Annotated in this window: 51 protein-coding genes, 7 tRNA genes, 1 rRNA gene and 1 riboswitch (1 of these 60 running past the window's edge); of the genes, 15 read left to right on the top strand and 44 right to left on the bottom strand. The window is 45.0% G+C overall.

The annotated features are described in order from the left end of the window. The 9 genes from AACT18_RS17995 to AACT18_RS17955 all read right to left on the bottom strand — a co-directional run. A protein-coding gene (locus AACT18_RS17995; protein ID WP_017043952.1) for an ABC transporter permease crosses the window boundary here: on the bottom strand, nucleotides 1-541 show its 5' portion. Its footprint begins 398 nt before the window's first position; only the first 541 of its 939 coding nucleotides appear in the window; its start codon is at nucleotides 539-541; its stop codon lies off the left edge, out of view. 2 nt (nucleotides 542-543) lie between these two features. Beyond that, nucleotides 544-1,521, bottom strand: coding sequence for an ABC transporter permease (locus AACT18_RS17990; protein WP_094125860.1), 978 nt, complete (start codon nucleotides 1,519-1,521; stop codon nucleotides 544-546). A 198-nt stretch (nucleotides 1,522-1,719) separates the two neighbouring features. Then, on the bottom strand, nucleotides 1,720-3,276 hold the full coding sequence (locus tag AACT18_RS17985) for an ABC transporter substrate-binding protein (protein WP_094125861.1): 1,557 nt from the start codon (nucleotides 3,274-3,276) through the stop codon (nucleotides 1,720-1,722). A gap of 108 nt (nucleotides 3,277-3,384) precedes the next feature. Further along, nucleotides 3,385-5,100, bottom strand: a complete 1,716-nt coding sequence (locus tag AACT18_RS17980) for a dipeptide ABC transporter ATP-binding protein (protein WP_047688450.1) — start codon at nucleotides 5,098-5,100, stop codon at nucleotides 3,385-3,387. A gap of 827 nt (nucleotides 5,101-5,927) precedes the next feature. Continuing rightward, a tRNA-Pro gene (locus tag AACT18_RS17975) sits at nucleotides 5,928-6,004 on the bottom strand. 56 nt (nucleotides 6,005-6,060) lie between these two features. Further along, nucleotides 6,061-6,136 (bottom strand) — tRNA-His (locus tag AACT18_RS17970). Between the two features lie 75 nt (nucleotides 6,137-6,211). After that, nucleotides 6,212-6,288, bottom strand: a tRNA-Pro gene (locus tag AACT18_RS17965). Nucleotides 6,289-6,436: 148 nt separating this feature from the next. After that, nucleotides 6,437-6,512, bottom strand: a tRNA-His gene (locus tag AACT18_RS17960). Nucleotides 6,513-6,555: 43 nt separating this feature from the next. Beyond that, nucleotides 6,556-6,632: transfer RNA gene (locus AACT18_RS17955), tRNA-Arg, on the bottom strand. 298 nt (nucleotides 6,633-6,930) lie between these two features. Between AACT18_RS17955 and AACT18_RS17950 the strand changes: the two genes are divergently transcribed. After that, the gene (locus AACT18_RS17950; protein ID WP_088718017.1) at nucleotides 6,931-7,338 is read left to right on the top strand and encodes a c-type cytochrome; all 408 of its coding nucleotides are present in this window, start codon (nucleotides 6,931-6,933) and stop codon (nucleotides 7,336-7,338) included. Between the two features lie 68 nt (nucleotides 7,339-7,406). Here AACT18_RS17950 and rep read toward each other — a convergent pair whose 3' ends face one another. Beyond that, nucleotides 7,407-9,425, bottom strand: coding sequence for a DNA helicase Rep (gene rep, locus AACT18_RS17945; RefSeq protein WP_017048508.1), 2,019 nt, complete (start codon nucleotides 9,423-9,425; stop codon nucleotides 7,407-7,409). 139 nt (nucleotides 9,426-9,564) lie between these two features. On the opposite strand from rep, the gene AACT18_RS17940 reads away from it, so the two are divergent. From AACT18_RS17940 to ubiK, 4 genes are all read left to right on the top strand, one after another. Next, entirely contained in the window at nucleotides 9,565-10,176 is a 612-nt protein-coding gene (locus AACT18_RS17940) for a TetR/AcrR family transcriptional regulator (RefSeq protein WP_013855653.1), read from the top strand. 18 nt (nucleotides 10,177-10,194) lie between these two features. Next, nucleotides 10,195-11,301, top strand: coding sequence for an efflux RND transporter periplasmic adaptor subunit (locus AACT18_RS17935; protein WP_017042454.1), 1,107 nt, complete (start codon nucleotides 10,195-10,197; stop codon nucleotides 11,299-11,301). 11 nt (nucleotides 11,302-11,312) lie between these two features. Continuing rightward, nucleotides 11,313-14,435 (top strand): multidrug efflux RND transporter permease subunit, encoded by a 3,123-nt coding sequence (locus tag AACT18_RS17930; protein ID WP_094125862.1) that lies wholly within the window; start codon nucleotides 11,313-11,315, stop codon nucleotides 14,433-14,435. A gap of 122 nt (nucleotides 14,436-14,557) precedes the next feature. Then, nucleotides 14,558-14,809, top strand: coding sequence for a ubiquinone biosynthesis accessory factor UbiK (gene ubiK / locus AACT18_RS17925; RefSeq protein ID WP_010319855.1), 252 nt, complete (start codon nucleotides 14,558-14,560; stop codon nucleotides 14,807-14,809). A gap of 192 nt (nucleotides 14,810-15,001) precedes the next feature. On the opposite strand, the gene ilvC is transcribed toward ubiK, so the two are convergent. Beyond that, nucleotides 15,002-16,486 (bottom strand): ketol-acid reductoisomerase, encoded by a 1,485-nt coding sequence (ilvC, locus tag AACT18_RS17920; protein ID WP_013855650.1) that lies wholly within the window; start codon nucleotides 16,484-16,486, stop codon nucleotides 15,002-15,004. A gap of 143 nt (nucleotides 16,487-16,629) precedes the next feature. Here ilvC and ilvY point away from each other — a divergent pair, with 143 nt between their 5' ends. Continuing rightward, complete coding sequence (gene ilvY / locus AACT18_RS17915; RefSeq protein WP_094125863.1) at nucleotides 16,630-17,520, top strand: HTH-type transcriptional activator IlvY; 891 nt, start codon at nucleotides 16,630-16,632, stop codon at nucleotides 17,518-17,520. A gap of 65 nt (nucleotides 17,521-17,585) precedes the next feature. Here the strand turns inward: ilvY and hemN are convergent, their stop codons facing one another. The 5 genes from hemN to AACT18_RS17890 all read right to left on the bottom strand — a co-directional run bounded on the left by hemN (nucleotide 17,586) and on the right by AACT18_RS17890 (nucleotide 21,636). Beyond that, the gene (hemN, locus tag AACT18_RS17910; RefSeq protein ID WP_047690293.1) at nucleotides 17,586-18,974 is read right to left on the bottom strand and encodes an oxygen-independent coproporphyrinogen III oxidase; all 1,389 of its coding nucleotides are present in this window, start codon (nucleotides 18,972-18,974) and stop codon (nucleotides 17,586-17,588) included. 138 nt (nucleotides 18,975-19,112) lie between these two features. Further along, entirely contained in the window at nucleotides 19,113-19,601 is a 489-nt protein-coding gene (locus AACT18_RS17905; protein WP_013855647.1) for a DUF2489 domain-containing protein, read from the bottom strand. 8 nt (nucleotides 19,602-19,609) lie between these two features. Further along, a complete protein-coding gene (gene yihI, locus AACT18_RS17900; protein ID WP_013855646.1) occupies nucleotides 19,610-20,164 on the bottom strand; it encodes a Der GTPase-activating protein YihI in 555 nt (184 codons plus the stop codon). After that, a complete protein-coding gene (locus tag AACT18_RS17895) occupies nucleotides 20,164-20,802 on the bottom strand; it encodes a class I SAM-dependent methyltransferase (RefSeq protein ID WP_013855645.1) in 639 nt (212 codons plus the stop codon). Before AACT18_RS17895 ends, yihI begins: the two co-directional genes overlap by 1 nt. A gap of 216 nt (nucleotides 20,803-21,018) precedes the next feature. Beyond that, nucleotides 21,019-21,636, bottom strand: a complete 618-nt coding sequence (locus AACT18_RS17890; protein ID WP_094125864.1) for a c-type cytochrome — start codon at nucleotides 21,634-21,636, stop codon at nucleotides 21,019-21,021. Nucleotides 21,637-21,803: 167 nt separating this feature from the next. Here AACT18_RS17890 and yihA point away from each other — a divergent pair, with 167 nt between their 5' ends. Beyond that, the gene (gene yihA / locus AACT18_RS17885; protein ID WP_094125865.1) at nucleotides 21,804-22,502 is read left to right on the top strand and encodes a ribosome biogenesis GTP-binding protein YihA/YsxC; all 699 of its coding nucleotides are present in this window, start codon (nucleotides 21,804-21,806) and stop codon (nucleotides 22,500-22,502) included. A 753-nt stretch (nucleotides 22,503-23,255) separates the two neighbouring features. On the opposite strand, the gene polA is transcribed toward yihA, so the two are convergent. The 3 genes from polA to hemB all read right to left on the bottom strand — a co-directional run bounded on the left by polA (nucleotide 23,256) and on the right by hemB (nucleotide 27,830). Further along, complete coding sequence (gene polA / locus AACT18_RS17880; protein WP_094124728.1) at nucleotides 23,256-26,048, bottom strand: DNA polymerase I; 2,793 nt, start codon at nucleotides 26,046-26,048, stop codon at nucleotides 23,256-23,258. Next, the gene (locus tag AACT18_RS17875; protein WP_156117117.1) at nucleotides 26,032-26,199 is read right to left on the bottom strand and encodes a hypothetical protein; all 168 of its coding nucleotides are present in this window, start codon (nucleotides 26,197-26,199) and stop codon (nucleotides 26,032-26,034) included. The genes polA and AACT18_RS17875 overlap by 17 nt, the downstream gene beginning before the upstream one ends. A gap of 584 nt (nucleotides 26,200-26,783) precedes the next feature. Next, complete coding sequence (hemB, locus tag AACT18_RS17870) at nucleotides 26,784-27,830, bottom strand: porphobilinogen synthase (RefSeq protein ID WP_026028800.1); 1,047 nt, start codon at nucleotides 27,828-27,830, stop codon at nucleotides 26,784-26,786. 188 nt (nucleotides 27,831-28,018) lie between these two features. Between hemB and AACT18_RS17865 the strand changes: the two genes are divergently transcribed. Beyond that, nucleotides 28,019-28,780 (top strand): TatD family hydrolase, encoded by a 762-nt coding sequence (locus tag AACT18_RS17865; protein ID WP_094124717.1) that lies wholly within the window; start codon nucleotides 28,019-28,021, stop codon nucleotides 28,778-28,780. Between the two features lie 280 nt (nucleotides 28,781-29,060). Here AACT18_RS17865 and tatC read toward each other — a convergent pair whose 3' ends face one another. From tatC to rmuC, 7 genes are read right to left on the bottom strand one after another with little or no spacing between them, the layout of a single operon-like run. Then, a complete protein-coding gene (tatC, locus tag AACT18_RS17860) occupies nucleotides 29,061-29,813 on the bottom strand; it encodes a twin-arginine translocase subunit TatC (RefSeq protein WP_088721434.1) in 753 nt (250 codons plus the stop codon). 60 nt (nucleotides 29,814-29,873) lie between these two features. Further along, the gene (gene tatB, locus AACT18_RS17855) at nucleotides 29,874-30,281 is read right to left on the bottom strand and encodes a Sec-independent protein translocase protein TatB (protein ID WP_010319842.1); all 408 of its coding nucleotides are present in this window, start codon (nucleotides 30,279-30,281) and stop codon (nucleotides 29,874-29,876) included. Between the two features lie 3 nt (nucleotides 30,282-30,284). After that, the gene (gene tatA, locus AACT18_RS17850; protein ID WP_010319841.1) at nucleotides 30,285-30,521 is read right to left on the bottom strand and encodes a Sec-independent protein translocase subunit TatA; all 237 of its coding nucleotides are present in this window, start codon (nucleotides 30,519-30,521) and stop codon (nucleotides 30,285-30,287) included. Nucleotides 30,522-30,572: 51 nt separating this feature from the next. Beyond that, the gene (ubiB, locus tag AACT18_RS17845; RefSeq protein ID WP_094124718.1) at nucleotides 30,573-32,207 is read right to left on the bottom strand and encodes a ubiquinone biosynthesis regulatory protein kinase UbiB; all 1,635 of its coding nucleotides are present in this window, start codon (nucleotides 32,205-32,207) and stop codon (nucleotides 30,573-30,575) included. Beyond that, nucleotides 32,204-32,809: a ubiquinone biosynthesis accessory factor UbiJ gene (locus AACT18_RS17840; RefSeq protein ID WP_047690304.1), complete on the bottom strand. Its 606-nt coding sequence runs from the start codon at nucleotides 32,807-32,809 to the stop codon at nucleotides 32,204-32,206. Before AACT18_RS17840 ends, ubiB begins: the two co-directional genes overlap by 4 nt. A gap of 9 nt (nucleotides 32,810-32,818) precedes the next feature. Then, on the bottom strand, nucleotides 32,819-33,601 hold the full coding sequence (gene ubiE, locus AACT18_RS17835) for a bifunctional demethylmenaquinone methyltransferase/2-methoxy-6-polyprenyl-1,4-benzoquinol methylase UbiE (RefSeq protein ID WP_010319838.1): 783 nt from the start codon (nucleotides 33,599-33,601) through the stop codon (nucleotides 32,819-32,821). Nucleotides 33,602-33,650: 49 nt separating this feature from the next. Continuing rightward, entirely contained in the window at nucleotides 33,651-35,195 is a 1,545-nt protein-coding gene (rmuC, locus tag AACT18_RS17830; protein WP_094124719.1) for a DNA recombination protein RmuC, read from the bottom strand. 192 nt (nucleotides 35,196-35,387) lie between these two features. Here rmuC and AACT18_RS17825 point away from each other — a divergent pair, with 192 nt between their 5' ends. Together AACT18_RS17825 and AACT18_RS17820 are read left to right on the top strand one after the other, a co-directional pair. After that, nucleotides 35,388-36,293 carry a DMT family transporter gene (locus tag AACT18_RS17825; protein ID WP_094124720.1) on the top strand — a complete coding sequence of 302 codons (906 nt, stop codon included), beginning with the start codon at nucleotides 35,388-35,390 and terminating at the stop codon, nucleotides 36,291-36,293. A gap of 80 nt (nucleotides 36,294-36,373) precedes the next feature. Beyond that, nucleotides 36,374-38,440: a sensor domain-containing protein gene (locus tag AACT18_RS17820; protein ID WP_094124721.1), complete on the top strand. Its 2,067-nt coding sequence runs from the start codon at nucleotides 36,374-36,376 to the stop codon at nucleotides 38,438-38,440. Between the two features lie 40 nt (nucleotides 38,441-38,480). Here AACT18_RS17820 and AACT18_RS17815 read toward each other — a convergent pair whose 3' ends face one another. The 4 genes from AACT18_RS17815 to ftnA all read right to left on the bottom strand — a co-directional run bounded on the left by AACT18_RS17815 (nucleotide 38,481) and on the right by ftnA (nucleotide 41,699). Continuing rightward, on the bottom strand, nucleotides 38,481-39,668 hold the full coding sequence (locus tag AACT18_RS17815) for an NAD(P)/FAD-dependent oxidoreductase (RefSeq protein WP_094124722.1): 1,188 nt from the start codon (nucleotides 39,666-39,668) through the stop codon (nucleotides 38,481-38,483). A gap of 142 nt (nucleotides 39,669-39,810) precedes the next feature. Beyond that, nucleotides 39,811-40,632, bottom strand: coding sequence for an HDOD domain-containing protein (locus AACT18_RS17810; RefSeq protein WP_176428300.1), 822 nt, complete (start codon nucleotides 40,630-40,632; stop codon nucleotides 39,811-39,813). A 145-nt stretch (nucleotides 40,633-40,777) separates the two neighbouring features. Further along, complete coding sequence (gene uspB / locus AACT18_RS17805; protein ID WP_010319583.1) at nucleotides 40,778-41,101, bottom strand: universal stress protein UspB; 324 nt, start codon at nucleotides 41,099-41,101, stop codon at nucleotides 40,778-40,780. 70 nt (nucleotides 41,102-41,171) lie between these two features. Continuing rightward, nucleotides 41,172-41,699 carry a non-heme ferritin gene (ftnA, locus tag AACT18_RS17800; protein ID WP_013855622.1) on the bottom strand — a complete coding sequence of 176 codons (528 nt, stop codon included), beginning with the start codon at nucleotides 41,697-41,699 and terminating at the stop codon, nucleotides 41,172-41,174. Nucleotides 41,700-41,853: 154 nt separating this feature from the next. Here ftnA and AACT18_RS17795 point away from each other — a divergent pair, with 154 nt between their 5' ends. Then, nucleotides 41,854-42,279 (top strand): universal stress protein, encoded by a 426-nt coding sequence (locus AACT18_RS17795; protein WP_010319581.1) that lies wholly within the window; start codon nucleotides 41,854-41,856, stop codon nucleotides 42,277-42,279. A gap of 56 nt (nucleotides 42,280-42,335) precedes the next feature. Then, nucleotides 42,336-43,211: a carboxylate/amino acid/amine transporter gene (locus tag AACT18_RS17790; RefSeq protein ID WP_026028509.1), complete on the top strand. Its 876-nt coding sequence runs from the start codon at nucleotides 42,336-42,338 to the stop codon at nucleotides 43,209-43,211. 133 nt (nucleotides 43,212-43,344) lie between these two features. On the opposite strand, the gene AACT18_RS17785 is transcribed toward AACT18_RS17790, so the two are convergent. After that, on the bottom strand, nucleotides 43,345-43,791 hold the full coding sequence (locus AACT18_RS17785; protein WP_017048432.1) for a hypothetical protein: 447 nt from the start codon (nucleotides 43,789-43,791) through the stop codon (nucleotides 43,345-43,347). Nucleotides 43,792-43,902: 111 nt separating this feature from the next. Next, a complete protein-coding gene (locus tag AACT18_RS17780; RefSeq protein WP_026028252.1) occupies nucleotides 43,903-44,682 on the bottom strand; it encodes a class I SAM-dependent methyltransferase in 780 nt (259 codons plus the stop codon). 155 nt (nucleotides 44,683-44,837) lie between these two features. On the opposite strand from AACT18_RS17780, the gene asnC reads away from it, so the two are divergent. Next, a complete protein-coding gene (gene asnC, locus AACT18_RS17775) occupies nucleotides 44,838-45,302 on the top strand; it encodes a transcriptional regulator AsnC (RefSeq protein WP_010319577.1) in 465 nt (154 codons plus the stop codon). Nucleotides 45,303-45,379: 77 nt separating this feature from the next. Here asnC and tsrA read toward each other — a convergent pair whose 3' ends face one another. Both tsrA and AACT18_RS17765 read right to left on the bottom strand, forming a co-directional pair. Then, nucleotides 45,380-45,661 (bottom strand): H-NS-like global regulator TsrA, encoded by a 282-nt coding sequence (gene tsrA / locus AACT18_RS17770; protein ID WP_017044523.1) that lies wholly within the window; start codon nucleotides 45,659-45,661, stop codon nucleotides 45,380-45,382. 90 nt (nucleotides 45,662-45,751) lie between these two features. Continuing rightward, complete coding sequence (locus AACT18_RS17765; protein ID WP_010319414.1) at nucleotides 45,752-46,951, bottom strand: multidrug effflux MFS transporter; 1,200 nt, start codon at nucleotides 46,949-46,951, stop codon at nucleotides 45,752-45,754. A gap of 116 nt (nucleotides 46,952-47,067) precedes the next feature. Here AACT18_RS17765 and AACT18_RS17760 point away from each other — a divergent pair, with 116 nt between their 5' ends. Both AACT18_RS17760 and AACT18_RS17755 read left to right on the top strand, forming a co-directional pair. Then, nucleotides 47,068-48,009: a LysR family transcriptional regulator gene (locus AACT18_RS17760; RefSeq protein ID WP_026027502.1), complete on the top strand. Its 942-nt coding sequence runs from the start codon at nucleotides 47,068-47,070 to the stop codon at nucleotides 48,007-48,009. 158 nt (nucleotides 48,010-48,167) lie between these two features. Then, on the top strand, nucleotides 48,168-49,958 hold the full coding sequence (locus tag AACT18_RS17755; protein WP_176428301.1) for an aminopeptidase P family protein: 1,791 nt from the start codon (nucleotides 48,168-48,170) through the stop codon (nucleotides 49,956-49,958). A 194-nt stretch (nucleotides 49,959-50,152) separates the two neighbouring features. Here the strand turns inward: AACT18_RS17755 and thiH are convergent, their stop codons facing one another. From thiH to rrf, 10 genes are all read right to left on the bottom strand, one after another. Then, the gene (gene thiH / locus AACT18_RS17750; RefSeq protein ID WP_094124725.1) at nucleotides 50,153-51,265 is read right to left on the bottom strand and encodes a 2-iminoacetate synthase ThiH; all 1,113 of its coding nucleotides are present in this window, start codon (nucleotides 51,263-51,265) and stop codon (nucleotides 50,153-50,155) included. Nucleotides 51,266-51,267: 2 nt separating this feature from the next. After that, nucleotides 51,268-52,032 (bottom strand): thiazole synthase, encoded by a 765-nt coding sequence (locus AACT18_RS17745; protein ID WP_019281193.1) that lies wholly within the window; start codon nucleotides 52,030-52,032, stop codon nucleotides 51,268-51,270. Then, nucleotides 52,033-52,242: a sulfur carrier protein ThiS gene (thiS, locus tag AACT18_RS17740; RefSeq protein WP_010319419.1), complete on the bottom strand. Its 210-nt coding sequence runs from the start codon at nucleotides 52,240-52,242 to the stop codon at nucleotides 52,033-52,035. It abuts the gene before it with no gap. Further along, nucleotides 52,230-53,018, bottom strand: coding sequence for a HesA/MoeB/ThiF family protein (locus tag AACT18_RS17735; RefSeq protein ID WP_094124726.1), 789 nt, complete (start codon nucleotides 53,016-53,018; stop codon nucleotides 52,230-52,232). Before AACT18_RS17735 ends, thiS begins: the two co-directional genes overlap by 13 nt. Continuing rightward, nucleotides 53,008-54,303, bottom strand: coding sequence for a thiamine phosphate synthase (gene thiE, locus AACT18_RS17730; RefSeq protein ID WP_094142990.1), 1,296 nt, complete (start codon nucleotides 54,301-54,303; stop codon nucleotides 53,008-53,010). The genes AACT18_RS17735 and thiE overlap by 11 nt, the downstream gene beginning before the upstream one ends. A gap of 4 nt (nucleotides 54,304-54,307) precedes the next feature. Continuing rightward, nucleotides 54,308-56,257, bottom strand: coding sequence for a phosphomethylpyrimidine synthase ThiC (gene thiC, locus AACT18_RS17725; RefSeq protein ID WP_094125627.1), 1,950 nt, complete (start codon nucleotides 56,255-56,257; stop codon nucleotides 54,308-54,310). Between the two features lie 108 nt (nucleotides 56,258-56,365). Then, nucleotides 56,366-56,464, bottom strand: a riboswitch (TPP riboswitch). A gap of 52 nt (nucleotides 56,465-56,516) precedes the next feature. Further along, complete coding sequence (gene crcB / locus AACT18_RS17720; RefSeq protein WP_013855606.1) at nucleotides 56,517-56,900, bottom strand: fluoride efflux transporter CrcB; 384 nt, start codon at nucleotides 56,898-56,900, stop codon at nucleotides 56,517-56,519. A 356-nt stretch (nucleotides 56,901-57,256) separates the two neighbouring features. Continuing rightward, nucleotides 57,257-57,333 (bottom strand) — tRNA-Trp (locus AACT18_RS17715). A gap of 60 nt (nucleotides 57,334-57,393) precedes the next feature. Then, nucleotides 57,394-57,470: transfer RNA gene (locus AACT18_RS17710), tRNA-Asp, on the bottom strand. Nucleotides 57,471-57,499: 29 nt separating this feature from the next. Next, a 5S ribosomal RNA gene (gene rrf, locus AACT18_RS17705) occupies nucleotides 57,500-57,615 on the bottom strand. Nucleotides 57,616-57,671 lie beyond the last annotated feature (56 nt).

Below are 57,671 nucleotides of genomic sequence, written 5' to 3'. Positions count from 1 at the left end.
CCACGCCGATAATCACCACCAACATCACAACCGCATACTGACTATAAAATTCACTCCCAAAACTGGCTTTGAAAATTGCCGAAACAATGATCGCCACCATCATGGTTGAAAACGATAGCTGTACATCAGCAAAACGCATCAAAAAGCTATCAATACGCCCACCAAAGTAGCCAGCTGAAAGGCCAATCACGATACCAAGTAGTAACTGTAAACCGACCGCCAAAAAGCCAATCGTCAGTGATAGACGCGAGCCATACAGTATGGTCGACAGAATATCGCGCCCTTGCTCATCCGTGCCAAGCACAAAGCGCTCATCGGCTCCGTCCATCCAAGAGGGAGGTAATTCTGCATCCATCAGATCAATCGATGATAGGTCGTACGGGTTACTGGGTGCAATCAGTGGCGCCGCGATAGACAAAGTTAAGAATACCAAAAAGATGACGAAGCTGGTCATCGCCACTTTATCACGCAAGAAATAGTACAAAAAATCAGACTGTTTAAAACGCTCCCAACGGGATGGAGCAGCAGCAAATTGGCTCATGATTAAGCTCCTTTTCCAGTAAGGTTCACAGTCGGGTTAATCAGACCGTATAACAGATCGACAATGGTGTTGGTGACAACAAAAATCAGGCCAACGAATATGACGTAAGCGGTGATAAGCGGAGTATCAACTCGGTTGATCGCTTCAAGGAAAAGAAAGCCCGTACCCGGCCACTGAAAAACAGTCTCGGTTAAGATGGTGTAGGCCACCATAGTCCCAATTTGTACACCGCCGACGGTTAGCACCGGTAACATGGTATTTTTAAGTGCATGTTGGTAGTAGATTTTGTTCAATGCCAAGCCTTTAGCTTTAGCAAATTTGATGTATTCCGAGCTCAGCACTTCCAACATTTCAGAACGCACTAAACGAATAAACAGCGGCAGCATGATCGATGCCAGTGAAACACAAGGCAGCACCAAGTGTGCTAATCCATCAGCCGTGAAAAAGCCAGATTCCCAACCCAACCAATTGGCGGTTTCCCCTCGTCCATACGATGGCAGCCAACCTAACGTGATCGAGAAAACGTACATCAACATAATCGCCGTTAAGAACACTGGGATAGAAATACCAATACTGCTGCCTGCCATCACCACTTTGGTAAAGAAGCTTTTGGGATGAATAGCGGTGTAAACCCCTAATGGAATGGAACAGACAATGATGATTACGGTCGCACCGAACACTAGCTCTAGGGTTGCGACTAATTTATCAAGAATAACGTCCACCGCAGGACGTTTGAAAAAGTAAGACGTGCCTAAATCACCCTGCACCGCGGCCGTAATAAAACGCGTATATTTGGCAATGAAAGGATCATTCAGTCCAAGTTCATCGCGCAGCGCTTGGCGCTCGCTTTCTGAAACAGACTGCCCAACAAGCTCACGCAATGGGTCGCCTAAGTTATCCTGAATGGCAAACGCCACCAGACTGATCACAAACATCACTATCAGTGCCTGAAACAGGCGCTTGACCAGAAACGAAAACATTCCTTGCCCCTTAAACTATCCATGATGGTTCTTTTTAAAATTGAATTAACTTTAATAGGAACGAAAAAATTCAGTCTAAAAAATGACACTCGACCCGACTGAAATAAAGCAAAGTGCAGAGATCTTAATAAGGCATCCAAGCGGATGCCTTAAGTGACTTAAGCGCCGCCCACATTACAGAGCGGCCAACTTAAGTAATTACTCGCTAACGACTAGGTCGCCGAAATAAGGGAATTCCATCGCGTTAACAATCGGTTTGATATCTAAAGTAGATTTCGCACCCCACGCTAGGTTTTGCCAATGCAGTGGAACAAATGCTGCGTCGTTGTACAAAGTCACTTCGACTTTTTGTAGCATCTGTGCACGTTTCGCTGGATCGGTTTCTACGTTTGCCGCTTCAACCAACTTATCCACTTCTGGATTTGAGTAGTGACCACAGTTGTACTGGCCTTTACCACTCTCTTCGTTACGTGTCATGGTTAAGAACTCGGTGAAGTTTGCTGAGTCTTCAGTATCTGAGTGCCAGCCAATCATTAGCAGATCCGCGGCGCACTTATCAAACTCAGGCCAATATTGCGCTTTTGGCATGGTTTTAAGATCAACCTTAATACCAATTTTCGACAACATCGCCGCTGCAGCTTGTGCAACTTTCGCATCGTTCACATAACGGTTGTTTGGCGCGATCATGGTGAGCGTCAGCCCTTTCTCATAACCAGCCTCTTTCATCAGCTCTTTCGCTTTTTTCAAATCAAAACGAGGCACAAGGTTCGCATCATAACCAGAATAACCCGCTGGGCCTTGTTGGCCAGCAGCTGTCGCAAAACCCTTCATGATTTTGTCAACGATACCTTGGTTGTTGATGGCGTGAACAATGGCTTGACGCACGCGAACATCTTTCAGTGCTTCATTGCTGTTTTGGTTCATTTGGAAAGTGATGATACGCGTACCCGGCAAGGTCACAAGATCAATACCTTTGGCTTCTTCCACACGTTTATGATCGTTTGGCGCAACAGGAGCAATCATATCCACATCACCCGAAAGGAGCGCTGCAACACGAGTGGCATCTTCTTTAATCGGTACTAAGGTCAGTTTGTCTACGTTGCCTTTTGATGCGCTATCCCAATAATCTTTAAAGCGTTCAAATTCCACTTTTACGCCTTGTTCGCGGAAAGTCACTCTAAATGGGCCAGTACCAGAAACGTTGGTCGAAGCAAACGAGTTACCGTGCTTCACAATTTCAGATTTCTCTTTACCATCAGCCGCTTTGCCCGAATAGAACTTGCTGTCCATAGGGAAGATGTAGGTTGCGGTTTGCAGAACCAGCGGATAAGCGCCTTTGGATACGATCTCGACGGTGTAATCATCCACTTTGACCATCTTTTCATACGGTTCAAAAATAGCTTTGAAATCAGGAGAATCTTGTAAACGATCGAACGTCCAGACCACATCGTCTGCCGTCATTTCGTTACCTGAATGGAATTTCACCCCTTTACGCAGCGTAAAACGGAGCGTTGTATCATTGACACGTTCCCATTTCTCAGCAAGGCGAGGTTCAAAATCAAATGTCTGGGTGTAACGAACAAGAGGATCAAACACCATGTGAGACATTTGTAGCGTACCACCAGATAGCTGCTCATGCGGGTCAAGTGACACAGGGTCAGAATCATAAGCGACGGTAATATTGGCCGCGCTAGCTGCAAAGCTTAAGCCTGCCGCCATCAAAGCTACTGTTAGTTTGCTTTTCATGGTTTTCATTGCATAACTCCTTATGCGGGAATCCAAATCCCTAGTTGTTGTAATTGCTTCTGTTTATTCATTCCAAGCACGCTTGGTCATGATATTTCTATCTGTAACTTTTTTGGCTTACGCCGTTACTGCATCTTCTCTTAAGCCCGTAAACTCAGGCATTAAAGAAATCAAATGTTGGCTGTATTGGTGTTGAGGTGACTTAAACAACTGCTCTGTAGGGGCAACTTCCAATAAGGTCCCCATTTGCATGACGCCGACACGATCGCACATTTGGCGGATCACCGGTAAATCATGGCTGATGAACAGCATGGTCAAATTGAGCTCATCTTGCAGATCTTTCAATAGGTTTAAGATCTGCGCTTGCACAGACACGTCGAGCGCGGACGTGGGTTCATCACAAATCAATAAGCGAGGACGCGTAGCGAGTGCGCGAGCAATCGAAATACGTTGACGTTGACCGCCGGAAAACTCGTGCGGATATTTCACTCCCGCCATTTTACCTAGGCCTACGTGCTCTAAAAGGTCATGCACTATTTGCCGTGTTTCCGCTTCGCTACGGGTTAATTTATGAAAACGAATCGGCTCGGCAATGATATCGAAAATCTTCATTCTCGGATTCATTGAGGTATAAGGGTTTTGAAACACCATCTGCATCTGGCGGCGCATCGGACGGCGCTCGTTTTCCGATTTCAGCGCAGTAAGATCAATCCCTTCAAAACAGACTTTGCCTGAGTTTGGAGCGTACAGGCCCGCAATCACGCGTGCGATGGTTGATTTACCGGAACCTGATTCCCCAACCAAACCAAAAGTTTCCCCTTCAAACACCTCGAAACTGACGTCATTTGAAGCTTGGACATATTCACGGCGACTTTCAAACAATGAGTCTTTGGTCGTAAAACGTAAATTCACGTTTTCCACTGTCAGCAGTGGGCCTGTGTATTGGCGATTATCTTGGCTCTGACCTAACCAATGGTTTTTAACATCCAGTGGTTTTAACTCACTTGCCTCTTCGATATAGCTCACCAGCGGAAAGCGATCGAGTTTTTTATCTGAGCGAGGAACGGCGGAAATCAAACTGCGCGTATAGGAGTGATCCGGAGCGCCCAACACTTTAGCTGTCGGTCCAAATTCAACCAAGTCACCGCGATACATCACCGCGACGCGATCCGTCACGTTCGAGACCACACCCATATCATGGGTGACCAGCATACAACCAACATTGTTTTTAATGCATAGCTCGCGGATGAGGCTCAAGATTTGATCTTGAATAGAAACGTCTAATGCAGTGGTCGGTTCATCGGCAATAATAAGATCAGGTTCACCCGCCAGCGCAATGGCAATCACAACACGTTGACGCATGCCACCAGAGAATTGGTGTGGGTACTGCTTCAAACGGTTTTCAGGCTGAGGAATACCCACTTGCTTCATCAAAGAAAGTGCACGCTGATACGCTTCTTCCTCAGTCACTTTCATATTGGCGTGGATGGTTTCTGTCAGTTGATGTTCAACAGTAAATAGCGGATTAAGCGACGTCATTGGGTCTTGAAAAATAAAGCCAATTTTAGAGCCGCGAACTTGGCGCATCTGCTCAGGCGATAAGCCTGAAATCTTCTCACCATCTAAGAACACATCGCCACTGGCAATGAGACCGGGTGGGCTCAATAAATCGATAACCGCATTACCTACGGTCGATTTTCCGGCGCCTGATTCTCCCACAACCCCAACAATTTCACCCCGCTCGATATTAAACGAAAGCGATTTCACAGCAACGTGAACACCATGACGCGATGGGTATTCAATACGCAGGTTTTTTACTTCTAAAAGTGACATCCCAGACCTCTACGACTTGGGCAGTGTTGTGCCCTGTCTGTAACTACCTTTGAACAACAAAGCGTTCAAAGCCAGTAAAAATGAATCCATTCATACCAGTACAATATTCTGGTAATTAACAAGGCCATCAATTTGGCAAATATTTCACAGAAAAGCAACATCGATAGGATAAAAAGTCGATATCAAATCAAACCAAAGCAGTAACATCGTATTTTTATGCACCACATATGCATTAATCATTGGTATGACCAATATTCTAGCACGCAGTAATACACCCCAAAACATAGACGTTAAGCCTAAGAAAACGCCAATTTACCATGCATTCTAAAAATGAATGTAGAATAAAATTTCAAATTATATTGCGGCATATCACGTAACACATTAGAAACAAAAACCAGAATAACCAACAAAATGCCAGACTAAAAACTAATGAAAAGGCAGAAAAGCAGTGAATTCATCTGAACAGAAAATTTAGGGTTTAGCCTTTAAACATGATAATTCACTGACTTAATGAGATAGGAGTCAATAAGGAATCGAACATTGAATAGAGAGAATGGTCTTTCGACTGAGGCTTATTAAGATGGCCGGTGAAGAGCCCGGTTTTGAAAATCAGACGAACCCCACTTTGGCTCTCATTACCTTGATTAAAGCTCCAAACACCAGATGTTAAAAAGCCCCAACCTTTCGACCGAGGCTTTTTAAGGTGGTCGGTGAAGAGCCCGGTTTTGAAAATCAGACGAACCCCACTTTGGCTCTCATTACCTTGATTAAGGCTCCAAACACCAGATGTTAAAAAGCCCCAGTCTTTCGACTGAGGCTTATTAAAGTGGTCGGTGAAGAGGGATTCGAACCCCCGACCCTCTGGTCCCAAACCAGATGCGCTACCAAGCTGCGCTATTCACCGATATATCTCTTTCTTCTCGATTTTCACCAAGAACGGAAACCGAAGTTACCGAATAATGGGGTGGCTAACGAGACTTGAACTCGCGACAACCGGAATCACAATCCGGGGCTCTACCAACTGAGCTATAGCCACCATCAAACTTTGCAATAACCGCTTGCTTGCCGTTATTTTTCTTTTCATTTTTAACCAATGAGAAGAAAAGAAAAGTGGTCGGTGAAGAGGGATTCGAACCCCCGACCCTCTGGTCCCAAACCAGATGCGCTACCAAGCTGCGCTATTCACCGATACAAATTCATTTTTTGGAATAAACGAGAGAAAACTCTCTGCTCCGCTATTCCTAACATCATGATGCACTATCAAACTAGTCTATTCATCGATGTAAATCTTTTTTCTCGACTTTCACCAAGAAAGGAAACCGAAGTTACCAAATAATGGGGTGGCTAACGAGACTTGAACTCGCGACAACCGGAATCACAATCCGGGGCTCTACCAACTGAGCTATAGCCACCACTGTTTTGCCAATTTGCTACTTATTTACATAAGCATCCGGATGGCGCGCCCGAAAGGATTCGAACCTTCGACCTTTGGCTCCGGAGGCCAACGCTCTATCCAGCTGAGCTACGGGCGCATGCCCTATCGGCGGAGTGGAATAATACGGAGTTCACACTAGGGCGTCTAGTACTTTTTCAACTTTTTTTATCGTTTGACGCCTTTTTCATCAGATAACCATTATTACCTCTATAATAAGGATGTGACTCACCCCTTGAAGATCGCAACTTGTTGTTTATTGCAACAACTTATCGGGATATAATCACCCAATATTTACATTGATTTAACAGCTTGAATGGCTTTTAAATCAGCCACACTCTAAATCTAAGTATAAATAGGTAAGCATGAACTTACCTTTGGAATATAAAGTGAGTTTAATGGATATGTCTCGACGAATCATAAGCGTGTTATTCGCTGCTTTAACCTTTTCTAGTGTTGCATTGGCAACCAGCCAAGCTGAATACGATGCCATTGCTGATCGCATTAAACCTGTAGGTGATGTTTACTTAGCGGGTAGTGAACCCGTTGCGGCAGAGCCGACAGGCCCTCGTGATGGCGCGCAAGTTTATGGTACATTCTGTATCGCTTGCCACTCTACAGGCATCAGTGGCGCACCTAAAATTGGCAATGCCGAAGAGTGGGCTCCACGTATCGCCCAAGGTAAAGATGTATTGAAAAATCATGCACTGCAAGGCTTTAATGCCATGCCAGCTAAAGGAACCTGTATGGATTGCTCTGACGACGAAATCGTTGCCGCCATTGAGCATATGATTGCAGGTCTTTAATACATAACCCCTATAAAACAAAGGTTTGGCTTTAATTCCAAACCTTTGTTTTTATTATTTTTTAAGCACTATTTCTTAAACATGGCAGCGCGCAAATTAGCAATATGACTTTGCCCTTTCGCCATTCGCTCTTCTTGACTTACTGGCTTTTTGCTCTGTTCCCACTCAACATCGTCAAAGGGTAATTCATCCAAAAAGCGACTTTGTGTGGGTTTAAGCAGTTCCCCGTATTGACGACGTTCTTTACACATAGTGAAAGTCAGTTCTCGCTGCGCGCGAGTTATCCCGACATACATCAAACGACGTTCTTCTTCGACGTTGTCCTCATCGATACTGGTTTGATGAGGAAGAATACCCTCTTCAGTGCCAATCAAATAAACGTAAGGAAATTCAAGGCCTTTCGATGCATGCAATGTCATCAACTGAACGGCATCACTCTCATCCTCTTCTTCACTTCGCTCCATCATGTCGCGTAGGGTTAAGCGCTGTACAACTTCTTTGAGTGATTTTTCTTGTTGGTCATAGTTGTCACCTTCAAGGTCGGCCACAATCCAAGAATAGAGATCAGAGACGTTTTTCATACGCATTTCGGCCGCTTTGGGGCTGGAAGAGGTTTCATACAGCCAATCTTCATAATGAATATCTCGGACTAATGATCGCACCGCTTCAACGGTATTGCCTCGTTCAGCTTGATCTGAGATAGCCACTAACCATTGCGTAAACTGACGCAAGTTGTCGAGCCCTCTTCCAGACAAATGATGCTCTAAGCCAAGTTCAAAACTGGCCGAAAACAAGCTTTTGCCACGCATATTGGCGTAACTACCCAATTTCTCCAACGTGACTGGGCCAATTTCTCGTTTTGGCGTGTTCACAATGCGTAAAAAAGCATTGTCATCGTCAGGGTTCACCAACACTTTGAGGTAAGCCATGATGTCTTTAATTTCGGCTCTGGCAAAAAATGACGTTCCACCGGATAACTTATAAGGCACGCGGTTTTGCAGCAGCGATTTTTCAATTAAGCGTGACTGATGATTACCGCGGTACAATATCGCGTAATCACGATATTCGGTGCGATTGAGAAATTTATGCGCAATCAGTTCACCAGTGACCCGCTCCGCTTCATGATCTTCATTTTTCGCTAGCAGAACTTTGAGTTTTTCACCCTCAGGGATCTCAGAAAAAAGCGTTTTCTCATACACGTGTGGGTTGTTGGCAATCAGAATATTGGCCGCTCTCAAAATACGGCTGGTTGAACGGTAGTTCTGCTCAAGCTTAATCAGTTTAAGATTTGGGTAATCTTGCCCCAGCAACACGAGGTTTTGCGGTTTCGCCCCTCGCCAAGAATAGATGGATTGATCATCATCACCCACCACGGTTAAACGGCCACGTTCTCCAACCAACAATTTCACTAACTCGTATTGACTGGTATTGGTATCTTGATATTCATCCACCAGCAAGTAGCGAATGCGGTTTTGCCAACGCTGACGAACTTCGGCGTTGTTTTGCAATAACAGCACCGGCATTAAAATAAGATCATCAAAATCGAGCGCGTTATACGCTTTCATTTGCTTTTGATAAAGATCGAAGCAGTAAGCGAACAGCTGTTGTTGTTCACCTTGAGCAAAACCTTTCGCTTGCTCTGGCGTCAACATGTCGTTCTTCCAATTGGAGATGGTGCTGAGTAATTGGCGCAGCAGATCTTTATCGCCCTCGAGCTGTTTCTCTGTCAACTCTTTGAGCAGCGCAAGCTGATCTTGGTCGTCAAACAGAGAGAACCCCGCTTTCAAGCCCAAAAATTTATATTCCCGACGGATAATATTGAGGCCTAAAGTATGAAATGTGGAAACGAGCAGCCCTTTTGACTCAGCTTTTCCAAGCGTTTGTGCTACCCGCGCCTTCATTTCTCGAGCGGCTTTGTTAGTAAATGTAACGGCAGCAATGTTGCGCGCTTTATAATCACACTGTTGAACCAAGTAAGCGATCTTGTTGGTAATTACGCGCGTTTTACCCGAGCCAGCCCCCGCCAATACTAGACATGGGCCCGATACATATTTGACGGCTTCGTCTTGTCTTGGATTCAGCTTCATGAGGTACTCGTATCACTTTTATTTGGGCCGTCTATGATAATGCCGCGCTTTACTGATTACTACGTCATTCACCATAAGATTTTTGTCATTTTACTACACTAGTGTATTGCATAAGGGGCTATAGTTTGGTCTATAATGAATGAACGTTCATTCACTGTGGGATGTCAGCATGTCTAACTGTATTCACGTGGATAAGTACCAGCAGATATTGGTGGCTGCTGAAAAGCTGATCGCTGAATCTGGATTTCAAGGCTTATCGATGCACAAATTAGCCAAAGAAGCCGGTGTCGCAACGGGAACAATTTACCGTTACTTTGATGACAAAGATCATCTTCTCGTGACAGTTCGCTTACACGTTTGTCAGCATATTGCTGACGCGGTGCAAGCCAATATTGATGATGAGATGCCTTTGAAAGAACGCTTTAAAATGATGTGGCTTAATATCTGGGAATTAGCACAATCAAGCAGTGCAACACTCAGCAACCGAGTTCAATATGAATCATTGCCAACAACAATCAGTTGCAATGTTAAGGAACTTGAGCGAAAAATGTTTGCCAAAGTGGATTTACTATTTGATCAAGGTAAAGAGCAGGGATTATTCAAGCCGTTGGATAACCAGATTTTGTCTGCTTTAAGCTTCGAAACAACGGTCGCCCTTGCCCGTAAAAAAGCGATGGAATGTTATCAACTGGATGACAGCGCACTCAGTGCTGTGATTGACGCCAGTTGGGATGCAATTACTCAACACTAACTTGGAGTTCTGACTAGAATGAAAAAGTGGACATTCTTTATGTTACTTATCGCCTTCCTACTGTTTGGTAGCGTGATAGGTTTTAATCTGTTTAAACAACAAAAAATTGCCGAATTCATGGCCAACCGTCCTGAACCTGAATTTCCAGTGACAGTGACTGATGTAACTCCTGTTGATTGGATCCCAGTGATTGAAGCGATTGGTTTTATTGAACCCAATCAAGGCGTGACACTAACATCTGAAACCAGCGGCGTGATCGATAAGATTTCATTTGAATCAGGGACACAAGTTGAGGAAGACCAACCTTTAGTTTTACTTGATTCTGCGGTTGAGAAAGCGAATTTAAAAAGCTCACAAGCTCGCCTACCTGCTGCAAAAGCGAAATACGAACGCTATAAAGGTCTATTCGCTAAAGGGTCGATTTCAAAAGAAGCTTATGATGAAGCCGAAGCAAACTACTACTCTTTGTCTGCAGATATTGAAAGTTTAAAAGCTTCCATTGATCGTCGTGAAATCAAAGCTCCCTTTGCTGGTGTGGTGGGTATCCGTAATGTGTATTTAGGCCAATACCTACAGCCAGGCACCGATATTGTTCGCTTGGAAGATACCAGTGTAATGCGTCTGCGCTTTACCGTTCCACAAACGGATATTTCACGTATTTCATTAGGCCAGCAAGTGGATATTTTTATCGATGCTTATCCTAATGCAGCGTTTACAGGATCCATCACTGCGATTGAGCCTGCCGTTAGCGTTCAAAGTGGTTTAATCCAAGTGCAAGCCGATATTCCAAATAGTGACGGTAAACTACGCAGCGGTATGTTTGCTCGTGCCAACATCATCCTGCCGAAATTAGAAAACCAAGTCACGCTTCCTCAAACCGCCATTACCTTCACCCTGTATGGTGATAATGTTTACGTGTTGAAAGAAGAAGATGGCGTTAAACGAGTAGAGCAGCGCGTTGTAAAAGTAGGTGAACGCAAAGGTGCTGTGGCGCATATTTTAGAGGGTGTACAAGATGGAGACATCGTGGTCACTTCAGGTCAAGTGCGCTTAAGTAACCATTCGAAAGTTCGGGTAGTCGAAAGTAATGCGACTACACCACCTGCTGAAACACCGATGCTGTAATTGGAGGAATCATGCGTTTTACTGATGTTTTTATAAAACGTCCAGTGCTCGCGGTATCGATCAGCTTTTTGATAGCTCTGCTTGGTTTTCAAGCTATTTTCAAAATGCAGGTTCGTGAATACCCTGAAATGACGAATACCGTTGTTACAGTGAGTACAGGCTATTACGGTGCAAGTGCCGACTTAATCCAAGGTTTTATCACTCAACCTTTGGAACAAGCAGTCGCACAAGCCGACAACATTGATTATATGACTTCTTCTTCGGTATTGGGTAAATCAACGATTACCGTAACGATGAAGCTCAATACCGATCCCAACGCTGCACTTTCAGATGTGTTAGCAAAAACGAACTCGGTACGCTCACAGCTTCCTAAAGAGGCCGAAGATCCGACGGTAACTATGTCTACCGGCTCAACCACCGCGGTGCTGTATATTGGTTTCACTAGTGATGAACTTAGTTCAAGCCAAATTACTGACTATCTTGAGCGTGTATTTAACCCTCAAATATTCACCGTCAACGGCGTCTCTAAGATTGACTTGTATGGTGGCATGAAATACGCCCTTCGCATTTGGCTTGATCCAGCAAAAATGGCTGGACTACAGCTCACTGCGGGCGATGTGATGAACGTGCTGAATGCCAACAACTATCAATCAGCAACAGGACAAGCCACTGGCGAATTCGTGCTGTATAACGGTAGTGCCGATACGCAAGTGTCAAATGTCGATGAGCTGAAAAACCTGGTGGTTAAAACGGGCGACGGCAATGTTATTCGCCTAGGTGATATTGCAAACGTCACGCTAGAAAAAAGCCATGATGTTTACCGCGCAAGTGCAAACGGCCGAGAAGCGGTTGTAGCAGCCATCAACGCAGCACCTAGCGCAAACCCAATCAACATTGCTCAAGATGTGTTGGATCTGTTACCGCAGTTAAAGCGTAATTTACCAAGTAACATCGAAATGAACGTGATGTATGACTCCACGGTGGCGATCAATGAATCGATCCATGAGGTCATAAAAACCATCGCTGAAGCCGCCTTGATCGTACTTGTCGTCATTACTCTATTCCTAGGCTCCTTACGTGCCGTTATCATCCCGATTGTTACCATTCCACTATCCTTAGTTGGTGTTGCTATGGTAATGCAGGGAATGGGCTTCTCATGGAACTTGATGACACTGCTAGCGATGGTACTGGCTATCGGCCTTGTGGTGGATGATGCAATCGTTGTACTAGAAAACGTTGACCGCCACATTAAGCTCGGTGAATCACCATTTCGTGCCGCGATTATTGGTACTCGTGAAATCGCCGTTCCGGTAATTGCGATGACGCTGACACTGGGCGCCGTATATGCACCGATAGCGATGATGGGTGGCATAACAGGCTCACTCTTTAAAGAGTTTGCACTCACACTGGCTGGTGCTGTATTTGTTTCAGGTATTGTTGCACTGACACTTTCACCCATGATGTGTTCTAAAATGCTTAAAGCGCACGAAGAGCCCAACAAGTTTGAACAAAAAGTGCATGGATTACTTGATTCAATGAGTAACCGCTACGCAAAATTACTCGAGAAAGTAATGCAGCGCCGTCCTGTCGTGATTGCCTTTGCGGTGATCGTGTTTGCCAGCCTGCCTATGCTGTTTAAATTCATTCCAAGTGAGCTTGCCCCTTCTGAAGATAAAGGCGTGGTCATGTTAATTGGTACGGGTTCTTCGAATGCGAACTTGGACTATTTACAAAACACCATGAATGACGTGAATACGATTCTGTCTGAACAGCCAGAAGTTCAGTTTGCTCAAGTCTTTACCGGTGTTCCAAGTTCCAACCAAGCGTTTGGTATTGCCTCTATGGTGCCTTGGAGTGAACGCCAGGCAAGCCAAGCTGAGGTTGCCACTCGAGTCGGCACCTTAGTGCAAGATATTCCAGGCATGGCCGTGACGGCCTTCCAAATGCCTGAACTTCCCGGCGCAGGCTCTGGATTGCCAATTCAATTTGTCATCACTACACCCAATAGCTTTGAAAGTTTGTTTGCTATTGCCACTGAAGTGCTAACAGAAGTGAAAGCAAGCCCGATGTTTGTGTACTCCGATTTAGACCTCAATTACGATTCTGCGACGATGAAAATTAATATCGACAAAGATAAAGCTGGGGTTTATGGCATCACGATGAAGGATATTGGCACGACATTAGGGACTATGATGGCGGATGGCTATGTCAACCGCATCGATCTCAATGGCCGCTCTTATGAAGTGATCCCGCAGGTTGAACGTAAATATCGCCTCAACCCTGAATCGATGAATCACTACTTTGTGCGTGCCGTTGACGGAAAAATGATCCCATTAGGGAGCCTAATTACCATTGATGTGATTGCAGAGCCGCGCTCACTGCCACACTTTAACCAGCTAAACTCGGCAACCGTCGGAAGTGTACCGGGTCCAGGAGTTGCAATGGGTGATGCGATTACGTGGTTTGAGGATGTTGCCGCGACTAAACTGCCCGCAGGCTACAACCACGATTATATGGGTGAAGCACGTCAATACGTGACTGAGGGAAGCGCACTCTACGCGACCTTTGGTTTGGCACTCGCCATCATCTTCTTGGTACTGGCGATTCAATTTGAGTCGTTAAAAGATCCATTGGTTATCATGGTATCTGTTCCTCTCGCCATTTGCGGAGCATTAATTGTACTGGCTTGGGGTGCAGCAACCATGAACATCTACTCGCAAGTAGGGTTGATTACACTGGTTGGTCTTATCACCAAGCACGGTATTCTTATTTGTGAAGTGGCGAAAGAAGAGCAGCTACACCATAACAAGTCTCGCATCGAAGCGGTGATGGAGGCAGCCAAAGTGCGTCTTCGCCCAATTCTAATGACGACAGCAGCGATGATTGCAGGTTTGATCCCGTTGATGTACGCAACGGGTGCAGGTGCAGCTCAGCGCTTTAGTATTGGTATTGTGATTGTGGCAGGTCTTGCGATTGGTACACTATTTACACTATTCGTACTGCCGGTAATTTACAGCTATCTAGCCGAAAAACATAAGCCACTACCTGTGTTTGTTGAGGATAAAGACCTCGAAAAGCTAGCCAGAGTTGACGAGGCCAAAGCAGTACAACGCCGACTCGCTGAAAATAAATAACACCATATAATTAAGACTGCTTCAAAAAAGGCCACCTCAGTGGCCTTTTTCTTACCTTGAATAACGACATTCTCAGCTCAATTGCTTAGAATGGAGACAAACTGACAGGAGTGTAAGCCGCTATGTTTGACCCTAAAAAACTTGAGCAAATTGCCAAACAAATTCACGATTCAATGCCTCAACCCGTAAAAGATTTGGGTGCCGACGTTGATCAAAAAATCCGCCAAGTGATCCAAGGCCAATTAAATAAATTGGACGTGGTGAGCCGTGAAGAATTTGATGTACAGACTCAAGTATTGATGCGTACTCGCCAAAAGCTCACTGAAATGGAGCAAAAATTGGCCGAGCTAGAAGCGAAAATCACCGCCAAATAATATTGCCCGGTTGAGATAAAAATTTCCCAATAAAAAAGGCTTGGTCAACGGCGACCAAGCCTTTTGTTTTATATTGTGTTTGCTTTTGTATTTATTCTTTCCAGTCAGTCTGGAGCTTTACGTCATCATTCTCGTCATTGAAAAGGGGCGAACTCTCAGCCCCTTCTTAACCACCGGAAGGTGAATTAGCCTTTAGCCACCGACGGCAATGCGTTTCATATCTGTCATGTAACCACGCAACTCTTCACCGATGTACTCAACCGGATGGTTGCGAAGAATTTCGTTCACTTCAATCAAGGTCGCGTTATCAACGAAATTCGAGCTTTCACCAAGGCCTTTACCAATCACATCAGTAGATACTTTTGGCATGAACTTTTCGCGCAGTAACGGTGTTGCGACATTGGCAAACAGGTAATTACCATACTCTGCTGTATCAGAAATAACCACGTTCATTTCATACAAACGCTTACGTGCTACTGTGTTGGCAATCAGTGGCAGCTCATGCAGGGATTCATAGTAAGCTGACTCTTCAACAATACCGGAAGCCGTCATAGCTTCAAATGCCAGCTCAACCCCAGCGCGAACCATGGCAATCATCAAAATACCTTTGTCGAAGTACTCTTGCTCAGTGATCTGTACATCAGACTGTGGGTAGTTTTCAAACGCAGTTTCACCGGTTTCAGCACGCCAGCCCAGCAAATCAGCATCATCGTTGGCCCAGTCAGCCATCATAGTGCTAGAGAAATGACCAGAAATAATGTCATCCATATGTTTGTTGTACAGTGGGCGCATCAAGTCTTTAAGCTCTTCAGACAGCTCAAACGCTTTGATTTTTGCTGGGTTTGATAGGCGATCCATCATGTGAGTGATGCCACCAAATTTCAGCGCTTCGGTTACCGTTTCCCAACCGTATTGCAGTAGTTTACCTGCGTAACCTGGGTCTATACCTTCTGCTACCATCTTCTCATAGCACACAATCGAACCCGCTTGTAGCATGCCACACAAGATGGTTTGCTCGCCCATAAGGTCCGATTTTACTTCGGCAACGAAAGAGGATTCCAAACAGCCAGCACGATGACCGCCCGTTCCCGCCGCCCAAGCTTTTGCGATATCCCAACCTTCACCTTGAGGGTCATTTTCTGGGTGAACAGCAAGCAAAGTCGGCACGCCGAAACCACGCTTATACTCTTCACGCACTTCGGTTCCCGGACACTTAGGCGCCACCATCACAACCGTGATGTCTTTACGGATCTGCATCCCTTCTTCAACCACGTTGAAACCGTGAGAATACCCCAATGCTGCACCTTTTTTCATCAGCGGCATGATGGTTTCGACAACATTGCTGTGCTGTTTATCTGGCGTTAGGTTAATGACCAAGTCTGCTTGAGGGATGAGCGTTTCATAGCTACCCACTTCAAAACCGTTCTCTTTAGCATTTTTATAGGACTGACGCTGTTCGTCGATCGCTGCTTGACGCAATGCATAAGAGACATCAAGGCCAGAGTCTCGTAAATTTAGACCTTGGTTTAAACCTTGTGCACCACAACCGACAATCACCACTTTCTTACCTTTGAGGTACTCGGCTTCGCTTTCAAATTCAGAGCGATCCATAAAGCGGCAACGACCAAGTTGGTCAAGTTGTTGGCGTAGATTTAGGGTATTGAAATAGTTAGCCATGTTAGCGCTCTCCTTTAAAGATTCTTTCCATCAGGTCGGTTTCTAGAACCGAATAAACTGATACTAAAGCAGACATCAAGTTGCTTAAAGTGATATATTCACAATTAGTTATTGCAATTTATGCAACGTGATGTGATTAACTTATGAACATTAAAAACCTGCAGATCTTTATCCATCTGTGTGAGAGTAAAAACTTCAGTAAGACTGCCGCCGCGATGCACATCAGCCCATCCGCGCTCAGCCGGCAGATCCAGAAGCTGGAAGAAGAAACTAGCCAAAGCTTATTTGTGCGTGATAATCGTAGCGTTGAGCTAACGCCAGCAGGCAGTAAACTGGTTCCTGTTGCACTCAAAATCATTACAGAGTGGCAGCAATATAACGTACAAATGAAAAACCAAAACAGCGTATTACAAGGGGAAATTCGCTTGTTTTGCTCAGTCACCGCCAGCTACAGCCACCTGCCTCAGTTACTGTCCGATTTTCGAGTTCGCCATCCGTATATTGAGTTCAAACTCTTGACTGGCGATCCTGCTCAAGCGATTGATAAGATTTTGAATGATGAAGCGGATATTGCCATTTCAGCCATGCCCGAACAGCTACCAGCTCGCGTTGAATTTGAAACGATTGGTGAAATACCCTTATCGGTGATCGCGCCGCTCGGGATCAGTAGCTTTATCGAACAACTGCAAAATGACACACCCGATTGGTCAGTTGTCCCTTTTATTGTTCCTGAAGCGGGAACGGCAAGAGATAGAGCCAATGCATGGTTTAAAAAAATGAAGATCAAACCCAATATTTACGCGCAGAGCTCAGGGCATGAAGCGATTGTCAGCATGGTCGCGCTCGGTTGTGGTATCGGCATTGCGCCGGATGTGGTGATCAACAATAGCCCGGTGAGAGATAAGATCCAGCGCCTTAAATTAGCACCCGTAAAACCATTTCAGCTCGGTGTGTGCTGCAAACGCTCACAGCTTGATAACCCATTAATCAAAGCATTGTGGGATGTTGCAGCGCATAAATACCTGACGCCATAACTCATCCCTCTTTTCAAAGAAAAAGCCACTGACGAGCAGTGGCTTTTTGATTCATGGTAAGGGCGTTAAATTACCCGCGAAAATTGTTGCTGACGAGCACGCACACGCAAGTATTTATCAAAGCACATGCAGATGTTTCGGATCAACAACCGCCCGCGCAAAGTAACGCGGATCTCTTTTTCATCGACTTCCACTAACTCATCATCAATAAAAGTTTGTAGCAACTCAAGATCTTGCTTGAAGTAGTGATTAAACGTCACGTTAAACTGTGCTTCAATTTGGCTTTTATCCAGTTTGAAATTGCAGATAAGCTGCTTGATCACTTCGCGACGAAGTAAGTCATCACTATCCAGTGCCACCCCTTTCCAGAGTGCATGACGTAACTCATTAACTTGCTCATAGTATTTTTTCAGCTCTTTTTGGTTCTGCGCATACGCATCCCCAATCATTGAAATGGCTGAGACACCAAAGCCAACTAAGTCGCAGTTACCTTGCGTGGTATAACCTTGAAAGTTGCGATGTAAAATGCCTTCACGCTGCGCGACGGCCAACTCATCATTGGGCAGTGCAAAATGGTCCATGCCAATGAACTGATAACCAGCACCCGTCAAGGTCGCGATCGTGTCTTGTAATATGGCCAGTTTTTCTTCCGCCGTAGGTAGATCTTCATCTTTAATCTTACGCTGCGCAGCAAACAGCTGCGGCATGTGCGCGTAGTTAAATACCGACAATCGACCCGGCTTCATCTCCAACACTTGCGCTAATGTTTTAGCAAAAGAGCCTTTAGTCTGCTTAGGCAAGCCGTATATGAGATCAAGGTTGGTTGAGCGAAAACCCAGCTGTTTAGCTCGTTCCGCCATAGCAAAAATAAAGGTTTCATCTTGCTCGCGGTTCACCAGCTTTTGCACTTCTTTGTTGAAATCTTGTACGCCGATGCTCAGGCGGTTAAATCCTTCGCTGCGCAGGTGATCAAGCATCTCTAACTCGATTTCACGTGGATCAACTTCAATACTGATTTCTGCGTCATTTTCAAAGCGGAACTCACCACGCAAAATGGCCATTAAACGGCTAATTTGCAATTGAGTTAAAAAGGTTGGTGTGCCGCCACCGAAATGCAGTTGTGTGACTCTACGGCCATGCAGCAAAGAGGCTCGTTGGCGAATCTCATGTTCGAGCACATCCAAATAGTCGTCGGCTTTATGCGAATGACGGGTAATCACCTTATTACAACCACAGTAGTAACAAAGTTTGTGACAAAACGGGATATGAATATAAAGCGAAAGTGGCCTGTCAGGGTATTGGGCACACGCCATATCATAATCGGCAATAGTAAATGCTTCATGGAATTCAAGTGCTGTAGGATAAGAGGTATAACGCGGGCCTGAATAGTTATACTTATCTAAAACAGCTTGATCCCATACGATCTGTTGGCTGGGTACGACTTGCGAAGACATGCTGTGCTTTCCGTTCGAAACTTTGACGGGCTATTTTGCCACATGACAATGATGGACGTCGGGTGACAAAACGAAATTTGTGTATAAATGTTCTAAACTGCTAACGCGATCACTCACTCGAAAGAGGCAGTCGAGCCATTACATCATTTGAATCGGAATTTGACTATTCAAAGGGGCAATGCGTTTTTGCAGAACTTTTAACTCTTCAACAATCGCATCCATTAAACGGGCCTCCGCTTTTTGGCGCACTAAGTTATGCTTCATTCGCTCTTGTTTAGCGAGTTGGCTGCGCTCTTCGCCACGCGGCATATCCTTCACTATATAATACAGTTCGGAAATAGCGGGATACGAACTATCAAAGTCGATTCTCTGTTCGCCTTGAACATAATCCATAATGCAGTAGACACGGATGCTGATCTCGGAGAGATCACATTGGCCTTGAATCCCAGCCATGCAAAGCGTATTTACGCTATCAAAAATATTTGCATTGCGTTTTTCAATGGCCAATGTTTGATGTTGAAGCTGCAAATCCTTTTGCTTTTTCAGTTGCAGCAGAAGGTAACCAGCGTAAGACGCTAAGCCGAGAATAATGATTCCACCAGCAATGGCTAACAAGGTTACATTCATGGCACTTTCTATCCTTTTAAATCATTTAGGTCGAAGCCTTCAAAATCTGATAATAAATCATCATCTGAACGTGATTTTTTGGCACTACCGCCAGTCACGATTGGCTCGAAAACATCTTCTTGCTCTTCAGCATACAGACCAAGTTGCTTCATCAGTGCTTCAATACGATCGAGTTTCTCATCAACGTATTTTTGCAAGCCGGCACCTAGGTTTTCGCCATTATCAATACGATCGAGCAACACGTTCAATTGCGCATCATTTTCCAGCATTTCGAGCTCTTGCTCAGCCGACAAACGACGCTCTTGCTTGGTCATTTTCTTCGCTGGCTCAACCACCAGAGGAATTTTTTTCTTGCTGCCTAAACGTGGATCGCGCGCTTTAGCGGCTTCTCGCTGCTGCTGATCTGAACCATCGGAATGGCGGCTACCCGCTTTCAGACCTTTCTGTTTTTTAACTCGCTTACGCAAACGGCCTTCAACATCTGCCTCACTGCGATTACGCGTGACAATCACGTCGCCTTCACCGGCTGAACCCGGCTTTCTCGATTTTTTACTACGGCTCATTACTGGGGTTTCCTCAGTAAAATTACATCATTACCAATAAATTCAAGTTCAAGCTCATCCCGCTTGGCCAAGTACTGGAAGGTTTCACGACTAAAAAAGATCACATGTGTGAGATCATTTTTGTAGTGCCACCCAGCAAACGCCTCCACGTCTTTGACTAGTTTGGTCATTAACCCAATCCAGCCTCCTGGCTTAACTAAATTTAACCATTGCTGCCAAACTTGGTGCGGCTTATGTAAATGCTCAATCACTTCAGTGGCAGTCATAAAATCATAGGTCGCCTGCAACACCTTTTCATCTGGATGAAAAAAGATATCGTATAACGACATTGTGTGCCCAGCCTCTTCCAACATAATGGATAAGGTTGGCCCCGGCCCACAACCAAAATCTAACCCGTTAGATGCCGGAGAAAGCCTCTCCAACATCGGCGCACAAACGCGTGACAAAAACTGGCGATAACCCCTATCCTGCGGGTTATTTTCATGCAAATCATAAAATGCTTTTTCCGCTTTTTCGTCAAGACGATGTTCAGGGCTAACAAACACAAGTGCACAGTGTTGGCACTGCAGATAAGGGCGAACTTTATCGGCAAAATAAGGAACTATTTGTTCACTAAAACATAATGGGCAAATGTGCATGTAACATCCTCAAACAGGGATGCGCAACATACCAGAAAGTGGCATTAGAGTGGAGAGTCAGCGCGTATTTTTTCACCAGCTAGGCAAAAAAAGATAAAAAAAGCGATAGGTAAGCCGATCATTGAGCAAAAAATTACGTTTTCTTCAGTACAAAAGAAAACGCCCTAGCTCAGTGCTAAGGCGTTTTCAAACAACAGTGCTCGAACGGTGTAGGGTTTAGTGAAGGCCGCCAACGTATTTAGAAAGTATTTCGATGTCAGTGTCGCTGAGCTTTTTCGCGACATCACGCATCATGGCATTCATATCATTATTACGAGCGTCATCGCGGAATTTTTGCAGTTGAGCTTTGATGTAGTCAGCATGCTGACCAGAAATTTTAGGGAAACCTGAAAGCTCAGTACCATTACCACGTGGACCATGACACGCAATGCAAGCGGTTAAACCACGCTCTGCATCACCTGCGCTATAAAGTGCTCTACCTTTCACCGCAACATCTTCAGGTGTTGAATTCGCTGAAATAGGCAAAGACGCATAGTAAGCAGCAAGATCGGCTATATCTTCGTCGCTAAGAGGCATCGCCATGGCACTCATCACAGGATCGTAACGACCTTGTTTGCCACCGCTTGTCATTCCCAACTTAAGATCATGCAATTGCTTCTCTATGTATTTCTCATGCTGACCAGCGATTTTAGGGTAAATTGTAAGTAGACTATTGCCATCAACGCTGTGACAGGCAACACACGTTTGGGATTTTGCTTTACCAGCTTCAATGCTGCCTTGGGCCCACACTGAGCAGCTGGCTAAAAGACTCAAGATTAGCGCTAATTTCTTCATGACATTCCATTTATAATTATCAAGCTTCCAGTACCACTTTGCAGTTGCTACTCACTCTCAGTGGCGACTCATGGTACAATAGGCGACCTTATGCCGAGCACGGTTATTTTACACAATTTCACAAAAAAGTAATCAATCGACTACACAAAGTCGAGATGGAGTTAACAGTGAGCGTAAAAATTCATTATCAAAACACGCATTTCATTACCAGTGCGCCTGACATTCGTCATCTACCTGATGATGAAGGGATCGAAATTGCGTTTGCAGGACGCTCCAATGCAGGTAAGTCGAGTTCGTTGAATCGCTTAACGAATCAGAAGAGCTTGGCTAAAACCAGTAAAACTCCGGGTCGGACCCAACTGATCAACCTATTTAAAGTCACTGAAGGTTGTCATATTGTGGATTTACCGGGCTATGGTTTTGCTCAAGTTCCTTTGGAACTGAAGAAAAAATGGCAAAAATCATTAGGAGAATACCTACAAAAGCGTAAGTGCCTAAAAGGGCTGGTTGTGCTGATGGATATTCGCCATCCGATGAAAGATCTCGACCAACAATTGATTTCTTGGGCTGTCGATTGCGACATTCCAGTGCTAGTACTACTGACTAAAGCGGACAAGCTAAAAAGTGGCGCACGTAAAGCTCAAGTGTTAAAAATTCGTGAAGAGGCACACTCTTTTGGCGGCGATGTCACTGTCGATGCTTTTTCATCATTGAAAGGCTTAGGCGTCGATGTGCTACGTAACAAATTGGATACGTGGTTTGCACCCGCACTCGCACATTTAGCCGAGCAAGAAACAGTGGAAGAGATGGATGAGTTTGACTCAACTCACTTAGAAGAGAATCCAGACCATTCTGCACAACACTAATTCTGAAGAACACTAAAAATCGTGACTCCAACAGAGCCCTACCTAATCGTGGGGCTTTTTTTATAGGCTTTAAATCCAAATGCGAATGGCAAAAAGAAAAATCCCCACCATCCTGGTGGGGCAACGGGAGAGAAGTAGGAGGTAATTTATTATTGTTTTGCTAAGCATTTCTTAATCCCCCCAACTTTTCAATAGGTCGAAGAGTCATCAATTCACTCACCCACAGAACACTCCTCTGGCTCACCCCAATAAAATCAATATAACATAATGAATATTAATGAGATTTAAACACATTCTTTGTGTTTGAGGTGAACTTGATTTTTCATTAGAAATAATAAAAGTGTGACTGTTAGCTAGTTACAGAATTGGGTGTTTATAAAAGAAATAAAGTAACTACTCAGCAATAGAATAGTGTGTTTTTATCACCTAAATTCTCGTAAAAAACAGTGATGAATATTTTCTTTGGCCCAATAAAAAACGCCCCAGTCAAATACTGACTGGGGCGGCTGAATCAGCCTAATCCAATAACGTGAAACAAAAGGTCTGAAAGATAGAACTTCTTACCTCTGTACCCTACGAGAGTTAATGTATAACAAATGGTCAGAAATGAAAACTATTTTTGTAGTTTTTTTTCATGAAAATTTTATTAAACAACACAAAGTTTAAAATCAAGAATACTTATTTCTAGGCCATAAAAAAGCCGACATTTGTGCGTCGGCTCATATAAATTAGCTAATTTCGCTTAAAAAACAACTAATGCGCCTGATCCCAGTTGTCTCCATGACCAGTATCCGCGACCAATGGCACCGCTAGCGTTGCTGCTGATTCCATTAATTGTTGTACTTTAATTTCAATTTCGGCTAAAGCCGTCTCTTGCACTTCAAACACCAGTTCATCGTGCACTTGCATCAAGAGTTTAACGCGTCCCTGTCCATGCTCCTCAATCCAAGCATCGACTAATAGCATCGCTTTTTTGATGATATCCGCCGCCGTACCTTGCATTGGAGCATTGATCGCAGCACGTTCGGCCGCTTTGCGACGCATCCCATTACGCGATTTAATTTCAGGCAGATGCAAACGGCGACCAAATAAAGTTTCAACATAGCCAAGTTCGCTAGCCGTAGAGCGTGTATCTTCCATGTATTGCATCACGCCAGGATAACGCTCAAAGTATTTATCCATATATTCTTGGGCTTCATAACGAGGAATGCCGAGCTGCTTGGCTAAACCAAAGGCGCTCATCCCGTAAATCAAACCAAAGTTAACCGCTTTCGCACGGCGACGCTGCTCACTGCTGACTTGCTCAATACTCATTCCAAGAATTTCAGCCGCGGTCGCCGCATGGATATCTTTCCCTTGCTGGAATGCCTCAAGCAACGCTTTATCGCCGGACAAGTGCGCCATAATGCGCAGCTCAATTTGTGAGTAGTCGATTGCCAGAATTTTCCAACCATGAGGCGCAATAAAAGCTTGACGGATCCGGCGCCCTTCTTCGTTACGGATCGGAATGTTTTGCAAATTTGGATCGGTTGAAGATAAACGACCAGTGGCGGTTACAGCTTGGTGATACGAGGTATGCACTCGCCCTGTGGTTGGGTTGATCATTTTAGGCAGTTTATCGGTATAGGTTGATTTCAACTTAGCTAAACCACGATGTTCAATGATCACTTTAGGTAGTGGATAACCGTCGAGTGCCAATTCTTGCAGTACTTCTTCATTGGTGGAAGGTGTACCTGTTGGCGTTTTCTTAATCACCGGTAGCCCCATCTGTTCAAACAAAATGGTTTGCAGCTGTTTTGGTGAGCTTAGGTTGAAAGGTTGACCCGCGATATCAAACGCTTGCTGTTCTAATTGCTCTAAACGAGCAGCGATTTCATGCGATTGCGCGCCAAGCAACATATCATCGATCATCACGCCGGTACGTTCCATACGTGACAACACGGGAACAAGAGGCACTTCAATCTGTTGGTAGATGCGATTGAGCTTCTCATCTTGCTCAATATGACTCATCAAACGGTGATGAAGTCGCAAAGTCACATCAGCATCTTCCGCAGCGTACGGTGCCGCTTGCTCAAGTTCGATTTGGTTGAAGGTCAGTTGGTTTTTACCTTTGCCCGCCACCTGTTCAAATGAAATACAGCTGTGTTGCAAGAATCGTAGCGCCAAACTGTCCATATCATGTTTGCCACCGACGCTGTTGTAAACATAAGATGCGAGCATCGTATCGTGCTTGATGCCTTTCATATTGATACCGTAACGCGCAACAATACTGGCATCGTATTTTAGGTTCTGCCCCACTTTGGCTTGGCTTTCGTCTTCTAAAATGGGTTTAAGCTGGGCGAGTACCCAATCACGGTCCAGTTGCTTTGGTGCGTCAAGATAGTCATGCGCAACAGGAACATACGCTGCAACGCCCTCTTCGGTCGCAAAAGAGAGGCCAACTAAATTCGCTACCATATAATCGAGGCTGTCGGTTTCCGTATCAAACGCAAACACTTCTGCCGCTTTCAGTTTTTCTAACCAAGTATTAAATGTCTCTTCATCTAAAATGGTTTGATATTGGCTGCGATCAATCGTGGCGGCGGTTGTATCCATCTCCCTTGCTTGTGAAGAAGAAGTGTTTACCGCACCCACTTTTTCATCAGCGTCAATCACCCCATTACCACCATCCAGCAATTCTGTTAACCAAGATTTAAACGTGAGCTGACCATAAAGCTTAATCAACTCATCAATATTGGGCTGGGTTTTGCACAAGGTCTCTGGTTTCTCTTCCAAAGCGACATCCAGCTTGATGGTGGCCAATTGGTAAGAGAGAAAAGCGTTTTCACGGTTATCCGCCAGTTTTTGCGCCATGGTTTTAGAGCCGCGAAAACCCAATTGCGCAATTTTATCAAGGTTATCGTAAATTTGCTCTAGGCTGCCAATGCCTTGTAGTAACGCAATCGCTGTTTTCTCACCGACACCCGGTACACCAGGAATGTTATCGACTTTATCGCCCATCAAGGCCAGATAATCGATGATAAGCTCAGGAGGGATACCGAATTTTTCAATCACCCCTTCACGGTCAAGTACCACATTCGTCATGGTATTGATCAAGGTGACATTCTCGTCCACCAGCTGTGCCATGTCTTTATCACCTGTGCTGATCAGCACTGGCATGCCGGCTTGTGATGCTTGAGAGGCTAGCGTACCAATCACGTCATCGGCTTCGACACCTTCAATCGATATCAGCGGTAGCCCCATCGCACGGATAACATTGTGCAACGGCTCAATCTGACAACGTAGATCATCAGGCATTGGTGGGCGATTAGCTTTGTATTGTGGGTACATATCATCGCGGAAGGTTTTTCCTTTCGCGTCAAAAATAACCACCATACGCTCAGCGGAAAACTGGCGCATCATGCTACGGAGCATATTGACCACGCCATAGACAGCATTAGTTGGAATTTCGCCATTACTCATGGTGCCTGGGTAGGCATGAAATGCACGGTAAAGGTAAGAAGAGCCATCAATCAGAATGAACGGGTTGTCAGGTATGCGAGCCATAGTCTTTTGCAATCCAAAGCGAGTACGAAATGTAATGACTAAGGATGCCATGACTGTCTTGAGGATTCCACGCCAATGCACCTTGAGCAACGAAACATTTTGCTGATTTGTCCACCACCGCAAATGACATTCTGTGGATAACTCTGTTCATAGTTTTTATCCACTGGTTATTAAACAGTGATTAACGAGGAAAACAATGACATTAACTTATTGTTTATAAATGAATAAAACAAAGATCGAACATTCCTATCATGATCTTTTTACGATCATTAATTGTGGAAAAGACTATCGATGGCCTTTTATTCACAACAAAAGCATCCTCTTGAAAATGAGCGATAAAAAAAGCGACACCCGAGGATGTCGCCTAGCAAAAACAGGTAAAACTAAGTGAAGTGATTCATTCAGCCTTACGATAAAGCTATAAATTACACTGGAAGCAATGTGAGCAATGTCGTGTCAAAAAGAACTTGCGCAAGTTCGTCGCCAATTTGTCTTGTTACTTTTAACACCTAGCAATTCGTTAATCGTAAACTCGACGTCCTTGTGAACTTCGCCATTCCCTAAGACATGGTTAATAATAATGATTCTCATTTAATTATCAACCCCTAAATGAGAAAAAATCTCATTTATTTTCTAATCATGCTAAAAACACCTACCCATCTATTTCATGAAATCTTTTTTTTAATTGATTTTCAAATAGATAGAAAAATTTGCTCCCCTGTCTAAATTCACAACTTAGTTATCTTGATGTAAATATTGTGCCGTTTTGGCGTTATCTTCTGCCAGCCACTGCGCAACGTCTTTAGCAAAATAGGTTAAAATGCCGTCTGCCCCAGCGCGTTTAAAGCACAATAATGACTCCATTACGGTTTCACGTTCTTTAAGCCAACCATTTAAAATGGCCGCTTTATGCATCGCATATTCGCCAGACACTTGATACGCAAACGTAGGAACTTGTAATTCAGATTTCACGCGGCACACCACATCAAGGTATGGCATGCCGGGCTTCACCATCACCATGTCAGCCCCTTCATTGATATCCATCGCCACTTCGTGAATGGCTTCATCGCTGTTGGCCGGATCCATCTGATAGTTTTTCTTGTCTCCCCCTTTCAGGTTCGAAGAGGAACCAACCGCATCGCGGAATGGGCCGTAATAACATGACGCGTATTTCGCAGAGTAAGCCATGATCTGTGTATGAATAAAACCCGCCTCTTCAAGCGCTTCGCGGATCTTACCAATTCGTCCATCCATCATATCGGAAGGGGCAACCACATCGGCACCGGCTGCAGCGTGAGACAGCGCTTGTTTGATCAACACCTCGGTGGTCTCATCATTCATCACATAGCCACTTTCATCGATGATGCCATCTTGGCCATGGGTCGTGAAAGGATCCAGCGCGACGTCGGTAATGACACCCATTTGTGGTATATGCTCTTTTAATAATTTCACCGCACGTTGCACTAAGCCGTCAGGATTATGCGCTTCAGCAGCACACAAACTTTTAGCATCTTGGTTAACCACTGGAAAAAGTGCGATGGCTGGCACGCCGAGATTAGCCAAATACAGCGCTTCTTCGAGCATTAAGTCGATAGAGAGACGCTCAATACCGGGCATAGACTCCACTGGCTCGCGGCGATCTTTACCCATCAAAATAAACATGGGATAAATTAAATCATTAACCGATAACTGATTCTCAGCCATCAAACGGCGGCTAAAATCATGCTTGCGTAAGCGACGCATGCGACGCCCTGGGAACTGACCTTGAATGGATACTGACACTCTCTTCTCCTTGTTTATACGCGGTGTGAGAAAGCATTCTTTCTTCACTACCGCTATCGCTCAAGTGTGGCGAAATCATATCACTCTCGCTTTTTGACGCTAGCGCCAATCGACAAAAATCAGAAAAATGACCTCAGGCTCACACTTCCGTATACTGTTCTCCCATTCTCTGTTTATCGAGACACACCATGATTGACACTCACGCTCACATTTATGCCGCTGAATTTGATCACGATCGAGATGAGGTAGTGCAACGCGCTAAGGCGCAAGGCATTGAGGCTATTTTGTTGCCCAATATCGATCTTGCCTCCATTGAGCCTATGCTTAAAACAGAAGCGGCTTACCCTGAACTTTGCCGATCGATGATGGGGTTGCACCCATGCTATGTGGATGGAAATGTGAAGCAAACGCTAACGGTTATCGAATCTTGGCTAGATAAACACCCCTTTATCGCCATTGGTGAAATTGGCATTGATCTGTATTGGGACAAAACCTTTCAGGCCGAACAAGAGATGGCTTTCGTCACTCAACTTAGTTGGGCCAAAGAACGCGATTTGCCTGTTGTCATCCACACCCGTGATTCCATCACTCAAACTCTACAACTGCTGAAAAAAGAGCAAGATGGCTCACTTAGCGGTGTATTCCATTGTTTTGGCGGCACGCTTGAAGAAGCTAAAGCCATTAATGAGCTAGGGTTTCATCTTGGGATTGGTGGTGTATCAACGTTTAAAAATGGCGGTATGGATAAAGTATTACCGCATCTCGATATGAACTTTGTTCTGCTAGAAACAGATTGTCCCTATTTAGCCCCTGCCCCTCACAGAGGTAAGCGCAACGAACCAGCTTACACAACGCTAGTTGCCAAACGCATCGCAGAACTCACCGAACTCTCGTTGGTTGAAGTGAATAACATTACAAACACTAATGCTAACTCACTGTTTAAATTATAATTTATAGAACTATAGATAGAGTGACATACACATCAGCGTGATATATGTCACAAAAATAATCACCCAAACACTATAGTATGCGGCAAAATTTTAATACATAAACGTGGCTAATATGTGTGAACATGGTAATCACTTACAACGTCAACATCGAACCTTCTGGCAAAAACTTCTGGGCATCAAGGAAGTCTATCGATGCTCTCAGTGCGGTTATCTTTTGAAGATTAAATAGTCCACTATCATAGGTACAAAAAAAGCGGCTATTCGCCGCTTTTTTCATGTATTAATGACTTTCATCTTCCTGCTCTTCCTCATCTTTGCGCACATAAAAACGAGCAAAGAAAAGTCCAACCTCAAACAATAAACACATCGGAATGGCGAGCAAGGTTTGCGACACCATATCAGGCGGCGTCAGTAACATACCCACCACAAATGCCCCAACCACGATATAAGGCCTTTTCTCACTCAAGGTTTTCGGCGTCGTCGCCCCCGTCCAACACAGTAAAATGATGGCGACGGGAACCTCAAAGGCGATACCAAAAGCGAAAAAGAGCGCAAGCACAAAATCGAGATAACTGGCAATGTCCGTTGCAAACTCAACACCGCCTAAAGAGATGGCCGTAAAAAAGCCAAACACCAGTGGAAATACCACAAAGTACGCAAACGCCACACCGCAATAGAACAACAATGAGCTTGAAAACATCAATGGCATGACTAAACGGCGTTCATGCTTATACAAACCTGGAGCGACAAAGGCCCAGATTTGATAAAGGATAAAAGGCACCGCGAGAAAAGCGGACGCGATCAAAGTAAGTTTGAGTGGCGTGAAAAAGGGCGAGGCAACATCGGTCGCAATCATCGTCGCCCCTTCAGGCAAACGCTCAACCAATGGTTTGGAGACAAAATCGTAGATGTCGCTAGAGAAATAGACTAAGCCGATAAAAATCACGATCACCGCAGCTATTGAACGCAATAAGCGATCGCGTAGCTCTAGCAAGTGACTGATTAAAGGCTGTGTCTGCTCAACGGAAGACATATCGAACCTCGTATAAATAGAGCATAAGAGGAGGAGTTACAGTGGTAACAATAACTCCTCCTACAGAGATGAGTCGGCTTTCTTATCGGCCGTTTCAGGCGACGAAATCGTTGTAGCGGGAATCACTTCAACGCTTTGTTCATCGCGCTCTGTTTTTGTTTCAGAGGGCGATGAGTTCGCATAAGGGCGTTGTACATCTTGCGCAGCCTGCTTGAGCTGATCCACAGAAGATTTTAGCTCTGGAGATAAATTTTCCATCCCCATTTGCTCTGCTTTACGCAAGTTTTCTTGCAGCTCTTGAATTTTGAGCTCATGTGCTAATTCATCTTTGACACTGTTCGCCATGTTCTTTGCCGTGCTAACAAATTTTGCCACACTGCGAATAGCATGAGGTAAACGCTCAGGGCCAAGAACGACCAACGCGACAACCGATATTAATACCAGCTCCCAAAAACCGATATCAAACACGTATTAGGCCTGCTCTTTATCTTTTTTAGTTTCAGCAGTCGCTTCTGTCTTCTGCTGCTCTATATTTTTAGGTTCAAAATCTGCGTCTTTCTTGGCTGGCTCTTCATCGCTCATCGCCTTTTTGAACCCCTTAACCGCACCACCGAGATCGCTACCGATACCACGCAGTTTCTTGGTTCCAAATAGTAATACAACAATCACGGCAATAATTAGAAGTTGCCAAATACTGATACCACCCATTCTCTACACCTCAGGAATTTCTCAACAAATTGATTTCAAATAAAAGACCGCTTAACGACGGTAAGCACTCCAACTGAGTAGCCAAAATACAACACCTGCAATTGCACTGGTTATTGCAAACGGCTGATAAGCACTGGTCACTAATATCGCCGAGCATACGACCAAAGTGGCGCCAATACCAAATAAAAACTTTCCTGTTGCCTGTTGACGCTTACTGGCTCGATAACCTTGGTACAACTGATCCAACCTTTGGTTCATTGCTTTACCTTGTTTGAGGCTATCGTAAAGCAGCTCTGGCAATTCAGGTAATTTTTCAGCCCAAAGCGGAGCTCGCTCTTTTACTGCACGGATAAACGCTTGCGGCCCAACTTGGTTCATCATCCATTTTTCTAAAAATGGTTTAGCGGTTTGCCACAAATCCAATTGAGGATAAAGCTGACGCCCTAACCCTTCGACATACAATAGCGTTTTTTGCAACAAGACCAATTGCGGCTGCACTTCCATATTGAAGCGACGAGCCGTGTTAAACAAGTTTAGCAACACATGACCAAATGAGATTTCGCACAATGGCTTGGCAAAAATTGGCTCACAGACCACGCGAATAGCAAACTCAAATTCATCGATGTTGGTTTCACGTGGAACCCAACCAGAATCAACGTGCAATTGCGCCACTCGGCGGTAATCTCGGTTGAAAAAAGCTAAGAAGTTTTCGGCTAAATAACGTTTATCTTCACTGTTTAAGGTACCGACAATACCACAATCTAAGCCAATCCATTGTGGATTGTCAGGATGCGCGGGATTAACAAAGACATTGCCCGGGTGCATATCGGCATGGAAAAAACTGTCGCGGAACACTTGGGTAAAGAACACGCTCACCCCGCGTTCAGCAAGCAACTTCATATTAGTGCCGTTGGCCGCTAAACCTTCAATATCAGAAACTTGAATGCCGTATATTCGCTCAGAAACCATGACAGTTTCATTACTAAAGTCAGGAATTGTCTCTGGAATGTATAACTCTTCACTATTTTCAAAGTTACGACGCAGTTGAATGGCGTTGGCTGCTTCTCGGCGTAGGTCGAGTTCAGCAAGCAGAGTTTTTTCGTATTCACGTACCACTTCAACGGGCTTCAGTCGCCTTGCTTCAGGTAATGCTTTGGCAACAATTTTCGCCATGCGATACATGAGTTTGATATCGGCATCAATCACTGGCCGAATATCTGGCCGAATCACCTTGAGTACGATTTCCCGGCCAGATGATTTGAGTTTGGCGGTATGGACTTGAGCAATCGACGCCGAAGCAAGCGGTTCAATATCAAATTCATCAAACCAAGTTTCTAAAGCGCCGCCCAGCGCTTTTTCCATCTGAGTTTTAGCAAGTACACCATCAAACGGAGCGACTTTATCTTGCAGTAACGCAAGTTGGTCTGCGATGTGCGGTGGAAACAGGTCACGCCGCGTTGACATCATCTGACCAAACTTAATCCACACTGGACCAAGCTCTTGCAAGGCTAAGCGCAAGCGCTCACCTAATGGTTTGTCCGCATGCTGATTTTTAATCCAAAACAATCCTTTGCGCGCTAATATTGGCGCTTTAGTAAGTTGATGTTCTGGCAACAGTTCATCTAGACCATATTCCAATTGTACCTTGATAATTCGGTACAACCGCTTGAGTTCAGTTGGCGTCATGCTTGCTCCAACAAGTGTTGAATTTTGGCTTCGATACGCGCCGCTTGGCTATTGAGATCATCCACTTGGTCACAAAAATAAGCCACCTCGAGCGAGCTGGGTAATAAACGCCACTCTTCCGTTAACACTTGGCTGAGATGGTTTTGATGCTTGCTTCGTTGTGATTGCAGCGCTTGGCCTATGTCTTTCACACCCTGCACTAAAGCGTGAGCCAGCACATCGCCCGTCAGGCGTGACAACCACTCTTCAACATCCGGCTTGCAATCGGTGATCAACTGGGCAAATTTTTGCGCCAGTTGAATATCGCCCTCCAGCACCAACTTATCTTGTTTGATCAGTTGGGTGATGTTCGCTTGCTCGCGTAGCTCGGGTAAAATGGAAACATTGAGCGACAGGTAGCAATTCGACTCGCCTTCGTAAGCCGCTAACACATCAATTTGCTGGCTAAAAATGAAGGTCAGCGTTTTATTGAACTCTTTGAGATGCACTTGGATGACTTGCCCTTTCAGGCGTGATAATCGGCGCACCAACTCAGGATCGTCTTGAATTAAGGTGTTGAGTGTGGTCTCAATCGCGGCGGTAACTAAAGGCTCAAACGGCATGCCCAATCCTTAGAATTTATAACCACGGTGCAGCGCAACAATACCGCCCGTTAAGTTGTAGTAACTCGTTTGCTCAAAACCAACCTGATCCATCATCCCTTTTAAGGTTTCTTGATCGGGATGCATGCGGATAGATTCCGCAAGATAGCGGTAGCTGTCGGCATCATTGGCAATGATTTGGCCCATTTTCGGCAATAGATGGAACGAATACGCATCGTATACTTTGGATAATGGCTCAAGCACTGGCTTGGAGAACTCAAGTACCAACAAACGACCACCCGGTTTTAAAACGCGGAACATCGAGCTCAGCGCTTTATCTTTATCGGTTACATTACGCAGGCAAAAACTGATGGTAATGCAGTCGAAATAGTTATCAGGAAAAGGCAGTTCTTCGGCATTGGCTTGCACGTAATGTACGTTGCCCACTACACCTTTATCACGCAATTTATCGCGTCCGACATTGAGCATCGAGTTGTTGATATCAGCCAGAATAACATGACCTTTTTCGCCCACAATGCGTGAAAATTTGGCGGTGAGATCGCCCGTACCACCACCAAGATCCAAAATACGTTGGCCCGGGCGAGCGCCACTGCAATCAATGGTAAAACGCTTCCATAAGCGATGAATGCCACCAGACATCAGGTCATTCATCATGTCGTATTTGGCCGCAACCGAGTGAAAAACTTGCGCGACTTTGGCGACTTTTTCTTCTTTCGCTACGGTTTCAAAACCAAAGTGAGTGGTATTTTGTGTCTCTAATGCTGTTTTTGATTGCACGCTGGTATCCGTCATGAAGGTTCCTCTTGGGCAGCACTGTTTTGTTAAAGGCGACTGCGAGCGATCAGTTTACTTTATCCTCAGCGTGATGTCTTTCTACTAAAGGTGCATTTTCCACCGCACTGTCTGCCCATGCCTCATTTTGTGCTTGTTCGACCCATTCACTGTTTATGGAACGTTTTATCTCGACGCCAAGTTGTTTAAAACTTTCGGCTTGACGCAGTGCGTTGCCACGCCCTGTCGCGAGCTTATTCATCGCCCCTTGATAGTTTTGGTTTGCACGGTCTAACGCGCCGCCAAGCCCTTCCATATCCTCCATAAACAAGCGTAATTTATCGTACAATTTGCTGGCCCGCTCAGCGATCAACTTCGCGTTCTGGTTTTGTCGATCATTGCGCCATAAATTATCGATCGTACGCAGCGCAACCAACAAGGTGGTTGGGCTAACCAGCAAAATATTTTGCTCCATCGCCTCTTTTACCAAGCTGGGATCAGCTTGAATCGCCACTTGAAATGCAGGTTCGACAGGAATAAACATCAGCACGTAATCCAAACTTTGTAGCCCTTTGAGTTGATGATAATCTTTCTGACCGAGTCCTTTTATATGGGCGCGCAGCGCAAGTAAATGCTCACTTAATGCGCGAGCACTTTCACTTTCAGTTTGAGCATGGAAATAACGCTCATAAGCCACCAGCGCCATTTTCGAGTCAATCACCACCTGTTTGTCGTGTGGCAAATTGACGATCACATCCGGTTGATAGCGCTTACCAGCCTCGTTTTGCAAACTGACTTGAGTGTGATATTCGTGCCCTTCACGCAGGCCCGATTCGGTCAGCACCCGCGCGAGAACCACTTCGCCCCAATTGCCTTGCTGTTTATTGTCACCTTTCAGCGCTTGGGTCAAATTGAGTGCCTCTTGCGCCATCTGTTCATTGAGGCGTTGTAAGTTTTTCAATTCATGAACCAACGTATGGCGCTCTTTCGCTTCATGATTGAAGCTGTCATTGACCTGCTTTTTAAACCCTTCGAGCTGCTCTTTCAGTGGAGAAAGTAGCCCTTCCAAACTTTGACGGTTCTGCTGATCCACTTTCGCGGTTTTGACTTCAAATAACTGATTGGCTAGCTGCTCAAACTGCTGCTTTAGGCGTTCCTCAGCGTGTTCAAGTAACTGTAGTTTTTCTTGGCTCGATTGAATTTGCTGTTCATGCCGTGCTTCTTGCTCACGCAGTTGAGCCTCAAGTTGCGATTTCAGCTCACGCAGAGCATGCGCATCTTCCATGCTCTGTTGCCGCTCTTGCTTAACCACTTCGAAATAGCGCAGCTTTTCCATCGCGGCCATGAATTTCCCGTGCGATTGCTTAAGCTCAAATGCGGCTTTATCTCGTTCTTCATCCAGCTCATCCAACTCTTGTCGCGCCTGCTGCAAAGCTTGTTTGAGTTCGATTATCTGCTGCTGATGATGGGCTTGATGAGTCTCTAACTGCTGTTGTAATAGCTCACTTTTCAAATTGAGCTTCTGCTTAACCCACCAGCCAGCCACTGAGCCGCTCAGCACGGCGCTGCCTAACGTTGAAAGCACTAACGCTTGATTTTCGATAATCCATTGCATGATAACGGGTTAACTCATTTTATCAGTCATGGACAAATGGTATTTCGATACTGGATAAATGTCCAGTTTGTACAACTTCAAAGCAAACGATAAACTGACATCATTAAGCAACATTTGGACAACATCTGTTCTTTTTCTAGCCACCTGCCCTTAATCGCACAGTAGTGGTTTAGTCACTAAAAATGAGGCCATATGAACGAGCGACGCGCATTGGGATTTGGGTTATTGGCAGTATTATTGTGGTCAACGGTTGCCACGGCTTTCAAACTTACGCTGGCTGAATTTACGCCGATCCAGATGCTGACGGTTGCGAGTGCTGTCTCTGGATGCATACTGCTGGGCATTTGCGCGCAACAAAGCAAACTCAACCAAGTGGTGAGTACCTTTCTCGCTAACCCTTGGTATTACTTGTTATTGGGCTTAATTAATCCTCTCGCATACTACCTCATTCTGTTTAAGGCCTACTCACTGCTGCCCGCCTCTCAAGCGCAAGCGATCAACTACAGTTGGGCCATCACCCTGACACTGATGGCCGCTGTATTTTTAGGACAAACCATTCGTAAACAAGACTGGATAGCGTGTGCACTGAGCTATTTTGGAGTGATAGTTATCGCGACTAAAGGTGATATTTTGGCCATGCAGTTTGATAGCCCGTTGGGTGTTGGGCTAGCGCTTTTATCCACTTTGCTTTGGGCAGGATACTGGATTTTAAATACCAAAAACCAAGCGGATCCTGTTGTTGGCGTACTACTCGGCTTCTTAGTCGCGACTCCGCTTGCTTTTGTGCTTAGTTATTATGAAGGAGCACAATGGCAGCACATTAGCCTTCAAGGATGGGCAGCTGTCACTTATGTCGGCTTGTTTGAAATGGGGATCACCTTTGTTTTGTGGCTGAGCGCTCTCAAACTAACGCAAAACACCGCCCGCATCAGCAACCTAATCTTTGCCTCCCCATTTATCTCGCTCATTCTGCTAGCAACGATTATCGGGGAAGCCATTCACCCGACAACACTAATCGGTTTGATATTTATTATGTTGGGATTATTAGTACAGCAAATGAAGCGAAAAAAAGCACTGCCAACCCTCAATGAAGGCTAAATTGTGGCTCTGTTGTGCTGATCAGCTCTGCTATACTGATACACTGCGATAGCTATCGCAGTAAGTAACGAAGTGTGACGATGATGAATAAAGAACCTAACAACCTGCTCCCGAGCTTACAGGAGTTTTTAGACAGCCTTGATGAGCATGTTTGGTTAAAAGATCTGAACGGCGTGTATGTACTGTGTAACAAGGCTGTAGAACAAGCTTGGAACAAAAAAAAGTCACATATTGTTGGTAGCACAGATGAGCAACTTTTTGGCGCTGAACTTGCTCAGAAATTCATCGAAGCAGATCAATGGGTTGTAGACCAAAAACGACCTTTAGTAACCGACCGCTGCTCGCAACTTACCTCCAACGAACAACAGCACTGGTACGAAACAAGCAAATCCCCGGTTTATTCTACTGATGGGCATACCTTGCTTGGCGTGCTCGGCATGACTAGAGATATCTCCCGCTATCGCCAACTCGAAAACCAACTCAACCTCACAACACAAATATTTAATCATTCACGTGAAGGCGTCGTGATCACGGATGCACAAGCCAACATCATCAGCGTCAATGTTGCCTTTAGTGCCATTACGGGGTACCAAGCAGAAGAAGTGCTAGGTAACAACCCGCGCATTCTACAGTCGGGTTATCATGATGCCTCCTTTTACCAGCAGATATGGCAAACCATCCGCGATAAAAAGCCGTGGAAAGGTGAATTTGTTAATCGACGCAAAAACGGTAGCCTCTATCCTCAGTTATCGACCATTACTCCGGTATTTGATAATGAACTAGAAGTGGTCAATTACATTTGTGTTTTTGAAGATATTTCCCTTCGCCGCGAGCACGAAGAAACCATCAAACAGTTGGCGCATTTTGATGTATTGACGACGCTACCCAACCGAACAACCGCTCTACGAGAAATGGCAGTACAAATCAAACATAGCCAAAAGATTGGGGAGTCATTCGCCATACTGTTTTTAGATATCGACCACTTTAAGCATATTAATGACAGCTTTGGCCACTATAGTGGCGATCAGGCACTTATTGAGATTGCCAATCGCCTTAAAACCTGCTTGACCGATACGGATCACCTTGCACGAATTGGTAGTGATGAATTTGTAATATTATTAACCCACCTTGCTCAAGATAGTCACTTAAGCCCCATTATCTCTAAGATTTTTTCGATTTTTGAACAGCATATTGTGCTCGGGGAGGAGTCATTACGTTTATCGACAAGTATCGGTGTGGCAATCTACCCACAAGATGGTGAGACACCAGAAGCATTATTAAAAAATGCTGACACAGCCATGTATCAAGCGAAAAAAAATGGCCGCAATGGTTATGCGTTCTACTCACCAGAACTGACTGACATAGCCTTAACGCAAATCCGCTTGCAATCAGCACTATACCAAGCGCTGGAGCATGACCAATTTTATCTCGTCTATCAGCCCCAATTTGAACTAAGCAGTAACAAATTGCTCGGTTTTGAAGCCCTGATTCGTTGGCAACACCCTCAACTTGGTCAAATTTCTCCCGCCGAATTTATTCCGATTGCCGAAAAATCTGGCCTCATTACTTCAATTGGAGAGTGGGTACTGCGTACGGCCTGCGAACAAGGAAAAAAATGGTTCGATGATGGATATCATATCGATACTTTGGCTATTAATATTTCAACCATTCAGCTTAAGCAAGCTAACTTTCTTAGTAAACTGAAGGCAATTTTAGCGCACTCACAATTCCCCGCATGTAAGTTAGAACTCGAGATCACTGAAGGCTTTCTAATTGAAAACCAACAAAAAGCGATTCATGACCTGCAAAAAATTGTCGAACAAGGCATTCGTATCGCATTAGATGATTTTGGAACGGGCTACTCATCACTATCGTATTTAAAAGGCTTACCGCTGCAGAAGCTTAAAATCGATCGCTCCTTTATTCACGACATACCCGACAACTCGGAAAGTAACGCCATTGTTGCCGCCGTTGTGGCCATGGGAAAAAGTCTGTCACTCAACATTACAGCCGAAGGTATTGAAGATGAACAGCAACGTCATTACCTTAACAGCATTGGTTGCCAATTCGGTCAAGGATATTATTTAGGCAGGCCGGTTGGTGTTAAAGAAGCAACCGAGTTACTAAAGCAGCACCAAAACCCATAATGGGAGTATTTTAGTACCATAAGGACCAAGGTGTGCGGAATTACACCCACTGTCCGGCGACATAGCCGCTTGACCAACACCATTGGAAATTATAGCCGCCAAGCCAGCCCGTTACATCCATTACCTCACCAATAAAATAGAGGCCAGGAACCGATTTGCATTCCATGGTTTTCGATGAGAGGCAATCGGTGTCTACGCCACCTAATGTGACTTCGGCTGTGCGATAACCTTCAGTACCATTGGGAAGAATCGGCCAATGTTGTAAATCGTGTGCGATAGCGGTTATTTCGTGTGGGTTTAACTGTTTGAGCGGTTTATCGACAAAAGCTTTACGCTCAATCAGCACTTCAACCAAACGCTTAGGCAGTACTTTTGCGAGTGTGTTTTTTAAGCTTTGATTTGGGTGTGCTTCACGTGATTCATTCAATAGCCGCTCGATGTCTACTTCCGGCACTAAGTTGATACTGACCTTCTGCCCCGCTTTCCAGTAAGAAGAAATTTGCAACACCGCCGGCCCAGATAAACCACGATGAGTAAACAGCAGTGCTTCTTTAAACACAGTGCCATCTTCAGTAGTGATTTCAGTTGGAATGGCAATGCCGGCCAGTTCGGCGAAATCTTCTTTATCTTGTTTATGCAGTGTAAAAGGCACGAGCCCGGCCGTGGTTGGGATCACCGCCAGTCCAAACTGCTCTGCAATTTTGTAACCAAAAGGAGTCGCACCAAGCTTGGGCATCGACAAGCCACCCGTTGCGACCACCAGTGACTGGCACTCGATCGGCCCGTCATTGGTGGTGAGCTGAAAGCCGTTTGGCACCTTCTCTATCGATTGAATCTCGACTTGATAACGCTGCTTGACCGTCGGTAAATCGCACTCTTTTAGCAAAATATTGACGATGTCCTTCGCCGAATCAAGGCAAAAGAGCTGGCCATGATCGCGCTCTTCAAACGCAATATTGTATTTACTGACCAGCGAGATAAAGTCCCACTGGCTGTACTGCGATAACGCTGATTTAACGAAATGGGGATTGCGGCATAAATAGTTGGCGGCCGATAGTTCATAATTGGTGAAATTACAGCGACCGCCACCTGAGATCAAAATTTTACGGCCAGGCTTTTTGGCATGATCGAGAACGCATACGCTGCGCCCGCGCAGGCCAGCTTGCGCGGCGCACATTAGCCCGGCGGCGCCAGCACCAATAACGACAACATCAAACGACTGACTCATGCTTTCACCTTCATTTAATTAGACGCACACGCACCTAATGACAAACAAAAAGGATGCAGCGCTAGTGGCGTACATCCTTATCAATGGGGGACATTTTAACGACTAATTGAGTGAAGACAAGGTTAATCCACCAGCGACGGTATTAGACGAGCTGCTCGGCAAGCTCGCGCCCTTTTCCGCGAACGGCGTCAATTGTTTCAGCAAATGTGGCAGATATTGCCAGCACACGAGCATCTGGGTGCTCAGCCAGAAATAAGCGTTTTTCTTTTTCGGTCAGGATATCCCATTGATGGTGGATATCACGGGCAAAATGCAATACACGGGCAAGTTTTGGTGAAAGCTGCGCTTTTTCTGGCTGCGCAGAGTAGGCGATCGCATCGACCATCTCATCAGGAAACTTCCAAGCTTTGGCTAGCTTCGCCCCCAGTACATTCGCATCGGTATGAATGATTTGCTGTTGTGCTTCTAGTTCAACTTCACCAGCATCAACACAAAGGCGAATTTTCAACGCTTCTTGCGGCGCTAATGTGTGGATCATCAATTGGCCAATGTTGTGCAATATTCCGGTAGTAAAAACGCTATTGGCATCGAGTTTACAAGCGGCCCCCAGTTTGCTGGCGATAATGGCAATTTCAAAGGTATCGGACCAATATTGCTGCAGATCCAAGGTTTCAATTTTAGGAAAAGCGCTGGATAATACCGATGCCACCACCATAGTTCTCACCGAGCCACTTCCGACACGAATCACCGCATCATTGATAGAGGCCACTGTGCGGCTTCCGCCAAAATGTGCCGAATTTGCAAGGCGAAGCAGCCGCGCACTCAACACTTGTTCCATGGCAATTTTTTTTGTGAGCGCACCAAAATCGACCTCTTCCTTATTAACCATTTCGAGTAGTTCTTGTAATACTTGTTGAATACGAGGTAACTCATTCAAACGTGCGAGCAGTGCTTTTTCATCCATTATTTTTCTCCTTTCGATTGCTCTTGCTAATAATAGTCGCCGCACAATGAAGATGCATAATAGTGAAGAAATAAGTCGATGACTTTATACAGACGATAAAAAAGGAGCACGATAGCTCCTTTAATCAATACAATGACTGGCTCAGTTATACGATACAAGCCGCGAAGGTTGTCACCGCCAGCAATGACATCGACAAGATAAACAGCGCTCTAACGCGATCACACTTGCCCGTAAATAGGGGATCGTGGTGATGGTGATACTCTTTACCTTTCAAATAATGGAAAAGACGAACCTGCTTGGTGACATTACCGTGAGTGGTAAAAAAGCCACCGCCATCCACTTGTTGATAAAGCAATGGATGAGCTTCACGCATGATGTAAATAAGTGAGCGTAGCGCCGTAAGATACCTGACTAGGTTAACCCCAGTGACCAGCATTAGCGCAAATAAAATTGTATCCCCAGTGATCATCTTTTCCTCCCTACACCTTTGCATAGAACCCAAAGAAAAAGACGATCGCTTCATACTCTTTCTGCTGCGATTACACAGCTTGGGTATCCATTACAGAAGATGAGCCGGCTTTTGCCATTGCGGCTAGGTCTTTGTCGATGAAGAACAGCGCCTTACCATCATCACCCACAAGCTCTAGCTTATCTAAAATCCCTTTAAACAACTTCTCTTCTTCATGTTGCTCCGCAACGTACCACTGAAGGAAGTTAAACGTTGAGTAGTCTTGAGATGTGAACGCCGCATGAGCGAGTTTATTAATCTGCTGAGTAATCATCTGCTCATGTTGATAAGTTTCGCGAAACACTTCACCAAGGCTCGTAAACTTATGTTTTGGCGCTGCGATCGCACCAAGGATAGGCAGTGCACCCGTTTCACTCACGTAGGTGAATAAACGCTGCATGTGCTGCATTTCTTCTACGGCATGAGCGCGTAAAAACTCGGCAGCACCTTCAAATCCTTTATCTTCACACCAAGCACTCATTTGTAAGTATAGATTGGATGAAAAAAATTCCAGATTAATTTGTTCATTCAGTTTTTCAACCATAGCTTGTGACAACATGTCGACTCCTAGTTTATGTAACGATTTGAATTGACTATACCATGAACCTCACCATAACACTTTGAGTCAGGTATGCGGATATGAGATCACGACGACAAAAAACTCTCGGCCTCAGTGCTAATCTTTAATCAGTACCCCATCAGGAGATAATACAATGAGTTATCAACATATTTTGGTTGCCATTGATCTTTCAGAAGACAGTAAACTCTTAGTCGACAAAGCTGTTGCACTGGCAAAACCACTCGATGCTGACGTTTCTTTCATTCACATTGATGTCAACTATGCCGAGCTGTATACCGGACTCATTGATATCAATTTAGCAGAAACTCAACATCACGCGATGGAAGCGTCACAAAAGCAGCTGCAAGCCTTAGCGGAACACGCGCAATACCCTATCCGCCATACACTAGTAGGCAGCGGCGACCTCAGTAATGAGCTCTGCGAAACCATCGCCGAATTCAGTGTTGATTTGGTGGTCTGCGGTCATCATCAAGATTTTTGGAGCAAGTTACTCTCATCCACTCGGCAACTGATTAACTGTTCGCCAGTCGACATGCTTGTAATACCACTTCACGACTGACGACAAGCCAAAACTCGGTTAGACTGCGGGTTATTTACTGTTCAGCGTTGTTTGTTATGGCCTATCTCTCTGCAGTCACCCTACTTTGGGCATTTTCATTTAGCTTGATCGGCGTTTATCTCGCCGGTCAAGTCGATTCTTGGTTCGCGGTTTGGATGCGCGTTGCATTAGCGAGCTTAGTATTTCTACCTTTGATCAGGTTTAAAACCGTTCCCGCTCCGTTGATCGCTAAGTTGATGACCATTGGTGGAATTCAACTGGGCCTGATGTACTGTTTCTACTATCAATCATTTTTACTGCTATCGGTTCCTGAAGTTTTGCTGTTTACGGTGTTTACACCAATCTACGTCACGCTGATCTACGATCTACTGAAAGGCCGCTTTTCTCCGTGGTACTTAGTGACGGCGGCCATTGCCGTAATCGGTGCCGTTTTTATTAAATTTGCAGCAATAAACGAGCACTTTTTGCTGGGTTTTTTGGTGGTGCAAGGGGCTAACCTCTGTTTTGCTATCGGCCAAGTGGCTTATAAATACGTCATGGAAAAAGAGACCATCACTTTAGCGCAACACAGCGTATTCGGTTATTTCTACTTAGGTGCATTGGTGGTGGCAAGCGTGGCATTTTTACTGTTTGGTAATAGTGAAAAACTGCCCACTACCTCTTTGCAATGGGGTATTTTGATCTACTTAGGGGTAATTGCTTCTGGGCTTGGTTACTTCGTGTGGAACAAAGGAGCCTGTTTAGTCAATGCAGGCGCATTAGCGATTATGAATAATGCGCTGGTTCCCGCAGGATTAGTGGTGAATATTCTGATTTGGAATCGCGACGTAGATTTAATGCGCCTTGCAATTGGCGGCGTGATCATTTTGCTCTCACTGTGGGTCAATGAAACTTGGGTAAAGCGCAAAGTCGCTGCCAGCCGTACTCACTGAATCAGGTTGAGCGTTAAAAACAACAAAGCCCGCAATCATCGCGGGCTTTGTTGTTGAAAAAGGGCCATCGTAGCTCGGTTTAACTCACCATCTGTTTTCAGTAAACCATCTATTTTTAGTAAACTATCTGTTTTTAGTGAATCTGCCGTTGTAGTGAACGTTCACTAACCGAAGAAATTCGTTGATTCACATCGGCAAACTTTACTTGTAATGCAGGGTGTTTCTTTAACAGTTTTTGCTGCTGTTTCAGCACTTTCTCTAACTTCTTCAGTACTTTTTTTTGTTTTTTTAACGCTTTCTTGTTCTGTTTTTCCGATCGCTTGGCGGCCTTTTTACCTTTGTCCGTCATGCCATCTGACGTACCAGAGCGCAGTTGTTTCTTCCCTTCCGAAACAAGCTTTGTCGATGCACTCGGAATAGCAGCAGGCTTACACAGCGTGTTTTTATCCGATGATGAACGAGCACATGAGCGACAAAGAAATTTTGGCGCAGCCACAATCTGATGGATATCCCCAAGCTGGCTAGTAATATCGTGTCGGTTCAATTTGCATAAACGCTTATTCATGTACGCCTCGATCACGAATAGGAATAATTATTAGTTAGATATACAATTCCAAACACGATTAAGCAAGCACTAAATTACATCTATGGGCCACGAGATTTTCTCGCCAAAGCTAACGTATTGAATGCGTTAGACCATCGCCGCTTTCACATACACATCAAAACGATTTTTCTTGGTTTCAATCGCCATACTCGGCTTTTGTTTGTCTAACCAATCGGCATAGTCAGGACGCTTCACCACCACGCGTTTGGTCGCCAAACTCAAGGCTGGATTTAATAATGCATCAGCATCCAAGTCAGCGCCCACCAGCGATTGAAAGACGCGCATCTCCTTTTTTACCAAAGCCGTTTGTTTTTTACTTTCCGGGTGCGGGTACATGGGGTCAAGATACACCACATCTGGCTTTACAAAATTTTCATCTTGCGCCAGTTTTTCGAGCGCATCATGACTCGAAGCGTGAAGTAACGACATTCGCTCGCTTACCCAGCCACCAATCTCTGCATCTTGCTTGGCACGCTCTAAACCATCATCGAGCAGCGCGGCCACAACGGGATGCCGCTCGACCATTTGCACTTTACAGCCAAGCGAGGCCAACACAAAAGCATCACGACCTAACCCAGCCGTTGCATCTAACACGGTCGGTGTCGCTCCTTTGTTTAGTCCAGCAGCTTTGGCTATCGACTGACCTTTACCGCCACCAAATTTACGTCGGTGAGCAACCGCCCCCGTGACTAAATCGACATAAATAGCGCCGAGTTTAGGCTCATCCAGTTTACGCAACTCAAGACGATACTGAGTTAATACCAAGGCAAATGGGCTCTCAGCGCATGGTTTTAATCCCCAGCGCGCGGCTAATGTATCCAAATGTGCTTGCTGAGCAGGAACTTCGCAAATCAGTTGTAGCTGCAAGTTAACTCCGAAACAAAAGAAATAATGAGGAGGCTTGAGTTTACCCAATTTTCACTGACGTGACTAAAGCTTATCGCTTTTCTTAAACGGCGGCTTACGAGAAACAACGACCAGTGATAAACTGAGCGAACCATTTCAATGATAAGGATGCTGTGATGCAAGCCACTACCGCTAAACTGGACGAACTCGACCGCGCCATTTTAAAAATTTTAATGGACGATGCACGCACGCCCTACGCAGAAATGGCCAAGCAGTTCAACGTTAGTCCTGCCACTATCCATGTTCGCATTGAAAAGATGAAATCGGCCGATATCATTCAGGGTACGGAAGTGATCGTCAATACCAAAAAATTGGGTTATGACGTGTGTTGTTTTATCGGTATCAATCTCAATGCCGCGCGAGACTACCATTCGGCGCTCGCCAAACTCAATGCGCTGGATGAAGTGGTGGAAGCCTATTACACCACAGGAGCCTATAATATTTTTGTGAAGTTAATGTGCCGCTCGATTGAGGAATTACAATTTGTGCTGATCGACAAATTACAGGCAATTGATGAAGTGCAATCCACAGAGACGCTTATTTCCTTGCAGAACCCGATTAACCGAAATGTGAATCCTTAATCACCGAAGCCGCAAACACCACGCAATAAAAAGCCCGAAACTAAATTCCGGGCTATGGCATCGGTACTGATAATAAATTATTTGTTCAGATAAGTTAAAAGCTCTTCAGCCGAAATACCCTGCTTTGCCAATTCCTTCGCCATGATTTCGACTTGCTCGCCTTTACGCGCTTCAATCACTTGTTGAAACTGAAAGACTAAATCACGCAGAACTGGTAATGGTACTTGTTTGGCGGCACTGCGAATACGCTCACTACTTTGGTTGCCTAATTCATTCAGCAATTTTCCGAACATGACCTTTTCTGGAGACTCGTCGAGTTGTTCCCAAATTCGAGCCATTTCATAGGTTGTCATTGACATTGTTGTTTCGTTTCCAAAGTGCAATTGAAATAATTAAGTGACTAAATATACACCCGTTAAAAAGAATATAAAACAGCAGGTGACAATTTATTAATTCACCACTAATTGATGCCAATAACGCCCTGCTTTAGAAAACAGGATAAACAACGCTGGCGCAATCAGCCACATTTGCAGTGCAATTAATATCTGAGGCTCTAACCCAACACGCTGCATGGTGCCAACTAACAGGCCAGCACCACTCATCTGAAACAAACCAAGCAGTGCTGCGGCGGTTCCCGCACGGTCACCAAATGGCGCCAGTGCTTTTCCTGCGGCCGCTCCCAGAATCCAAGCAAAACCGATTGATGACATAAAAATGGGCAGCATAAAGGCAATCGCCGTTTTCTGTTGTGCCAGCGCGACCATGGTAGTCCCCGCAACCAATAACGTGCCAATTCCAACCACCAGCGCCATATGGGTACCAAACCTATCCATAAATTTCGGCGCACTCAGGCAAGCAACGATATTAATGATGGCATTGAGTCCAAACCAGAAAGTAAATTCATTCATGGTCAATCCATAACCTTCCATTAATACCACTGGGGCAGAAGTGACATAGGCTAAAATAACCGCCATCGCTAACATACATAATGAAGCATGGAAGAGAAAAGATGGTGTTTTCAATACGGACCAGTAACGCGATAACTTAAAGAACGCTTGCTGTTCGGTGGCTTGTGGGTTGGTTTCTTTCATACCAATCACCATCATTAAACCCGCGACCACGGCAAAACCGGCCATAAAGCTGAAGTTACTGCGCCAGCCAAATTGCTGAGTTAACCAACTACCAAGGATTGGCGCTAATGCAGGAATAAAACAGATTGCACCATTTAAGTAGCTGATCATTTTGCCGCTACGTTGTGGGCCAAAAATATCGCGAACTGTTGCAAAAGCCGCTACCGATGTCGCGCACGCACCGAAGCCTTGTAGTAGCCGAGCCATCAGCATCCATTCAATACTTTGAGCGGCCCACGCCAAGCAAGCACTCAATGCATAAATACTGATCCCTCCTAATGCAACAGTTCGACGACCGAGTTTGTCCGCTAGCGGGCCAGCAAAGAGTTGACCGACTCCCATAGCAAACAGAAACCAAGTAATCGTATCTTGTGCATAAGCGTGTTCCACGTGAAACGTTTGAGAAATTTGCGGTAAAGCTGGTAGATAAATATCAATCGCTAACGGGCTAAACAGAACCAACAAAATCAGTAATGCCAATTGACGCTTGCTATGCGCGTCAGAGGTTATTTGCTTCACGAAACACTCCAGTAATGAGAAAGAACACACTTTTACAACTCGGCTATAATAGAGCAATGATGATATGAATAGAAATGGCTTATACTCATCACAATTATTCCCAAATGGAAATACAGATGAATATAGAAAAATTAGCCAGAATCGATCTTAATTTGCTTGTTTGTCTGTCCGTACTGCTAGAAGAACTGAACGTAACGCGCGCCGCCCATCGCCTCTGTTTGAGTCAATCTGCCGTCAGTAAATCGCTTGCCAAGCTTCGTCAGCAGTTTAATGACCCGTTGTTTATTCGTAATTCACATGGCTTAAAGGCAACGCCACAAGCGCTCTATCTCAAACCCAAACTCGACACTCTCATCAATCAGCTCGAGCTACTCACTCAACCACAACAATTTTCACCACAAAGCAGTGAATACCGTTTTCATATTGCGGCAGTAGAAAGCGTCTACCCATTAATTCTCCCCCATTTTTTGCCCGCTATTTTCAGCCAAGGTCCAAACCTCAACATCAACACTCACTCATGGAATGATCAAACCTTTAAGAAATTGCAGCTTGGTGAGTTGGATTTAGGCATTACCGGCAAGGACATTGATATCAATGATGCCAAATTAACAATGCTGCCACCCAGTGATATCTGTGAGCAAGAGATCTATCGAGATAGCCAAATGTGCGTGGTACGTAAAGACCACCCAGCATTACGAGACAATTGGACGTTAGAGCGCTATTTATCGCTACGTCACGTACAAGTACGCTGCGATGGTAATGATCGCTGGCTACTCGACTATCGCTTGGCGGATATCGGCCGAGAAAGGGACATCGCAATTACAGTACCGGATTTTAATAGTGCCGCCAGCCTTTGTACTTATACTGATTTTATCTTTACCGCGCCGAGCCACTTCACCCACCTAGTAGCCAAGCAGATGGATCTCGTCGTTTTGCCATTACCGATGGAATTTCCACCTATGGCTTATACGTTATTTTGGCACAGAGACAGAGAAAGTGACCCCGCATTGAGCTGGTTAAGGCAGATGATCCAAACCAAAACACTGCATCTCAGATGAAGCTGCGGTTTGCGCCAGTTCGATAAAAAGAGTAGCTTATTGAAGCTCGTCCCCATCGCCACAACCCCATAGACACAATAATAAAGTCAGGGTTTGCTATGGATTTGCACAGTTCCCTACACCTACAACGGACGGTTATGAGAAAGGATATAACACAGATGCATGATTCAATCGCACAACGCGTATCAGCCTTACGTGGCTGGCTCACACAACAAGGGCTTGATGCCATCATCATTCCACACGAAGATGAATATCTCGGGGAATATGTACCACAACACAACGAACGCCTTCATTGGTTAACTGGTTTTACTGGCTCGGCAGGCGCGGCTGTGGTCACCCACGATAACGCGGCTATTTTTGTGGATGGCCGCTATACAGTGCAAGTTCGTAAACAAGTGCCAGAGGCAACCTTTGAGTACCGTCACTTGATTGAAGAGCCCGTTCTCGATTGGCTCCAAAGCGCATTGGTCTCAGGTAGTAAAGTGGGATTTGATCCGCGCATGCATCGAGCAAGCTGGCTTAAAGCAGCACAGGCAAAATTGTCTGATGAGTTACAGCTTATTGCCGTCGGCAGTAACCCAATCGATGAGTTATGGAAGGACCGTCCTAGCGCTGCAATTTCAGCAGTGCGCTTGATGGGTAATGAACTCGTCGGTATCAGTAGCCATGATAAGCGTGAGCAAATAGCTCATCAGCTGAGTAAGAAAAAGATTGATGCGGCGGTACTGACAGAACTTGATTCCATCTGCTGGCTGCTAAATATCCGTGGCCTTGATGTTTCCCGATTACCAGTATTACTTTCCCATGCCATTATTTATGCTGACTCCAGCGTCGATTTCTTCCTTGACCCTGCTCGTCTTCCTGCGGAATTTGACAAGCATGTCGGTGGCGGCGTTCGCGTTCACCATCCAGATCAATTAGAAAAGCAGCTTAACTTACTCGCAGGTAAAAAGGTGATGATCGATCCTGCTACCAGTAATGCATGGTTTACGCTGACTTTACAAAATTCCGCTGCTGAAATCATTAATGACGCCGATCCGTGCTTACTGCTAAAAGCGGCAAAAAATGCAACCGAAGTCTCTGGAATGAAAGCGTGCCACGTGCGTGATGGTGTGGCGATGACGAAATTTCTTGCTTGGTTGGATAATGAAGTGGCTAGCCAAAGACTGCATGACGAAGGCTATTTATCTGACCGCTTACAAGCATTTAGAGAGGAAGATCCAACTCTAGCCGATCTTAGTTTTGATACTATTTCAGCGGCAGGCAGTAATGCAGCTATGTGCCATTACAACCACATCAACCAAGTAAAACCAAGACAATTAGCCCAAGACTCACTTTATCTTGTCGATTCTGGCGGCCAATATTGTGACGGTACGACTGACATTACGCGTACCATTGCTATTGGTAACCCCAGTGAAGAGATGAAAAAACAGTTCACTTTAGTGCTTAAAGGTCATATTGCACTAGCCAGAGCACGCTTTCCAAAAGGCACTTGTGGTCATCAGCTTGATGTACTTGCCCGTCAGCACCTATGGGCTAATGGCTTCGATTATGATCATGGCACAGGTCATGGAGTCGGCCACTTTTTGAGTGTCCATGAAGGGCCACAACGCATCAGCAAAGTTTTCAACAACGTCGCACTGCTTCCAGGTATGGTACTGTCGAACGAGCCCGGTTATTACCGTGCCGATGCGTTTGGCATTCGTATAGAAAACTTAGAACTGGTGGTCGAAGTTGAAACACAAGGTGATTTCTCTGTGTTGGGGTTTGAGTCACTCACGCGTTGCCCGATTGATAAGCGCGCGATCAACATCAATATGTTAACTCGACCAGAGCTCACATGGTTAAATGACTACCATCAAAAAGTATGGGATCAAGTTGGTCCACTCGTTGAGGGTGATAACAAAGCGTGGTTGCGCCAAGCGACACTGCCTATTGAGCATGATTAAACTTCAACATGATAAAACAAATGCGCTGTAGGTAGTCTCTGTGTAGTAACTTAACCTAGAAAGATGAAAGGCGACCTCGGGTCGCCTTTACTTAAACTTATGATTCTCTTAACTCGAATTCACCTTATTAGCCAAATCACCATACTTTAATGAATGCATCCATATGTTTCACGTGAAACGTGCAAGCCATGACCTCATCCAGAATAGGCAGCATGCCAATCTCGCCACACAACTTCAAAGCCTTGCCCTTTAACAGCGGCGGCAACTTGTGCGGCTGTACGTTCATCGCTAATCACAAATTGCTCAAGCTCGGCCTCTTGCATTGCATAACCTCCAGGCTGTGTTTTTGATCCCGCCGATATGCTGGTGATCCCCAGTGGAATGAGCTTATCCCTAAAGTGCGCCGATTCACGGGTAGAAAGCGAGAGTTCCACTTCTGAATTGAGCAAGCGAAATGCACAGATGAGCTGAACCAGCTGCTTGTCAGACATAACCGATTTAGGTTGCAGGCCTCCTTCACAAGGTCGCAAGCGAGGAAACGAAATCGAATAGCGCGTCTTCCAATATCTCTTTTCAAGATAATCCAGGTGAGCGGCCACGTAAAAACAATCGGCCCGCCAATCTTCCAAACCAATCAAAGCGCCAAGACCAATCTTATCAATCCCTGCCCGAGCAAGTCGGTCCGGTGTTTCTAGGCGAAAGTTAAAATCCATTTTGTTGCCTCGCAAATGATGTAAAGCGTAAGTCGATGGATGATAAGTCTCTTGATATACCATTACCGCATCTAAACCTAAGCTCTTTAGCTCCGCATAGTGCGCTTGCTGAAGCGGTTGAACCTCCATAGCAACATAGCTGACTTCACGCTTTATCAACGGCAGTATCTGCCGGAAATAGTTCATACCTACTTTGGTTTCATGCTCACCAGTGACCAGCAACACATTATCAAACTGCATCTGCTTGATAACCGCCAATTCACGTTCAACTTCATACAAACTTAATGTACGCCGCTTGATGTGATTCTCCATCGAAAATCCACAATAAGTGCACGCATTGGCACACAAATTTGAAAGATAAAGCGGGATATAAAAAGAAAGAGTATTGCCAAAGCGTTGCCTCGTCAGTGAGTAAGAAAGTTGCGCTAACTGCTCGATATAAAGCTCAGCAGCAGGAGAGATTAATGCCTTGAAATCCTCCAAATCGCGCTTCTCTTTATGCAATGCTCGCTCGACATCTGACGCTGTTTTGGAACGGATTGATAACGCAATATCGTCCCAATCGAGTTGTTTGAAACGTTCTAAAAAGCTCATCGCTATTGATCCAAAAATGCAGTTAGAGGGCTGGATGCGATAGCATGATGAACCTGAGTTGCAAGCCCAGCCTCATAAGCCATTCGACCCGACTCCACCGCCAACTTAAATGCCAACGCCATTTGTATCGGATCGCGCGCGGCCGCAATTGCGGTGTTAACTAAGACAGCATCCGCGCCCAATTCCATCGCAAAAGCCGCATGCGAAGGCGCGCCAATACCGGCATCAATAATCACGGGTACACGAGCTTGGTTAATGATGATTTCTAAAAAATCTCGTGAGACCAGCCCCTTATTCGATCCAATTGGCGCACCTAATGGCATTACGGCCGCGCACCCCACCTCCTCTAAACGCTTACACAACACGGGGTCAGCATGGCAATAAGGTAATACGATAAATCCATCTTTCACTAATTGTTCCGCTGCCTTTAACGTTTCGATAGGGTCAGGCATCAGATACTTAGGATCGGGATGAATTTCTAGCTTCAGCCAAGATGTCGATAACGCTTCACGCGCTAAATGGGCTGCAAAAATCGCATCCTTCGCATTTTTCGCACCCGATGTGTTGGGTAAAAGATGGACGCCTGACTCGATAAGTGGCGCTAAAATATCATCATTTAGTTGATTAAGATCGACTCGCTTTAATGCCATTGTCGCCATTTGTGAACCAGATATGGCAATAGCTTTTGTCATTAACTCTCGGTTGGCAAATTTCCCCGTACCAGTGAACAGGCGAGATTCAAACTGTTTATTCGCTATCGTTAACATTTAGCCTCCTGCAATGGCTTGAAACAGCGATATTTGATCGCCTTCACTTAATAGGGTCGTTGACCACGCACTACGCGGCACTACGCTCTGATTCAGGGCAAACACGCAACCGGTAATCGTGATCGAAAGCAGTTTGGTGAGATCCGCAATACTGGTTCCCGCTGAAACTTGATGAAACTGCTGATTAATCTTGATCGTTATATCTGACATGTGGCTTCTCCCTTCATCTGATCAGTCTGTGGGTACCCACACACCTCGCACTGAGGATCTTTAACAACATTTAAGGTTTGGAATTGAAACAAATGAGCATCAAACAGTGTCAGTTGGTTAGCATTACGCATCGTCTGTCGAGTCAATATCATGATGGCTTGTAAAGCTTGCAGGGTTCCGATGATTCCGACGACAGGCCCCAGAATACCGAATTCATTACAACGCTGCACGGCAGGCAGTTCGCTATCAGGCACTAAACAGTGATAACAAGGTGACAACGGCAGTTGATCAAAAGCAATGACTTGCCCCTTCCATCCAATAGCCGAACCTGAAATCAATGGCTTAATTAGTTTACGGCACAACTGGTTAATTTGCTGACGACTGTGGATGTTATCCGTGCAGTCAAGAACGACATCAGCATTCAGCACTTCCAGTTCGAGCTGAGTACCAATAAGGCGTTTAGATATCGCTCTTACTCTGCAATCAAGGTTGATGGCTTTAATTTGTTCTGCCATCGCATCGACTTTGGTTTGACCAATTTGCCTCTCTCGGTAGATCACCTGCCGAGGTAAGTTGCTACTTTCAACTCGGTCATCATCCACTATTACCAGTTGTCCAATACCAGCACTCGCCAAATACAAAACGGCCGCAGATCCTAAACCACCACAACCAATAACCAGCACTCGGCTATCAAGTAAAGATTGCTGTCCATTCTCACCTATTTCAGGGAGCGCAAGTTGTCTTTGATAACGGATAAATTGCGCATCAGAAAGCATAATCACATACCTCCTCAGCACGACTTGGTAATCGGTTTTGTATGATTCGATTGAAACTATCAATGACCAACTGAGGTGATTTTGCTTCTGTTACTGCACGTACAACGGCCAAGCCTGATACATCGCACTGCCAAACTTGCAATGCGTTATCTAGGTTAATTCCGCCAATTGCAACTGTGGGTGTTTTTGCACTTACAACTTCATCTGAGTTGGCGGCACAACTTAAACTCTCAATTAGCTGCTGGTAAAGTTTCAACCTAACAAGCCCCTGTGGCTTAGAGGGCATAATTTTGGTGGTGGTTGGGAATATGTGACCCAAAGCGATATAGCTGGGATTTAGTGAAGCGATGTTCAGAATCTCATAATAGCCGTGAGTTGAAATGCCTAAACAGATCCCAGCTTGAGCAATTTGTGCTAAATCTGCATTGGTGAGATCTTCTTGTCCAAGATGAATGCCAAAAGCACCATGCTTTATCGCAAGCTGCCAATGATCATTAATGAAAACCTGTGCTTGATAGGTTTGTCCAAGCTCAATAGCAGCGATAATTTGTGATTCAAGATCAGGATGTGTTGAATCTTTTATTCGCAGTTGGATTGTCTTTACATCAAACTTCAATAACCGCTCGACCCACTCAGCGCTATCCACAACAGGGTAAAGGCCAATATTTTTGTCTATCTTTGGAAAACAGATATAATTTTGTTTATCGTCAGCAAAGATGCCAGCTACTGAATGTTGTAGCTGAGGAAAATATCGGCTATCCGTTGGCCATGTTTCACGTGAAACACTCATTGCCGCGCGAGCAACCACTAAAGCATCCTCTAGTGGAAAGTCGAGACACAACAATGATAGAACCCAAGCAAAGTGCTCACTCTTTGCATCAGCAGCATGAGCATTCGTAGAGTATCTTATACTACGCAGCTCTTCTCCGTGATACCACTCATCAACATAGTCGTGTGAGTCAGCAGCGGTAAGCCCTATCTTGACCAAACCAGTTTCTCGTTTCTGGGAGTGCTCAAATGGCATTTGAGCGCAAAAATTGACTTGGTATTGCAAGAATAAATTGGGCTTATCAGTTAAAACACTTAGCGCATCTTCGCACGAGGCTAAGTAATCGCTGCCAATCAAAGATGAGTATGAAGGCGTTACTAATTGACAATATAAAGTTGGGCTGGCACCCCAAAAAATATCATCGATATCAAAACCATGATGCTTGGCCAATAGCAAAACCTGTTGTACTTGAGCAGTCAACGCAATGTCATCACGGGGGATAAGTAATTGAATCATCTAATTACTCCTCGCTAACGACTGACCGTTGAGTAACAGCAGGATGATAAAGCTCTGATCCTGAGGCTTTAAACTCTTGTGATTTCTGTCTCATGCCTTGTAACGGGTCATCTAGCAGCGTAACGGAAATGAGCGCATCAGCAGCAACTTGCTTGGTATCTAGCGCATACTCTCGAACCTCTTGAGAGATTTTCATCGAGCAGAATTTCGGCCCGCACATAGAGCAAAAATGCGCAACTTTACCAGACTCTTGCGGAAGAGTTTCATCGTGAAAAGCACGCGCCGTAACTGGGTCTAATGCAAGATTGAATTGGTCTTCCCAACGAAACTCAAAACGTGCTTTCGATAACGCATTATCGCGCACTTGTGCTCCCGGGTGCCCTTTCGCAAGGTCTGCAGCATGTGCTGCCAATTTATAAGTAATTAAACCCGTTTTAACATCTTCTTTGTTTGGTAAACCAAGGTGCTCTTTCGGTGTTACATAGCAAAGCATCGCGCAGCCATACCAGCCAATCATCGCAGCACCAATACCGGAAGTGATGTGATCATATCCCGGAGCAATATCGGTAGTTAATGGGCCCAAAGTATAGAATGGCGCTTCATGGCAATGCTTTAATTGTTCATCCATATTCTCTTTAATCAAATGCATGGGGATATGGCCAGGGCCTTCAATAATGACCTGTACATCATATTCCCACGCTATTTTGGTCAACTCACCTAAAGTGCGCAGCTCTGCAAATTGTGCTTCATCGTTAGCATCGGCAATGGATCCTGGCCGTAGTCCATCCCCTAAGGAAAGGGCAACGTCATACTTGGCGCAAATTTCACAAATTTCACGGAAATGAGTGTAAAGAAAACTCTCAGTATGATGGGCTAAACACCATTTAGCGATAATAGAGCCGCCACGCGAAACGATGCCAGTAACACGTTTCGCGGTCATTGGCACATAACGAAGCAATAAACCAGCATGAATTGTAAAGTAATCAACACCTTGTTCCGCTTGCTCGAGTAAGGTATCGCGCATTACTTCCCATGATAAATCCTCCGCAATACCATTTACTTTTTCCAATGCTTGATACATGGGCACAGTGCCAATCGGTACGGGACTATTACGCAAAATCCATTCTCGAGTTTCGTGAATATTGCGCCCAGTAGAGAGATCCATCACGGTATCCCCACCCCAGCGGGTTGCCCATACCAATTTTTCAACCTCTTCTTCAATTGATGAAGAGACGGATGAGTTACCGATATTCGCATTCACTTTGACGAGAAAATTACGACCAATGATCATCGGCTCTGATTCCGGATGGTTAATATTCGACGGGATAATGGCTCGTCCTTCGGCAACTTCACGACGCACAAACTCAGGAGTTATTCGCTTTGGTAGATTAGCCCCCAAATGAATCACTGCATGTTGCTGGCTCAGCTGTGCATCCATACACTCTCCCCGTCGCGTATTTTCGCGAATGGCAATGTATTCCATTTCGGGTGTGATAACACCTTGCCGCGCATAATGAAGTTGAGTAACGCACTTCCCTTTCTTTGCTCGGCGTATGGCTGGCAAGTTCCCATAACGTAGTTCGTCCAATGTATCATCAAATAAACGTTCTTTAGTGTAAGCAGAACTGACCTCATCAAGCCACTCGGTATCATCCCGCTCAGCGATCCATTTTTCCCTTAATTTAGGCAAACCTTGATATAAGTCGATAGTATGAGATGGGTCGGTATAGACACCTGAAGTGTCATAAACGCATATAGATTCATTCGGTTGATAAATCGGTGAGGACTTTGTGCCCCCGACCAAGCTGTCAGCTAGTTTAATCTCACGCATTGGCACGCGGATATCCGAACGTGAACCAGTAATATAGATTTTAGAGGAATTTGGGTAGGGTTCGACAGACAATGTGTCAATGAATTGTTTGGCTTTCAGTCTCGCTTGTTTGCGACTCGACATAGCATCTTCCTTTTTGTACTAGGGATAAATGCTTGACGGATTAATGCACAAGAGTTGATCAAAATAGAGTTTTGATCTTAAGGATATAACGCTAGATAGATCACTAGCAGGTTATATTCTCTTGTTCCCTTCGCAGGTATTAGCCTGATCAGGTTCAACGGATCCCGAAAATACGGTCTCAGCCTTATGGCACTCCGACAAGTTGAGTCACGATTATAGGGAAAGACTATCCATTAACCAAGATGAAATTGTGATTTCGTTAACTTCTCATCAACAACTGGAAACCTATCCAAGCCGCTGAGATACTTAGCACCACGTTTAATAAGACATTAACACCCATTTTCAGAAAGGCTCCTTGCTGCATCAGCAATACATTATCCATAGAGAATGTAGAAAATGTGGTTAATGCACCCAAGAAACCCAAACCAATAATCTGGCGCCATGGCTCAGTTGCAAGTAATTCACTCTCAAAAGCAGCGATCAATAATCCCATAATAAATGAGCCGACAACGTTAACGGTGAGCGTTCCATAAGGAAACCCGCGTCCTAATAAGAACACACATAGCTCGGTAACTAGATAACGTGCACATGCGCCAAATGCGCCACCTAATGCAATAAAACCTAAAATAGACAGCTGTCCCATAACGAATTCCTAAAAGTAACCGTCGTTATTTTAACCGCTAAGCATAATAAATCGAACCTAATTACTAAAATAATCAAGGAAAGTTATGCTGATAATCTAGTGCTTTTAAAAAGTTACATCCGTCACTTACTGAGTAAATGGATAAGCTAAACCGCTCTTAATGCCAATTGAAGTCTAATTAAGGCTATTTCACGCTCGGGATCGCTTTCTTGGATACAGCTTGAGTACAGAGAGCTGGCCACAAAAATGTGCCGAAGGGATGAGGTAAACGGAATTAGTTAATTTTTCGGATTGCTATCATAGAGGAAGTGAACAGATAGCAAAAAGCCTCAGCATTTCTGCGGAGGCTTGATAGATGGCAGGGGTGGAGAGATTCGAACTCCCAACACGCGGATTTGGAATCCGCTGCTCTGCCAGTTGGAGCTACACCCCTAAATAATTTATGCTTCTCATTGAAGAAAACCTCAACATGACTGCTGAGGCTCTTAATAAGTGGCGGAGCGGACGGGACTCGAACCCGCGACCCCCGGCGTGACAGGCCGGTATTCTAACCAACTGAACTACCGCTCCGCAGCGTGTCTGGTTAGACAATATTCAAAGCCTGGCGATGTCCTACTCTCACATGGGGAGACCCCACACTACCATCGGCGCTGTTGTGTTTCACTTCTGAGTTCGGCATGGAATCAGGTGGGTCCACAACGCTATGGTCGCCAAGCAAATTTCTTAATTCGGAAAGCTGTTTCGTTCTCATTCACACATTCAATGTTCTTC

The sequence above is a fragment of the Vibrio sp. V04_P4A5T148 genome (assembly GCF_963875605.1).
GTDB lineage: Bacteria > Pseudomonadota > Gammaproteobacteria > Enterobacterales > Vibrionaceae > Vibrio > Vibrio anguillarum.
Note: the sequence above shows the minus strand (reverse complement) of the source record. Positions and strands in the feature narration are given on the sequence as shown.

Excerpts from the sequence above, each read along its gene's own strand:
- AACT18_RS17905 (WP_013855647.1), bottom strand. The coding sequence starts at position 19,601 with ATGAATGTAACCTTGTTAGCCATTGCTGGTGGAATCATTATTCTCGGC.
- AACT18_RS17795 (WP_010319581.1), top strand. The coding sequence starts at position 41,854 with ATGAGTTATCAACATATTTTGGTTGCCATTGATCTTTCAGAAGACAGT.
- AACT18_RS17825 (WP_094124720.1), top strand. The coding sequence starts at position 35,388 with ATGAACGAGCGACGCGCATTGGGATTTGGGTTATTGGCAGTATTATTG.
- rep (WP_017048508.1), bottom strand. The coding sequence starts at position 9,425 with ATGAAGCTGAATCCAAGACAAGACGAAGCCGTCAAATATGTATCGGGC.
- AACT18_RS17790 (WP_026028509.1), top strand. The coding sequence starts at position 42,336 with ATGGCCTATCTCTCTGCAGTCACCCTACTTTGGGCATTTTCATTTAGC.
- crcB (WP_013855606.1), bottom strand. The coding sequence starts at position 56,900 with ATGGGACAGCTGTCTATTTTAGGTTTTATTGCATTAGGTGGCGCATTT.
- AACT18_RS17810 (WP_176428300.1), bottom strand. The coding sequence starts at position 40,632 with ATGGATGAAAAAGCACTGCTCGCACGTTTGAATGAGTTACCTCGTATT.
- ftnA (WP_013855622.1), bottom strand. The coding sequence starts at position 41,699 with ATGTTGTCACAAGCTATGGTTGAAAAACTGAATGAACAAATTAATCTG.
- rmuC (WP_094124719.1), bottom strand. The coding sequence starts at position 35,195 with ATGCAATGGATTATCGAAAATCAAGCGTTAGTGCTTTCAACGTTAGGC.
- uspB (WP_010319583.1), bottom strand. The coding sequence starts at position 41,101 with ATGATCACTGGGGATACAATTTTATTTGCGCTAATGCTGGTCACTGGG.
- AACT18_RS17980 (WP_047688450.1), bottom strand. The coding sequence starts at position 5,100 with ATGTCACTTTTAGAAGTAAAAAACCTGCGTATTGAATACCCATCGCGT.
- AACT18_RS17820 (WP_094124721.1), top strand. The coding sequence starts at position 36,374 with ATGATGAATAAAGAACCTAACAACCTGCTCCCGAGCTTACAGGAGTTT.
- AACT18_RS17890 (WP_094125864.1), bottom strand. The coding sequence starts at position 21,636 with ATGAAGAAATTAGCGCTAATCTTGAGTCTTTTAGCCAGCTGCTCAGTG.
- ilvY (WP_094125863.1), top strand. The coding sequence starts at position 16,630 with ATGAACATTAAAAACCTGCAGATCTTTATCCATCTGTGTGAGAGTAAA.
- AACT18_RS17735 (WP_094124726.1), bottom strand. The coding sequence starts at position 53,018 with ATGCTTTCTGATGCGCAATTTATCCGTTATCAAAGACAACTTGCGCTC.
- AACT18_RS17985 (WP_094125861.1), bottom strand. The coding sequence starts at position 3,276 with ATGAAAACCATGAAAAGCAAACTAACAGTAGCTTTGATGGCGGCAGGC.
- AACT18_RS17875 (WP_156117117.1), bottom strand. The coding sequence starts at position 26,199 with ATGAACAGAGTTATCCACAGAATGTCATTTGCGGTGGTGGACAAATCA.
- AACT18_RS17840 (WP_047690304.1), bottom strand. The coding sequence starts at position 32,809 with ATGCCGTTTGAGCCTTTAGTTACCGCCGCGATTGAGACCACACTCAAC.
- ubiB (WP_094124718.1), bottom strand. The coding sequence starts at position 32,207 with ATGACGCCAACTGAACTCAAGCGGTTGTACCGAATTATCAAGGTACAA.
- AACT18_RS17760 (WP_026027502.1), top strand. The coding sequence starts at position 47,068 with ATGAATATAGAAAAATTAGCCAGAATCGATCTTAATTTGCTTGTTTGT.
- AACT18_RS17755 (WP_176428301.1), top strand. The coding sequence starts at position 48,168 with ATGCATGATTCAATCGCACAACGCGTATCAGCCTTACGTGGCTGGCTC.
- ubiE (WP_010319838.1), bottom strand. The coding sequence starts at position 33,601 with ATGACGGATACCAGCGTGCAATCAAAAACAGCATTAGAGACACAAAAT.
- AACT18_RS17745 (WP_019281193.1), bottom strand. The coding sequence starts at position 52,032 with ATGTTAACGATAGCGAATAAACAGTTTGAATCTCGCCTGTTCACTGGT.
- AACT18_RS17815 (WP_094124722.1), bottom strand. The coding sequence starts at position 39,668 with ATGAGTCAGTCGTTTGATGTTGTCGTTATTGGTGCTGGCGCCGCCGGG.
- tatC (WP_088721434.1), bottom strand. The coding sequence starts at position 29,813 with ATGTCTTCCGTTGAGCAGACACAGCCTTTAATCAGTCACTTGCTAGAG.
- AACT18_RS17895 (WP_013855645.1), bottom strand. The coding sequence starts at position 20,802 with ATGCACATTTGCCCATTATGTTTTAGTGAACAAATAGTTCCTTATTTT.
- thiE (WP_094142990.1), bottom strand. The coding sequence starts at position 54,303 with ATGATTCAATTACTTATCCCCCGTGATGACATTGCGTTGACTGCTCAA.
- AACT18_RS17990 (WP_094125860.1), bottom strand. The coding sequence starts at position 1,521 with ATGTTTTCGTTTCTGGTCAAGCGCCTGTTTCAGGCACTGATAGTGATG.
- ilvC (WP_013855650.1), bottom strand. The coding sequence starts at position 16,486 with ATGGCTAACTATTTCAATACCCTAAATCTACGCCAACAACTTGACCAA.
- thiH (WP_094124725.1), bottom strand. The coding sequence starts at position 51,265 with ATGAGCTTTTTAGAACGTTTCAAACAACTCGATTGGGACGATATTGCG.
- AACT18_RS17930 (WP_094125862.1), top strand. The coding sequence starts at position 11,313 with ATGCGTTTTACTGATGTTTTTATAAAACGTCCAGTGCTCGCGGTATCG.
- polA (WP_094124728.1), bottom strand. The coding sequence starts at position 26,048 with ATGGCTCGCATACCTGACAACCCGTTCATTCTGATTGATGGCTCTTCT.
- thiS (WP_010319419.1), bottom strand. The coding sequence starts at position 52,242 with ATGTCAGATATAACGATCAAGATTAATCAGCAGTTTCATCAAGTTTCA.
- tatA (WP_010319841.1), bottom strand. The coding sequence starts at position 30,521 with ATGGGTGGTATCAGTATTTGGCAACTTCTAATTATTGCCGTGATTGTT.
- AACT18_RS17950 (WP_088718017.1), top strand. The coding sequence starts at position 6,931 with ATGGATATGTCTCGACGAATCATAAGCGTGTTATTCGCTGCTTTAACC.
- AACT18_RS17935 (WP_017042454.1), top strand. The coding sequence starts at position 10,195 with ATGAAAAAGTGGACATTCTTTATGTTACTTATCGCCTTCCTACTGTTT.
- yihI (WP_013855646.1), bottom strand. The coding sequence starts at position 20,164 with ATGAGCCGTAGTAAAAAATCGAGAAAGCCGGGTTCAGCCGGTGAAGGC.
- hemN (WP_047690293.1), bottom strand. The coding sequence starts at position 18,974 with ATGTCTTCGCAAGTCGTACCCAGCCAACAGATCGTATGGGATCAAGCT.
- AACT18_RS17865 (WP_094124717.1), top strand. The coding sequence starts at position 28,019 with ATGATTGACACTCACGCTCACATTTATGCCGCTGAATTTGATCACGAT.
- AACT18_RS17940 (WP_013855653.1), top strand. The coding sequence starts at position 9,565 with ATGAACGTTCATTCACTGTGGGATGTCAGCATGTCTAACTGTATTCAC.
- asnC (WP_010319577.1), top strand. The coding sequence starts at position 44,838 with ATGCAAGCCACTACCGCTAAACTGGACGAACTCGACCGCGCCATTTTA.
- thiC (WP_094125627.1), bottom strand. The coding sequence starts at position 56,257 with ATGTCGAGTCGCAAACAAGCGAGACTGAAAGCCAAACAATTCATTGAC.
- tsrA (WP_017044523.1), bottom strand. The coding sequence starts at position 45,661 with ATGTCAATGACAACCTATGAAATGGCTCGAATTTGGGAACAACTCGAC.
- ubiK (WP_010319855.1), top strand. The coding sequence starts at position 14,558 with ATGTTTGACCCTAAAAAACTTGAGCAAATTGCCAAACAAATTCACGAT.